The 56,298-nt window shown below is 59.1% G+C and carries 54 protein-coding genes, 2 pseudogenes and 1 riboswitch (2 of these 57 running past the window's edge); of the genes and pseudogenes, 19 read left to right on the top strand and 37 right to left on the bottom strand.

Translation table 11 applies throughout. From position 1 onward, the window contains the following. The 9 genes from IDH41_RS03325 to IDH41_RS03365 form a co-directional block, all read right to left on the bottom strand. On the bottom strand, nt 1-508 hold the 5' portion of the coding sequence (locus IDH41_RS03325; RefSeq protein WP_190858275.1) for a DUF4255 domain-containing protein. 71 nt of this gene lie to the left of the window's left edge; the window shows 508 of its 579 coding nt (coding positions 1-508); its start codon is at nt 506-508; the stop codon falls past the left edge of the window. A gap of 177 nt (nt 509-685) precedes the next feature. Further along, nucleotides 686-2,890, bottom strand: coding sequence for an AAA family ATPase (locus IDH41_RS31900; RefSeq protein ID WP_190858277.1), 2,205 nt, complete (start codon nt 2,888-2,890; stop codon nt 686-688). 31 nt (nt 2,891-2,921) lie between these two features. Then, entirely contained in the window at nt 2,922-4,124 is a 1,203-nt protein-coding gene (locus tag IDH41_RS03335; protein WP_190858279.1) for a PP2C family protein-serine/threonine phosphatase, read from the bottom strand. 37 nt (nt 4,125-4,161) lie between these two features. Then, on the bottom strand, nt 4,162-4,506 hold the full coding sequence (locus IDH41_RS03340; protein ID WP_190858281.1) for an STAS domain-containing protein: 345 nt from the start codon (nt 4,504-4,506) through the stop codon (nt 4,162-4,164). Between the two features lie 3 nt (nt 4,507-4,509). Beyond that, complete coding sequence (locus tag IDH41_RS03345; RefSeq protein ID WP_190858283.1) at nt 4,510-4,986, bottom strand: ATP-binding protein; 477 nt, start codon at nt 4,984-4,986, stop codon at nt 4,510-4,512. Nucleotides 4,987-5,197: 211 nt separating this feature from the next. Further along, entirely contained in the window at nt 5,198-6,616 is a 1,419-nt protein-coding gene (locus IDH41_RS03350) for a copper resistance D family protein (protein WP_190858285.1), read from the bottom strand. 140 nt (nt 6,617-6,756) lie between these two features. Beyond that, on the bottom strand, nt 6,757-7,881 hold the full coding sequence (locus IDH41_RS03355) for a GerAB/ArcD/ProY family transporter (RefSeq protein ID WP_190858287.1): 1,125 nt from the start codon (nt 7,879-7,881) through the stop codon (nt 6,757-6,759). A 21-nt stretch (nt 7,882-7,902) separates the two neighbouring features. Then, nucleotides 7,903-8,988 (bottom strand): Ger(x)C family spore germination protein, encoded by a 1,086-nt coding sequence (locus IDH41_RS03360; RefSeq protein ID WP_190858289.1) that lies wholly within the window; start codon nt 8,986-8,988, stop codon nt 7,903-7,905. Then, nucleotides 8,981-10,501 (bottom strand): spore germination protein, encoded by a 1,521-nt coding sequence (locus tag IDH41_RS03365; RefSeq protein ID WP_223829408.1) that lies wholly within the window; start codon nt 10,499-10,501, stop codon nt 8,981-8,983. Before IDH41_RS03365 ends, IDH41_RS03360 begins: the two co-directional genes overlap by 8 nt. A gap of 166 nt (nt 10,502-10,667) precedes the next feature. Between IDH41_RS03365 and IDH41_RS03370 the strand changes: the two genes are divergently transcribed. Then, entirely contained in the window at nt 10,668-12,047 is a 1,380-nt protein-coding gene (locus IDH41_RS03370) for a Glu/Leu/Phe/Val family dehydrogenase (RefSeq protein WP_190858291.1), read from the top strand. A gap of 609 nt (nt 12,048-12,656) precedes the next feature. On the opposite strand, the gene IDH41_RS03375 is transcribed toward IDH41_RS03370, so the two are convergent. Then, nucleotides 12,657-13,958 carry a vWA domain-containing protein gene (locus IDH41_RS03375; protein ID WP_190858293.1) on the bottom strand — a complete coding sequence of 434 codons (1,302 nt, stop codon included), beginning with the start codon at nt 13,956-13,958 and terminating at the stop codon, nt 12,657-12,659. Nucleotides 13,959-14,106: 148 nt separating this feature from the next. On the opposite strand from IDH41_RS03375, the gene IDH41_RS03380 reads away from it, so the two are divergent. Beyond that, nucleotides 14,107-14,409 carry a hypothetical protein gene (locus IDH41_RS03380; protein ID WP_190858295.1) on the top strand — a complete coding sequence of 101 codons (303 nt, stop codon included), beginning with the start codon at nt 14,107-14,109 and terminating at the stop codon, nt 14,407-14,409. Between the two features lie 91 nt (nt 14,410-14,500). Here the strand turns inward: IDH41_RS03380 and IDH41_RS03385 are convergent, their stop codons facing one another. The 4 genes from IDH41_RS03385 to IDH41_RS03400 all read right to left on the bottom strand — a co-directional run bounded on the left by IDH41_RS03385 (nt 14,501) and on the right by IDH41_RS03400 (nt 18,401). Beyond that, nucleotides 14,501-15,466, bottom strand: coding sequence for an aldolase catalytic domain-containing protein (locus IDH41_RS03385; protein ID WP_190858297.1), 966 nt, complete (start codon nt 15,464-15,466; stop codon nt 14,501-14,503). Between the two features lie 90 nt (nt 15,467-15,556). Further along, nucleotides 15,557-16,588, bottom strand: coding sequence for a hypothetical protein (locus IDH41_RS03390; RefSeq protein WP_190858299.1), 1,032 nt, complete (start codon nt 16,586-16,588; stop codon nt 15,557-15,559). Nucleotides 16,589-16,847: 259 nt separating this feature from the next. Beyond that, complete coding sequence (locus IDH41_RS03395; RefSeq protein ID WP_190858301.1) at nt 16,848-17,594, bottom strand: GTP cyclohydrolase II; 747 nt, start codon at nt 17,592-17,594, stop codon at nt 16,848-16,850. Between the two features lie 42 nt (nt 17,595-17,636). Next, nucleotides 17,637-18,401 carry a DODA-type extradiol aromatic ring-opening family dioxygenase gene (locus IDH41_RS03400; protein WP_190858303.1) on the bottom strand — a complete coding sequence of 255 codons (765 nt, stop codon included), beginning with the start codon at nt 18,399-18,401 and terminating at the stop codon, nt 17,637-17,639. A gap of 147 nt (nt 18,402-18,548) precedes the next feature. Here IDH41_RS03400 and IDH41_RS03405 point away from each other — a divergent pair, with 147 nt between their 5' ends. Together IDH41_RS03405 and IDH41_RS03410 are read left to right on the top strand one after the other, a co-directional pair. After that, nucleotides 18,549-18,881 (top strand): winged helix-turn-helix transcriptional regulator, encoded by a 333-nt coding sequence (locus IDH41_RS03405; protein ID WP_190858305.1) that lies wholly within the window; start codon nt 18,549-18,551, stop codon nt 18,879-18,881. A 59-nt stretch (nt 18,882-18,940) separates the two neighbouring features. Continuing rightward, a riboswitch (cyclic di-AMP (ydaO/yuaA leader) is annotated at nt 18,941-19,102 on the top strand. Between the two features lie 3 nt (nt 19,103-19,105). Continuing rightward, entirely contained in the window at nt 19,106-19,534 is a 429-nt protein-coding gene (locus IDH41_RS03410; protein ID WP_190858307.1) for a hypothetical protein, read from the top strand. Between the two features lie 76 nt (nt 19,535-19,610). Here the strand turns inward: IDH41_RS03410 and kduD are convergent, their stop codons facing one another. Genes kduD through kduI form a run of 3 tightly spaced genes read right to left on the bottom strand, consistent with a single transcriptional unit; the run spans nt 19,611 to nt 22,027 of the window. Then, nucleotides 19,611-20,366, bottom strand: coding sequence for a 2-dehydro-3-deoxy-D-gluconate 5-dehydrogenase KduD (gene kduD, locus IDH41_RS03415; RefSeq protein WP_190858309.1), 756 nt, complete (start codon nt 20,364-20,366; stop codon nt 19,611-19,613). Between the two features lie 4 nt (nt 20,367-20,370). Next, nucleotides 20,371-21,165 carry a DeoR/GlpR family DNA-binding transcription regulator gene (locus IDH41_RS03420; protein WP_190858311.1) on the bottom strand — a complete coding sequence of 265 codons (795 nt, stop codon included), beginning with the start codon at nt 21,163-21,165 and terminating at the stop codon, nt 20,371-20,373. A 31-nt stretch (nt 21,166-21,196) separates the two neighbouring features. After that, on the bottom strand, nt 21,197-22,027 hold the full coding sequence (gene kduI, locus IDH41_RS03425; protein WP_190858313.1) for a 5-dehydro-4-deoxy-D-glucuronate isomerase: 831 nt from the start codon (nt 22,025-22,027) through the stop codon (nt 21,197-21,199). Nucleotides 22,028-22,211: 184 nt separating this feature from the next. Between kduI and IDH41_RS03430 the strand changes: the two genes are divergently transcribed. The 3 genes from IDH41_RS03430 to IDH41_RS03440 are packed head-to-tail and all read left to right on the top strand — an operon-like array spanning nt 22,212 to nt 23,762. Then, the gene (locus tag IDH41_RS03430; protein ID WP_190858315.1) at nt 22,212-22,805 is read left to right on the top strand and encodes a TetR/AcrR family transcriptional regulator; all 594 of its coding nucleotides are present in this window, start codon (nt 22,212-22,214) and stop codon (nt 22,803-22,805) included. Between the two features lie 26 nt (nt 22,806-22,831). Next, nucleotides 22,832-23,305 carry a DUF2269 family protein gene (locus tag IDH41_RS03435; protein ID WP_190858317.1) on the top strand — a complete coding sequence of 158 codons (474 nt, stop codon included), beginning with the start codon at nt 22,832-22,834 and terminating at the stop codon, nt 23,303-23,305. A gap of 16 nt (nt 23,306-23,321) precedes the next feature. Then, nucleotides 23,322-23,762, top strand: a complete 441-nt coding sequence (locus tag IDH41_RS03440; RefSeq protein ID WP_190858319.1) for a DoxX family protein — start codon at nt 23,322-23,324, stop codon at nt 23,760-23,762. Between the two features lie 165 nt (nt 23,763-23,927). On the opposite strand, the gene IDH41_RS03445 is transcribed toward IDH41_RS03440, so the two are convergent. Genes IDH41_RS03445 through IDH41_RS03455 form a run of 3 tightly spaced genes read right to left on the bottom strand, consistent with a single transcriptional unit; the run spans nt 23,928 to nt 27,146 of the window. Continuing rightward, nucleotides 23,928-24,986 (bottom strand): ABC transporter permease, encoded by a 1,059-nt coding sequence (locus IDH41_RS03445; RefSeq protein WP_190858320.1) that lies wholly within the window; start codon nt 24,984-24,986, stop codon nt 23,928-23,930. After that, nucleotides 24,967-25,980, bottom strand: a complete 1,014-nt coding sequence (locus tag IDH41_RS03450) for an ABC transporter ATP-binding protein (RefSeq protein WP_190858322.1) — start codon at nt 25,978-25,980, stop codon at nt 24,967-24,969. The genes IDH41_RS03445 and IDH41_RS03450 overlap by 20 nt, the downstream gene beginning before the upstream one ends. 2 nt (nt 25,981-25,982) lie before the next feature. Continuing rightward, the gene (locus IDH41_RS03455; protein ID WP_190858323.1) at nt 25,983-27,146 is read right to left on the bottom strand and encodes a COG1470 family protein; all 1,164 of its coding nucleotides are present in this window, start codon (nt 27,144-27,146) and stop codon (nt 25,983-25,985) included. A 183-nt stretch (nt 27,147-27,329) separates the two neighbouring features. Here IDH41_RS03455 and IDH41_RS03460 point away from each other — a divergent pair, with 183 nt between their 5' ends. Both IDH41_RS03460 and IDH41_RS03465 read left to right on the top strand, forming a co-directional pair. Continuing rightward, a complete protein-coding gene (locus IDH41_RS03460; protein ID WP_190858325.1) occupies nt 27,330-27,926 on the top strand; it encodes an RNA polymerase sigma factor in 597 nt (198 codons plus the stop codon). Next, complete coding sequence (locus IDH41_RS03465) at nt 27,923-28,699, top strand: anti-sigma factor (protein ID WP_190858327.1); 777 nt, start codon at nt 27,923-27,925, stop codon at nt 28,697-28,699. The genes IDH41_RS03460 and IDH41_RS03465 overlap by 4 nt, the downstream gene beginning before the upstream one ends. A gap of 92 nt (nt 28,700-28,791) precedes the next feature. Here the strand turns inward: IDH41_RS03465 and IDH41_RS03470 are convergent, their stop codons facing one another. The 3 genes and pseudogenes from IDH41_RS03470 to aroA form a co-directional block, all read right to left on the bottom strand. Continuing rightward, complete coding sequence (locus IDH41_RS03470) at nt 28,792-29,997, bottom strand: MFS transporter (protein ID WP_223829409.1); 1,206 nt, start codon at nt 29,995-29,997, stop codon at nt 28,792-28,794. 102 nt (nt 29,998-30,099) lie between these two features. Beyond that, nucleotides 30,100-30,351, bottom strand: a pseudogene (locus tag IDH41_RS03475) (chorismate synthase); the annotation flags it as partial. A gap of 23 nt (nt 30,352-30,374) precedes the next feature. Beyond that, entirely contained in the window at nt 30,375-31,742 is a 1,368-nt protein-coding gene (aroA, locus tag IDH41_RS03480) for a 3-phosphoshikimate 1-carboxyvinyltransferase (protein ID WP_190858329.1), read from the bottom strand. 116 nt (nt 31,743-31,858) lie between these two features. On the opposite strand from aroA, the gene IDH41_RS03485 reads away from it, so the two are divergent. Both IDH41_RS03485 and IDH41_RS03490 read left to right on the top strand, forming a co-directional pair. Then, the gene (locus IDH41_RS03485; RefSeq protein ID WP_190858331.1) at nt 31,859-32,746 is read left to right on the top strand and encodes a LysR family transcriptional regulator; all 888 of its coding nucleotides are present in this window, start codon (nt 31,859-31,861) and stop codon (nt 32,744-32,746) included. Nucleotides 32,747-32,845: 99 nt separating this feature from the next. Further along, a complete protein-coding gene (locus tag IDH41_RS03490; RefSeq protein WP_190858334.1) occupies nt 32,846-33,304 on the top strand; it encodes a DUF3888 domain-containing protein in 459 nt (152 codons plus the stop codon). Between the two features lie 39 nt (nt 33,305-33,343). Here the strand turns inward: IDH41_RS03490 and IDH41_RS03495 are convergent, their stop codons facing one another. Further along, entirely contained in the window at nt 33,344-34,096 is a 753-nt protein-coding gene (locus IDH41_RS03495; protein ID WP_223829411.1) for an ankyrin repeat domain-containing protein, read from the bottom strand. 29 nt (nt 34,097-34,125) lie between these two features. Next, entirely contained in the window at nt 34,126-34,959 is an 834-nt protein-coding gene (gene thyA / locus IDH41_RS03500; protein ID WP_190858337.1) for a thymidylate synthase, read from the bottom strand. Between the two features lie 209 nt (nt 34,960-35,168). On the opposite strand from thyA, the gene IDH41_RS31725 reads away from it, so the two are divergent. Then, entirely contained in the window at nt 35,169-35,300 is a 132-nt protein-coding gene (locus tag IDH41_RS31725) for a hypothetical protein (RefSeq protein WP_263364553.1), read from the top strand. Between the two features lie 19 nt (nt 35,301-35,319). Here the strand turns inward: IDH41_RS31725 and IDH41_RS03505 are convergent, their stop codons facing one another. Then, complete coding sequence (locus IDH41_RS03505) at nt 35,320-35,913, bottom strand: YqaA family protein (protein WP_190858339.1); 594 nt, start codon at nt 35,911-35,913, stop codon at nt 35,320-35,322. Nucleotides 35,914-36,141: 228 nt separating this feature from the next. Between IDH41_RS03505 and IDH41_RS03510 the strand changes: the two genes are divergently transcribed. Together IDH41_RS03510 and IDH41_RS03515 are read left to right on the top strand one after the other, a co-directional pair. Further along, nucleotides 36,142-37,278 carry an MGDG synthase family glycosyltransferase gene (locus tag IDH41_RS03510; RefSeq protein ID WP_190858341.1) on the top strand — a complete coding sequence of 379 codons (1,137 nt, stop codon included), beginning with the start codon at nt 36,142-36,144 and terminating at the stop codon, nt 37,276-37,278. Continuing rightward, nucleotides 37,268-38,479, top strand: a complete 1,212-nt coding sequence (locus IDH41_RS03515; RefSeq protein WP_190858343.1) for an MFS transporter — start codon at nt 37,268-37,270, stop codon at nt 38,477-38,479. The genes IDH41_RS03510 and IDH41_RS03515 overlap by 11 nt, the downstream gene beginning before the upstream one ends. 29 nt (nt 38,480-38,508) lie before the next feature. Here the strand turns inward: IDH41_RS03515 and IDH41_RS03520 are convergent, their stop codons facing one another. Beyond that, complete coding sequence (locus IDH41_RS03520; RefSeq protein WP_223829413.1) at nt 38,509-39,687, bottom strand: metallophosphoesterase family protein; 1,179 nt, start codon at nt 39,685-39,687, stop codon at nt 38,509-38,511. Between the two features lie 286 nt (nt 39,688-39,973). Continuing rightward, on the bottom strand, nt 39,974-40,471 hold the full coding sequence (locus IDH41_RS03525; protein WP_190858484.1) for a DinB family protein: 498 nt from the start codon (nt 40,469-40,471) through the stop codon (nt 39,974-39,976). A gap of 197 nt (nt 40,472-40,668) precedes the next feature. Between IDH41_RS03525 and IDH41_RS03530 the strand changes: the two genes are divergently transcribed. Beyond that, nucleotides 40,669-41,433: an SDR family oxidoreductase gene (locus tag IDH41_RS03530; protein WP_190858345.1), complete on the top strand. Its 765-nt coding sequence runs from the start codon at nt 40,669-40,671 to the stop codon at nt 41,431-41,433. A 72-nt stretch (nt 41,434-41,505) separates the two neighbouring features. Here IDH41_RS03530 and IDH41_RS03535 read toward each other — a convergent pair whose 3' ends face one another. Beyond that, nucleotides 41,506-43,479: a glycoside hydrolase family 127 protein gene (locus IDH41_RS03535; RefSeq protein ID WP_190858347.1), complete on the bottom strand. Its 1,974-nt coding sequence runs from the start codon at nt 43,477-43,479 to the stop codon at nt 41,506-41,508. 141 nt (nt 43,480-43,620) lie between these two features. Between IDH41_RS03535 and IDH41_RS03540 the strand changes: the two genes are divergently transcribed. Together IDH41_RS03540 and IDH41_RS03545 are read left to right on the top strand one after the other, a co-directional pair. Beyond that, nucleotides 43,621-44,490 (top strand): helix-turn-helix transcriptional regulator, encoded by an 870-nt coding sequence (locus IDH41_RS03540; RefSeq protein WP_190858349.1) that lies wholly within the window; start codon nt 43,621-43,623, stop codon nt 44,488-44,490. Between the two features lie 119 nt (nt 44,491-44,609). Next, on the top strand, nt 44,610-44,888 hold the full coding sequence (locus IDH41_RS03545) for a DUF2277 domain-containing protein (protein WP_190858351.1): 279 nt from the start codon (nt 44,610-44,612) through the stop codon (nt 44,886-44,888). Between the two features lie 261 nt (nt 44,889-45,149). Here the strand turns inward: IDH41_RS03545 and IDH41_RS03550 are convergent, their stop codons facing one another. From IDH41_RS03550 to IDH41_RS03575, 7 genes and pseudogenes are all read right to left on the bottom strand, one after another. Continuing rightward, nucleotides 45,150-45,287, bottom strand: a complete 138-nt coding sequence (locus tag IDH41_RS03550) for a hypothetical protein (RefSeq protein ID WP_190858353.1) — start codon at nt 45,285-45,287, stop codon at nt 45,150-45,152. Between the two features lie 721 nt (nt 45,288-46,008). Next, nucleotides 46,009-47,799, bottom strand: a complete 1,791-nt coding sequence (locus tag IDH41_RS03555; RefSeq protein ID WP_223829414.1) for a type 2 periplasmic-binding domain-containing protein — start codon at nt 47,797-47,799, stop codon at nt 46,009-46,011. A 102-nt stretch (nt 47,800-47,901) separates the two neighbouring features. Then, complete coding sequence (locus IDH41_RS03560) at nt 47,902-48,798, bottom strand: carbohydrate ABC transporter permease (RefSeq protein ID WP_190858355.1); 897 nt, start codon at nt 48,796-48,798, stop codon at nt 47,902-47,904. A gap of 24 nt (nt 48,799-48,822) precedes the next feature. Beyond that, complete coding sequence (locus IDH41_RS03565; protein WP_223829415.1) at nt 48,823-49,788, bottom strand: ABC transporter permease; 966 nt, start codon at nt 49,786-49,788, stop codon at nt 48,823-48,825. A 14-nt stretch (nt 49,789-49,802) separates the two neighbouring features. After that, the gene (locus IDH41_RS32095) at nt 49,803-50,312 is read right to left on the bottom strand and encodes a beta-galactosidase trimerization domain-containing protein (protein WP_223829425.1); all 510 of its coding nucleotides are present in this window, start codon (nt 50,310-50,312) and stop codon (nt 49,803-49,805) included. Nucleotides 50,313-50,369: 57 nt separating this feature from the next. Then, nucleotides 50,370-50,704: pseudogene (locus IDH41_RS32100) on the bottom strand (beta-galactosidase); the annotation flags it as partial. Next, a complete protein-coding gene (locus IDH41_RS03575; protein WP_190858359.1) occupies nt 50,701-52,062 on the bottom strand; it encodes an ABC transporter substrate-binding protein in 1,362 nt (453 codons plus the stop codon). The pseudogene IDH41_RS32100 and the gene IDH41_RS03575, both read right to left, overlap by 4 nt. Nucleotides 52,063-52,232: 170 nt before the next feature. Here IDH41_RS03575 and IDH41_RS03580 point away from each other — a divergent pair, with 170 nt between their 5' ends. Then, nucleotides 52,233-53,993, top strand: a complete 1,761-nt coding sequence (locus IDH41_RS03580) for a cache domain-containing sensor histidine kinase (RefSeq protein ID WP_190858362.1) — start codon at nt 52,233-52,235, stop codon at nt 53,991-53,993. 22 nt (nt 53,994-54,015) lie between these two features. Next, nucleotides 54,016-55,530, top strand: coding sequence for a response regulator (locus IDH41_RS03585; RefSeq protein WP_190858364.1), 1,515 nt, complete (start codon nt 54,016-54,018; stop codon nt 55,528-55,530). 19 nt (nt 55,531-55,549) lie between these two features. Here the strand turns inward: IDH41_RS03585 and IDH41_RS03590 are convergent, their stop codons facing one another. Next, on the bottom strand, nt 55,550-56,298 hold the 3' portion of the coding sequence (locus IDH41_RS03590) for an AGE family epimerase/isomerase (RefSeq protein ID WP_190858366.1). 412 nt of this gene lie beyond the right edge of the window; only the last 749 of its 1,161 coding nucleotides appear in the window; the start codon falls outside the window, past its right edge — the gene reads right to left on this strand; it ends in the stop codon at nt 55,550-55,552.

Below are 56,298 nucleotides of genomic sequence, written 5' to 3' on the forward strand. Positions count from 1 at the left end.
AATCGAGCATGACGGGACCGACGACGTAGACGACGGACAGCTTGTACGGCGTATCGCCGAACTGCCACAGCTTCATGAGCTCCTCGCCCTCCATGCCGACCAGCGACATCCGGATCGGATCGCCTCCCTCGGCAAGCGCGCCCTCGAGGTAAGGGCTGCGAAGCACGGCGTTGTCGTACATGACCTGCATCGCTCGGCCCAGTATCCGGTGCTCGTCGAGCGCCCTGGTCAGCCGGTCCGCGCTGGAATGGGCCGTCATTAGGAAATAGAAGTCAAGGGCCTGCGGAGGGAATTGCAGCACGCCCCCGCGGTCCACCATTCCGGTCCGCCGCGCCTCCCCGTTCTCCTTCACGTTGAACAGGAACAGGGAGAGCGCGAGATCCCCTGCATCCCGGGGAGACGCCATTCCGATCAGGTCGGGGCGAGGGACGGGATCCGGCGTCAGATGGTCCCGCAGCAGCCGAAGCAGGCTGGCTTCCAAATCCGCTATGACCGTATATCCTGCCATCAGCCTACCACCCTCCCAATGCTAGATTTCCAACTCTTTCATGTCCAAAATCTATTATAGCTTCTCTATTACTAATTGACTATGCAAAATTGCTCAATTTTTGTCAATTTCGCTCGTTTTATTAGAAAAATGAAAAAGGCCCGCTCTTTGTCCCAAGAACGGGCTTGTCCGGTATGCTCAAACGTACGGCTCGAACGCTTCCTTTACGACGATTTTCCCCATTTTGTGCAGCTCCTGCCGGGCGGCGCGAATCATATGCCGCATCCCGATCGCGGCCTGCTCCGAGGCGGCCATGTAGGCGGCCGACAGAACGATATTTTTAATATGGCCGCCCGACGCGTCGATGCGCGCCGCCAGGAAAGCGAGATCCAAATCCTCGTCCAGCGGCGCTTCCTTCGGCAGCAGCGAGCGGAAGATCAGCTCGCGCTGAGCCGCGTCCGGGAACGGGAATTTGACGACGACCTGCATCCTGCGCAGGAACGCTTCATCCATGTTCTGGAGCAGGTTCGTCGCGAGAATCGACACGCCGTCGAACGTCTCGATGCGCTGCAGCAAATATGCGGCTTCCATGTTGGCGAACCGGTCGTTCGAATCCTTTATCTCCGTCCGCTTGCCGAACAGCGAGTCGCCCTCGTCGAAGAACAGGACGGCGCCGCTGTTCTCCGCTTCCGCGAACAGCTCGCGCAAGTTTTTTTCGGTTTCGCCGATGTACTTGCTCACAACCCGCGACAGGTCGATGCGGTACAGCTCCAGGCCCAGCTCCCCGGCCACGACCTCCGCCGCCATCGTCTTCCCGGTCCCCGGAGGCCCCGCGAACAGCATGCTGAGGCCGCGCCCGTAGGGCAGCTTGCGGCCGAAGCCCCACCGGTGCAAGACCGTCTCGTTATGCTTGTGCCGGCTGCAGGCGTCCTTCAGCAGCTCGAGCGGCTCGTCCGGCAGCACCAGATCCGGCCACCGCCTGACGAGCGTCTGCTTCACGGCAAGCTCGTTCAGACGGTGCTGCACCTGCGCGCGCGAAGCGGCCGCGTAATCGTCGGCAGACGGTTCCGCGCGGCCGCTCCAATCCGCCAGGCGCTCGGCATGCAGGCACATGCCCGCGATCTGTCCGGCCGTGAAGGCGTATTTGTCCGCCAGCAGCCGCAGCATGCCGTCGCCGGTCCGCTCGCCCGCGTACCGCCGCCAGAGCCGCAGACGGGTCGAGGCGTCCGGCACGGCAAGCGGCTGGTGGATCGGGGCGGCTCCGGGCGGCAGCGGCAGCTGCGAAGCGCGGCGCTCCTGCCGGGCAAGCCAGAGCGCCATCGGATAGCGGTGCGCAACCGCGTAACGGCCGACGGCGGCGCGAATCGCCGCGAGCCGCGCAGCCCAGTCATCCTGCAGCGCGGCTTCCCCCGCCCCTTCGTCGAAGCCGAGAATGGCGCCAGTCATCACCGCCTCCCGCTCGATTCGCCGCAGCTGCTCCGCGAGCTGCTCGGCATCCCGCGCGAGCTTGTCCGCCTCGACGAGCAGCAGCGGCTGGCCGGCGCCTTCCGCCAAATGGCGGGCGTGCAGCTTCTTGCCGGCGCCAGCTGGCCCGCTTAGATGGACGAACGGCAGCGGCTTGGATGCGGGATGTCCGCCGTTCTTCGCGGGACGCGACCGCTCCGCCTGCGCCGCCTGCCGCAGCCGTTCCTGCAGCTGCTCGTCGAACAAGAGCGCCGGGGCCGGAGCCGCGGCGCCATAGCTCGCGGCAAGCCCCGTCAGCCGCGCGTCGAGCGGCTCCGTGTCGAGCAGGAACGAGACGATGCGCGGATCGAGCCGCAGCGGCTGCTTCAGCGAGCTGCGCTCGTATGATGCGGCGGCTTTATCGACTCGGAACGCGAATCTGGCGAGCTTGGATTGTCCAGCCAGCAGCCGGCGGGCGGCTCCATCGTCCTCGCCCGGATCGCCGAGCAGCCGCAGCGCCATCCAGACGGTCGGCGTCCGAAGCGTCACGTCGTCGTTCAAGTAACCGAACCAGCCCTCGAAGCGGGGATCGAGCTCGGCGGCCAGGCACAGCAGCACGCAGCGCTTCTCCCATGCCGTGAGCTGAAGGCTCCACGACAAATAAGCGAAGGGGAGATAGATCCCTTCGCTTAGGCTGGCGTTAACCGCCCGCTCGATCGCGGCTTCGGCCTCCAGCCGCTCCTGCCGGTACAGGGCGAGCGCGTCGGCTTCCCCGCGCCCGTCCGGCTCCTGCAGCGACCGCTCGATGTCGGCCGCATTGACGACGAGCCCCCGCATGGACGGCGGCGTCTGCCCGTCGATCTCCCTGCTTTCGAATTCGGCGAGGAGCAGCCGGACGCCGCGTTCCGCAAGCGCGAGCCCGTCAAGCAAATGTTCTAATCCGGTTTCGTATTTCCGCATATTGGTTCCCCTTGTTTCAGGCATCGCGCGTCTAACGGCGCATGAGGCATAGGACCGCGATGTCGTCGGATTGAGGCGCCCCGTCCGCGAACATGAAGACGTCCATCAGCAGCGCGTCGATGATTTCGGCGCTGGAGTAGCCGGATGTCTGCGAGAGGAACGACTGCAGCCGATTCGCCGAATACTGTTCCTGGACGGCGTTCTCCGCCTCGGTAATGCCGTCCGTATACAAGACGATGCGGTCCCCCTTCGCAAGGACGATCGTCTGGTCTTTATACCTAAACTCGGGGAAGGAGCCGAGCGGAATCCCCTTCGGGAGCTTGACGGGCAGCACCTCGCCGTCCGCCTTCACGACGTACGGCGTACAGTGGCCGCCGTCGCTGAGCGCGACTTCCCCGGTAGATATCTTCAGCACGCCGCATACGATCGTGGCGAACAGCTGCGCGTTGTCGGTGCACAGCTCGTCGTTCACCTTCCCCAGCAATTCGCCCGGCGACAGCTCCGCGTTCATCTTCCCTTTGATGAGCGACAGCGTCATCGCCATGAACAGCGCAGCCGGTATTCCTTTGTCGGACACGTCGCCGAGCGTGAAGAACAGATGGTCTTCGTCGATTTTGAAGAAGTTGTAGAAATCGCCTCCGACCTCCTTCGCCGACCGGAGCAGCGCGCATACGTCGAACGGCTCGTTCGCCGAAGGCATGATCGTCGGCAGGAAGCTGAGCTGGATGCTTCCGGCGATCTGCAGCTCGCTCTCGAGCCTCTCCTTCTGCGCGGTCGCGAGCTGCAGCTCGTTCACCGATTCCTCGAGCGCTTCGTACAGCCTGGCGTTGTCAAGCGCAAGCGCGAGCGGCTCGGCGAACTTCGCCAGCAGCTCGCGGTCCGCCTCGCTGAACGGCGCCCCGCCGCTCTTCGAAGACGCCTGCAGCACGCCGAGCTTGCGCCCCCTCGCCGTCATCGGCACCGAGACGACGTCCCCGCTCCCGGCGCCCCGCGAATCCCGCTCCGTCACTTCCGCCAGCCCTACCGCCGCTTCCTCGGCGAATATGAGTTTCCTGGCCGCGTCGCTTACCGCATTCAGAAGTTCCGGCTTATAAAGAGAGGCGTGCATCTCCGTGCTGAGATCGAACAGCATCTCCGCCCGTTTCAGCCTGGCGGCCAGACGCCGGTTCCGGACGAACAGGAAGGCCGCCGCGCAGAGGCCCGCGGCGCCGATTAACAATAATAATTCCGACAAGAACGGTACCGCCTTTCTGGCTTCGGATTGTTCGTCATCAGGCGCCTGCTTCCATCTTCTCGACCGCTTCTTCGACCGTCGCCGCCATTTCCAATATCGTCGTGAAGCCCGACATTTCGAAGACGTCGTATACCTGTTCGCCGAGGCCGGCGCATATCATCCGGCCTTTCGTCGCGCGCAGCTTCTTCGCCGCGACCAGAATGACGCGTAGGCCCGCGCTGCTTATGTACTGCAAACCGCTGAAATCAAAGACGAACCGTTGCTTCCCTTCCGCCAGCAGCTGCAGGAAGGCCTGCTCGGCGACCGCGGCGTTGCTGCCGTCCAGCCTGCCCTCCAGCGGTATGATCGTTACCCCGTTCCTCTCCATTGCCTGTATGTTCATCGTTCAAGTCCCCTCCGCGAGTTGTTGGCCTTGCTTGCCGGCGCCGAATTGCTTCCGCATCCGAAAGCGGTTAAGTCCGCCGGCGTATTCGTAATGGATATCGTCCATTAACCGTTTCACGAAAAAAATGCCGAGTCCCCCGATCGGGCGATCCTCCAGCTCCATGTCGAGCAGCGCGAGCGGATCCGCCTCATCAAGCGGATTGAAAGGGATGCCGCCGTCTTCGATCTTCACTTCGACGCTGCTCGGGGAAGCTTGGATCGCGACGAAGATGCGGTGCTCGCCCCCATCGGGGAAGCCGTGATTGACGATATTGACGACCAGCTCTTCGCAGGCAAGCGACAGATCGAGCACGGCTCGCTGCGGCCAGCCGACTTCGGCCCCGATCTCTTCAAGCCCTTCGTTCAGCCGCCGAAGCTCGTCCATCCGGTTGAACAGCTTTATTTCGCGATCGATGGGATATTGCCAATCGTTCGACATGCACTACCTCCCGAGTTGAATCTGACGTATCCTAGCGTAACACATTCTACGAATGTCGCGGGAATCCTGCTCGGCTTGTCGAATAAATTCGCCATTTGCTCCGTCCGTTCGTCACCGTTCGACAATGCCGATCGCAACCGTCGGTATTCATAAAATAAGCTGTTTCTGCCATTTGTGAGACATGCGGCGCCTCGCCCTCCTCTTGCCCAGATTAATCGTTGCGGAACGGAATCGACTGCTTCGCGACGCCTCCCGCCTTATCGACGATGACGAGCTCCGCCGTCCAGGCGCCGCGCGCGTACAGGTCGACCTTGTCCGCGTAGTACGCCGTTTCCTTGAACCCCGGAAACGCAAGCTCGCCGCCGCTTTGATCGCTGAGCAGCGGCACCTCGACCGCCTCCTTCTCCGGATAACGGTCCGCTCTCAGCCGCAATTGGACGGAAGACGGCGCTCCGAGCTGCTCCGGCAGCCATACCTTCAGCGATACGCGGTTCGGCCCCGGGCCGTTCGGCGAAATCTCCAATGTGTAATGCAGCTTGTCGCCCATTTTGTGATAGGACAAAGGTTCCGTATCGGGAATGGGACTGACGTAGGTGAACACGCTCGCGATGACGATAATAAGGCCCATCAGAATGCCGTCCAGCTTCAGCAGACCGCCGCGCGGCAGCTCGTGCCGCTTCGCGCGCCTGCGCAGCAAATAGCCCGTCACGGTGACGAGGACGACGAGCAGCGACTTGGCCAGCAGCATGAGTCCCCAATCCGTGTAGAGCAAATAACGCCAGGACGGCAGAAGCAGCGCCGTCATGCCGACCCCGCTGGCCGCAAGCAGCAGGATGGTCAGCCATGCGGCCTTCGCGAACGTCTCGGCGAATCGCCCCGCCTCCTTCCGGTCGGCCCGCCAGAATAACAGCAGCAGCATGAGACCGCCGGCCCATACGGCCGAGCAGGCCAAATGGATGAAGTCCAGCACGATCGGCAGCGTATTGTCCGGCAGCGCATGGACATGGCCGTTAAAGCTCTCGGCGGCCGGCAGCGCCAGCGCCCAAGCCGCCTTGAAGGCGTCGTGCAGGCGCAGCGCGGCGAAGCCGAGCAGCGCGAGGAGGATGAGGACGAGCCATACCCGGCCGGTCGACGTTTCGGTCAGCAGCCGGAGCCACTCCCGCGAGTTCGCGCCGTCATAGCCTTTAAGCAGCTCGTTCAGATGAACGAATACGAACAGCAGGACGGCGAGCAGCAGTCCTCTTGCCGCCGCCAGGCTCCATCTGGCCGCCAGCTTGCGCTGCGCCTCCTCCGCTCCCGCCGGGAGCGCGGCCGACCAAAGCATGAGACCGGCGGCAAAGGTCAAAGCGAAATAATAGGCCGTTCGGACTGCGTAGAACAATAGCTCGCCGGTGCCTAAGCCCCCGTCCGCGCCGTTCCCGTGCGAGGAGTGGCTGCCATGGCCGACCTGCTCGTGCGGGTCGAAGGCAGCGGCTGCCAGCAAGGCGTTATCCGGCAGCGCGGAGGCGCGTTCCGGCTCCATCAACAAGAAAGCCGCCGCCTGCAAGGCAAGCAGCAGCGTAGCGATAAAGACAAGGCTTATCCGCTTCCCGGACAAGCACCGATTGGAATGGTGCGGGGCGTTGCTCACGATGTCACTTCCTTATAGTTGTTCTGCTACAGTGTACTAGACCCGGGTCAAAAGAACAATCCGTTCCTGTGCCGTCCGCATGCGAACGAAAAAAAACCGGCCTCCAGGGATCCCCCCGGTCCGGCCGGCACGCGCCTCCGCTATCCGTTTTCCAAGCTTTCGTTGCCGCCGCCCGCTTTATTTTTGAAATGCTTGACCGCGAATACCCACAGAAACAGCAGCGGAATGTAGCCCAGCAGGAGAATGCCTCCCGCGGCGCTTAACAGGAAATCGAGCTTCTCGATCGTCATCGGACTCTTGAGCGGAAGCATCGCGGCGATCACGGCGCCGCTCGTTATCCATAAAGCGGGCCTTGCACGCAAGGCGAACGTGCTTCGCAGCACACGTACGCCTCCCCATATCGCGACGCAGCAGCGCGGCATAATGACGAGCAGCCATGCGAAGATGTAAATGTAATCGAATCGTTCCATGAAGGGGAAGCGAATGACTTTGGATAAGATCAGCGTCGGCCAAATCGTGTGCTCCAGCTGCCGGATATTGAAGAAGGCAAAGGTCACGAACAAGATGAACAAATAAATAACGATGCTGTGCGCGTTCGCGACATGCGCCCATTTTCTCGCCTGCGGTTTATTTTTGACGAACGGATACAGAAGCAGCAGAAATTCAATGCCGAGAAACGGGCTGAGCGAATGCCCCGCCGATACGAGATAGTCCCGGGCGCCATGGTTGAACAGAGGCAGAAAATTCGACCAGTGCGCGTATTTTAACGGAAAGTAGAGAGTAGGAATGAGCAGGGTAGGCAGCGCGACGCAGACCAGGCTGATGCCCGCAATGACTCGCAGTCCCCCCGATACGAGGTAGGAAGCGGTAAGCACGAACAGGAACGAGAGAACCCTGAGCGGCATATGCGGAAATACCCACACATGGATCACCTCGACGTACGAGCGGAATTCATGGACGGCGAACAATAGAATATAGCCGTAAAAGCCGATCGTAACCGCTTTGCCAAGCCCCTTGCCGAACAGCCGGCGATGCAGGGACATCATATCCCCGTCCGCAGAATGGCGCAAGACGTAAAAGATCATGCCGATCAGCAGGTGAAAGCATAACCCGACCGCGAGTAAGGACACCCAGGAATCCATCTCGGCTCCTTGAATGATCCGGCTTTGAAAAATGAGCGTCGCCGTGCCCGTCTGCGTGCCGTGGATCAGAAACCATAGGAGATACGGAGATACGGTTAAGCTTTCCTTCACTTGTCTCCCCACCTGTCTTCCCCCTTGACGAATTTATTCCCCTATGCCGGATTTGCTTATGCGGAGATGAAGGCGTATGCCGAAGTCGACGTTCGAATATTCGGCTGCGTAGAACTGCTCCTCGCTCCAGCTTCTGCGGCGGGATCTGACCAGATCGCCTATGCCGAGCGGGTCGACCTTTTCTTCTTGCAATTTCAGGAGAAGCGACGACAGCTTGTCCCTTATTTGCGCTTCCAATTGCGCCAGCAGCCGATCGTTGTAAGCTTCGTCCTTTAAATCGAACCATTCCGGATACTCCTTGACCATGCCGTTCAACTGGAAGTTGAAATTGATCTGCGCCTTGTTCGGCTCGGCGTCGACGGTTTTGTACTGCTTTCCGTAGTTAATGGAAAAGATGGCGGAGCCTTCGCGCTTCCCGTCCGAAACCGTAAACGGGATATCCCCCTTCAAATATTTTCCTTGCAGCATTTTATAATGCAGCATTTCGTTCCGGTTCAATACGAGCTTCAGGCGGTCGTCCTTGAAAATGCCGTATCCCGCTATTTCAATATCACCCTTCCCGTTCAATCTTAGATAAGGAACCGAGAAGTCCCTCCCCGTCCCGTAATAATCGAACAAGACGGTCGACAGGTTGGAGAGCGGAATCGTTCCCCTCCTCATGTTGTGTTCGATCAAATGGTACGGAAGCTCGATGCTTTCTTTGCCGGCGAGCGATTCCGACAAGGCGGCGGCCGATTCCTCGGATACGGCCATAATCAAGTAATTGCTGATTAACGGGTCCTTGCATATCGTTTTCAAAAAGGAGGAGATCCCTTGTTCCGCGAGCGACTTGCTGAAAAAAAGCATGCGCAGCTTCTCGATCCGGACATGCTTCGCCGACTGGAGGTCGAATTCGTTCAGAACCAGGTTCGTTTGCTTCGCGTTCGCCCGCAGAGTGGTAATTTTTCCTTTCCCGGCGTAATCGGCGTACAGGGCAGTTCCGGAATAACCGGCTTCGTTCTTGTCGAATCCGAGCACGGACACGATCCGGATATGATCGACGATCCCCTCGTTGCTGCAGCCGGCAAGGACGGACAGGCAAAGACAGGAAGCCGCCAGCCTTCGCAGCGCCCTACTCATGGTCGATATCCTCCTTCTCCTCGCTCGGTCGGTATCGCTTAACCGAGAGCGGCTTTAGAAATTTGCTCCGATCCGTCAAGTGCCGGTAGGAGGCACGGAAGACGCTGTCCGCGAGATTGCCGGTCCGGAACGGGAAGAGCGGCACCAGATAAGGCGTGCCGAGCGATTTCAAGCGCAGCAGATGCCCAAGCAGGAAGAAGAACCCGATCACGATGCCGAGCCCTCCCCATAATGCGGCAAGCAGAATGAACGGGAACCGGATGAGGCGAATCGTATTGGCCATCTTGAAGATCGGCGTCGTAAAGGAGGCGAGCGCGGTTAAAGCGACGATGATCAGCAATATATTGCTCGTCAGCGCCGCGTGGACCGTTGCCTGGCCGATGACGATGCCGCCTACGATGCCGAGCGTCTGCCCGATCTTCGAAGGAAGCCTCGCCCCGGCCTCGCGCAGCAGCTCGATCGTGATTTCCAGGAAGATCGCTTCCATGACGGGAGGAAACGGGACGTGGCTGCGCGACATGATGAGCGGCTCCAGCAAAATTTCCGGCATCACCTCGAAATGATACGTTAACACCGCGACGTACAACGGCGTGGCGAATATGGAGAAAAGGACGCTTATAATCCGGATGACGCGGAAGAACGAGCCGAGAATCCAAGGCAGGTAATAGTCCTCGGGCGAAATGAAAAAATCCAAAAAGGTAGACGGCCCCGTAATGACGTACGGGGAGCCGTCGGCGAGTACGGCGACTTGTCCCGAGATGATCGCGTAGGTGACGCGGTCAACCCGCTCCGTCGAGAGAAACAGCGGGAACGGCGTATTGGAATTGTCCGAAACGATCTGGTCGAGCAGCGAGCTGTCGAACACGACATCGTAATCGATGGCGGACAGCCGCTGCCTGACCGTCTGGACATGCTTCGGGTTCGTCACGCCGTCCAAATACGCGATCGCGACCTTCGTGTTCGACAACGAGCCGATCGCGATTTCTTCCAGTACGAGTTCCGGAACGGCGATTTGCTGCCTTAACAGATGCAGGTTGAGCCCGATGTTTTCGACGAAGCCGACCTTAGGTCCTACGACGCTGAATTCGTTCTCGGTTTCGTTGTAGAGGCGATGCCCGGACTCCGCGTTATTGACGTCGACCAGCAGAACCGGTTCTGCCTCGCTGCCGTATTGAACGGCCGCGTAGCCTTTCATCAGCTTCTTCTCCAGGTCGGGGACGTCTTCCGCCGCCTTGGCGTCGTCAAGCGCGATTACGCGTTTTATATCGTCCAGCCCGGTTATGGCTTCGCCGTTTTTTTGAATGTTGGCTACGAGGAACCGGTTTATTTTTTCGGTATCGGTTAGCGATTGATAATAACTGATCCGGACAGGCGGGCGCCCGTCGTCTTCGAAGAGCGTCAGCTGATGGAAGTCGGTCGATTTCCGGGCCAAGCCGAATAGTTCGAGGGCCGTCTTCGGGACGTCCATCCCGCGATTCTTGGATTGCGTGGACGATGCTTCGTTCCGCTCCATCTGTCTGCTCCCTCCGCTGCAGGTTTTAAGCTAACACCATTATGTTCGGCGATTCGATAAACCATACATGACCCGGAGCGCCGCAGCCGTTTTTGGTTTCCTTGCCTCGATATGGTAAAGTTAGGGAGTGCAATCATCTCATCCATGAACAGGAGGTCGAACGGCCATGGCGAGTCAAACCGGAGCCATCGTGCAGCAGTCCTTGAACGCTTTAATGGGAGATCGGACATTTTTGCCGAATTTGCAGGAGCAAGCGCGCGTGCAGGCGTTTCAGTCGCTAGCCGCGATTCTTTCCACGCCCAACAAGGTCCATAAGGCCTTTCTTCGCATTACGCTGGACAGCGGCGACGTCGTGCGGATTCCGGCTTACCGCATTCAGCATAACGACACGCTCGGCCCGTACAAGGGCGGCATCCGGTTCCATGAATCGGTGAACGAAGACGAGGTTACGAATTTGGCGGCGCTGATGACGCTTAAGAACGCGCTGCATGAGGTGCCGTTCGGCGGAGGCAAGGGCGGGGTCGTCATTAATCCGCGCCGCTATTCCGCGAAGGAGCTCTATTTGATTTGTAAAAAATACGTCCAGTATTTCAGCGACGTCCTCGGTCCGGACAAAGACATTCCGGCCCCGGACATGGGGACGGGCGAGCGCGAGATGGACTGGATGATGGCCGAATACAAAAGTATCCATCCCGGCCAGCCCTACCTCGGCAGCTTCACGGGAAAAAGCGTCGTCAGCGGCGGCTCCCTGGGGCGCAGGGAAGCGACGGGCAAAGGCGTCTACTTCACGTTCCGGTATATGCTTCACGATTATTTGAAAACGCAGGGCAGCCGGCTTGCGGGGAGCGGCAATCCGTTCGCGCGGACGGCGCTCGCCCATGCGGACCGGCCGCTCTCGATCGCGGTCCAGGGCTTCGGCAACGTCGGCTCGGTCGCCGCGCTGGAGGCTTACAATTGCCCGCATCTCGCCAATAAGGTCGTGGCCGTCAGCGACCGGAACGTCACATTATATAACCCCGACGGGCTGCGGATCCCGGTATTGATCGAATACGCGGCCCATAATCGGGGCGATCTGCCGACCGGCGAAGACGCGCTCGCCGAGCTCGGCCTGAAGGCCCAAATTCTCGGGCGCGAGGACGTGCTTTACTTGGATGCCGAGGTGCTGATCCTGGCCGCGCTCGAGGATCAAATTCGCAAGGACAACGTCGGCCGCGTGAAGGCGAACATCATCGTCGAAGGCGCCAACGCGCCCGTCACGGGCGAAGCCGACGAAGCGCTGGCCGCGCGCGGCGCGATCGTCATTCCCGATATATTGGCGAACGCGGGCGGGGTCATCGTCTCGTATTTCGAATGGCTGCAAGGACGCGAGACGCAGTTCTACAGCGAGGACGAGGTGCATAAGCTGCTGTTCGCCAAGATGGAAACGACGCTGAGCGGCATTTTGCCCGCCTACTTCGGCGACGTCGCCCCGCTTCGCCGGAACTGCTACAATCATGCCGTCATGAAGCTTTCGACCGTGCTGTACCGGCTGGGCAAGCTGTATTAGACTCGCGGCCCAGGCACGTAAGGAGCTGTCTGTAAGGTCTGATACGACCTTATAGACAGCTCCTCCAAAATCCCCGTTTTCTTGCTCGCGTCCCTCGGATCGCCACTTTTTCTCGCGCTTCACTCGCCTTCTTCGACGATGGTAAGCCTCGGGACGGCGAGACAGTGAGACAGCGTGACAGCAGAGACAGCAGAGACAGCAGAGACAGCGTGACTGCTAAGCTAATTTCAAAATTTGAAACTAATTCGCTCATCAAACCACTCACCTCCTAAATAGCTTCAATATTTGAAACTATACGGATGAATTCGCGATTTGTCATTCGACTATAGCCGGTTTAGTTCAAAATTTGAAACTAAGTCTCCGTTTTCCCATCACCTATCGCTTTTAGTTTCAGTTTTTGAAATTAAATCGTTGCAGGCCGGGCTTATGCGGCGGGCTCGTGACCAATCAGATCTAAAAATTAGATCCGTTACGCAAATTTGAGTTAGTTTTGACGAATCAAGTCTAGCAATTAGACCTGATGGCCTTGGATACAGCGCTCCGCGACAAATTAATGGCGGTGCAAGGATCGTCCCTTGGCACCGCCATGATACTGTACTTATGATGACGCTAATCCTGTACATACCGGTTAATGACTTCGACCAGTAAGTCGTTCAGCAGCTTCACCTCGTATTCGCCGACGGCCGGCTCCAGATGGTCGCCACCGATGCCGCTGTCGTCCGTCAGGAAGAGGTAGGTGCCTCCCGTCGCCACCGCCATGAACCGAAGCAAATATTCGGTGTCGACGCTGACGCCGCTGGAAGCGACCGGAATGATGCGGATGCCCTGCGCGGCCGCCTCCTTCGTCAGCTGACGCACCTCGTCGACGACCTGCGGATCGTCGTGCGGCGGCGCGTCGAGCACGAGGAACAGCAGCCGGGCGCGCGCTTCCCTGCTCCATTCATGCTCATGGATCGCGTCGCGCAGCGCCCGGTCAACGGCCTCCGGATAGTCGCCTCCCCCTTGCGCCTTCTGCTGTCCGAACTGATCGATCACTTTGCCCACGTCCGTCGTGAACGGATAGGGCCTTACGATGTAATCGTCATGCTTATCCCGGTAAAAGTTCGCGCTCAGCCGGATGGCGAGCTGATTCGCCTGCTCGTCGGAGACGCGCCTCACGACGTCCTTCAGCTCCGCTTCCAAGTAGTTGAGCTCATCCTCCATCGAGCCCGTCGTATCGACGACGAACATGACGTCCACTTGGCCGGACGGCTCCTCGGCTTTGCCTAGATCCACCTTGACGCTCCCCTGCTGCAGGATATCCAGCCGCTCCATCGTTTTTCTTTCCTGGCCCGCGTCGACTTGAACCTCGTAACGCCCTTCGTTCGCGTTATCCTGTTCGTACAGACCGGCATACACATAAGCTCTGCCTTCATTGTTCGTGCGCGCTTTCCATACCGACTGCTTGCCGTTCTTCAGCTGCACGAGCGCATCCGGCACCGCCTTCCCGTTCGCCGTCACGATGACTTCAAGCCGGTGGAATTGCATAAAGCCCCAAGCCCGCTTCCCTTCGTCGCCTTCCCGGCTGTTCAGCAGGTTGCCGAACCGCTCCCATGCGGCCAAATCGTCCCACTCGCCCGCGGTTAACTGGCCGGCCTGCACGTCCCGGTCCGGATTCGCGTAGCCGCGCTTGCCGCCTTCTTTCTCTCTTGCCGGCTCCTCGCTTATGGAGTGGCGTTCGGACGAATCGGCGGAAGCCATCTCCTTGCTCTCCCCCGTGGCCGCGTTCCCGGCATCGTCGTCTGCCGCATTCGACGACGAGGACGAAGAGCAGCCGCTTACCGTCAGCGCGACCGCAAGTACCGCCGCGGCAAATAAGCCGATCCGACTATTGCCCCCACGCCTCTTCGTTCCAACATGACCCTCCTTCATTCGTTCAACCCCTTTATTTGTATTTGCTAATCAGACGCGGGGCGGTTTACAAATGTTGCATAACGCCGCCGTTCCCCTTACAATCGGATTCAGGCATGCAGCTTTCATTACTGGCTGTATTCAGGCTCATTCACAGGAGGACTTCATCGTGGAAACGTTTGACCTTATCGCGCTTGAGATCGCGTTCGGACAGCAGACCAAGCCGCTCGCGTTCACGTCGGCCGAGCTTGTCCGCGTGACGGAATACGGCGACCGGCTCTGGTACGTCGACATAAACGGGGTGGAAGACCGGGAGCTTCTGGCCTGGTTCGGCCGAAGCGAGGATATTGGCGTGACGCTGACGGCTGTCGCGGGCAGCGGCCAAGTGTTCCGGGGCAAAGGGTATTTTCATCCGAACGAGCCCCATCAGGCTGCGGCGATTCGCGGCGACGGCGAACTGTTCGAGCAATAGTTGCCCTGTGCCAACCGAAGCGGTTGCGCCGAAAAAAGCTGCCTAACGGATCCGCGAACGGTCCCGTTAGGCAGCTTTTTTGGTGGAACGATTAAGATTTGCTATGGGCGATTTCCGGCGTCGTCAGGCGGTCGTAGAACTCCACGCCTTTGTCCTTGTTCTCGGAATCGCGCAGCGCCATCGCGGAACGAGGGTGCTCATCCAATATGCCGGTAATCATGTAAGGGATGATGTAGCCCCATTCTTCCTTCTCGCGAAGCGGAATCATATATTTCTCGATCATGTCGAGCACCGGGCGAATGTTGTATTTCGTATTTTGCAGCTCGGCTACGAGCAGCTCGGTGTTGCAGTTTCCAGCCGCCCTGCCCATGCCGTATACGGAAGAGTCAAGCAGCTCGACGCCCTTCTCCGCCGCGAGCAGCGTGTTCGCGAACGCAAGCTGCAGATTGTTGTGCGCATGCACGCCGAGTCGCTTGTTCGGCAAATGCTGCTTGAACTTGTCGACGAGGTAGGACATGTCGCTCGGCTTCAGGCTGCCGTAGGAGTCGACGACGTATACGACGTCAACCACGCTTTGGTTAATCAGCTCGAACGCTTCGATAAGCTGATTCTCCATGACATTCGAGAGAGCCATAATGTTAAGCGTCGTCTCGTAGCCGCGGTCGTGGAACACCTGCACGAGCTCGAGCGCCTTGTCGACGTCCTGAATGTAACAGGCAACCCGAATCAGGTCGAGCATGCTTTCGCTGCGCGGCAAAATGTCGCTCTCGTCCACGCGGCCGATATCGACGAGCGCGGAGAGCTTCGTATTGCCCTTGTTCGGGATTACTTTCTTCAGGAAATCGTCGTTCAGAAACCGCCACGGTCCGGCGCTGTCGGCTCCCTTAAGCAGCTTTGGCGAGTTTTTGTAGCCGACTTCCATATAGTCGACGCCGGCTTCATTCAAGCATTGGTACAAATGCTGAACGAACTCGACGCTGAAATCCCAGTTGTTTACGAGTCCGCCGTCGCGGATCGTGCAGTCAACAATTTTGCAATGGCTCGTTTTTGAATGCATGCGTTGTTACTCCTTTTATTTGTGAACATGAGTTCATTTTTTTCTCATTTTACTTGAAAAGGATATAGAACGCAAAATGTTTTTGTCGATTTATGGCTGAGCCAGGAGCTTCCTGGCTTCGTCCGCCAACCCGTCGCGGAACGGTTTGACGGCCGGCAAATCGACGGCCTCGCCGTCCTTCAGTTCGGCGACCCGCTCATCCGTCTCCGCGAGCGCGGTCAGGAACTTCGCGACGAGCTGCCCCGTGACGGAATCCGCGGCGTCCGCCACCGTCTTCATATAGCTCGCCTTCACTTCGTCCAGCAGCTTCATGGTTTCGCGGTCGTAGATCGGCGAGTTGATCTGACCGTTCACGTACATCGCCAAATAACGGTCGACGTATAGGCTCAGCACCTCCTCGCGCTCCGGCGAATCCTTGTATTTGTCGAGATATTGCTCGGCCTCAAGGGCGCGGGCGGCCAATTCGTCCCACGCGATGACGAGCCCGCCGTCCTTGACCGTCGCTTTGTCGGATTCGGCCGCCTTCAGCCCGATATACGCGTTCATCGGCTCGGACAGCTGCTCGCCGAACCTCTTCTGATAGCCGTAATCGACGATCGGGTAGATGGAGCCTTCCACCGTTTCCAGCTTGTATCCGCCTTTGAACGCGCCCAGCGCAAGCTTCTTCGCCGCTTCGTCCTTAATGGAAGCCGCCGCTTCCTCCGTAATCGGCCATTGTTCGGCAAGCAGCGCCTCCTGCACGCCATCCTCGAAGAAGGCTTGCTGCGCCGCTTCCAGATTCGCGTCATAGTACGCGTGCAATGCGCGGAGCATGGCGTCGGCGGTCGCTTGATTCGCGACGGATATATGCTCGGTTATGAACGCCGTAACAACCGACGCGTCCGCCGCATCCTTCAGAGCCGCTTGTAGCCGGTCCAGCAGCTCCTGATCGACTTTGCCTTCAGGCGTGGCCGCAGGCGGTTCTTCCGATACCGGCGGATTGGAACCGGCACCCGCATTCGCATTTCCATTGCCCGCGTTTCCGCCCCCGCCGCAGCCGGATACGATAAGCGCGGCCGCCAAACAAACGCCGATCAGCATGCTCTTCCACTTGTACGATTTCATTTGGCCCTCATTCTTCATTTATCATCATTCCTCTCGATCTTTATTGTTATGAATAAATCCTCCGGATAAAGTTAAAGACGGTTTTTCTTCAAAAAAAGTTCGCATCAAGCGTAAACGGCTGACGCCGTCCTTTGGCGGCATAAGCTCGTTTCGCGATGAAATATAAGCTCATTTATAAGTGCAAAACTTATAAACTCTTTTATTTGAAAAAAAGCCGTCCCGGCGCTTTCGCGCCGAAACGGCTTCATTAATCATAAAAAAGGGCGATCATTCCGGTTTATTTCACGATCGATTGAGGCTCCTGCCCGAAGTGGCCGGAACGGTTCACTTTCGTCTGCAAGTACTTCTCGTTGTATACCGAGGCGTTGCCCCACAGCGGCACCCTTCCCGCGACGTTCATGCCCGCCTTGCGCAGCGCGTCCACCTTGCGCGGATTGTTCGTAATGATCGATACCGGCGCCTGGCGCAGTACCTTCAAGACGGCGATCGCCTCGCCGTAATCGCGGGCGTCGTCCGCGAAGCCGAGCTCCGTGTTCGCGTCGACCGTATCGAGGCCTTCCTCCTGCAGCAAATAGGCGAGCGCCTTGCTGAACAAGCCGATGCCGCGGCCTTCGTGGTTCGCCAAGTAGAACAGCGCGCCCGATCCGTGCTCGGCGATGATCCGCATCGATTGCTTCAATTGGAAGCCGCAGTCGCATCTCGCGCTGCCGAATATGTCGCCCGTATGGCAGATGCTGTGCATCCGGATCAGCGCGTCGGGATTATGCTCGAAGTCGCCGTAGACAAGCACGCTCGATTGCTGTAGATCGGCGTATGAAGTATGGTTCAGGTCGTCGACCAGCCGCTCGGCGGTCAGCTCCTCCCCCGCCTCCTTCCGCAGCCAGCTGTACCAGTGGAAAATTTTCGTCTCGCCGTCGAGCTCGACGGGAAGCTTGACCGGACCGACGACGTACAGATCGTCCCCGCCGTGCCGCGTCCGTTTTAGTTTATCCTTAATGATTGCTGCAAGGTTTGGCTTAATCATTTATGCGTACACCTACTTTTGCGGTAATTTATGGAACGATGATTAAAATTGCACCGACAAATAGCTGAGCGTGCCGAATTGATAGCTGCGGTAAACGACCTTCGGCGCGTTCGCAGGATCGCCGCTGCCCATCGCGATGTAGAGCGGGACGAAATGCTCCGCGCGCGGTACTGCCATTGTAGCATGAGGCGCCAGTTCTTCATATCGGAACAGCGAATCGGTGTCCCGCTTGTTCATGTTCCCGATCAGCCAATCGTCGAATTCGACAGCCCAGCTCTCCGGCTCCTCCTGGCCCCACTTCACCATCCGCAAGTTATGGACGGTGACGCCGCTGCCTATAAGCAAAATGTTGCGCGAGCCGAGGCTGCGCAGCGCTTCGCCGATACGGAACTGCTCCTCCGCGGTACGGTACGGATTGACCGATACTTGAACGACCGGCACGTCCGCCTTCGGAAACAGATGCTTCAGCATCGTCCAAGAGCCGTGATCGAGTCCCCGTTCATGATCGTAGGCGACGGGAATGCCGCTGCCGGTCAGCAGCTCGCCGACGAGAGCGGCGACCTCGCTCGAGCCATTAGCCGGGTATTTCACCTGATACAGTTCGTCCGGGAAGCCGTAAAAATCGTATATCGTCTCATATTCGTCATCCTTAGACGAGATCGTGACCGCCTCGGTTTCCCAATGGGCCGTGAAAATAACGATCGCATCCGGTTTTAGCGCAGCGCCCGTGCGCTGCAGAAATTCGCTATATTCGTTCTGCTCGATGGCGAGCATCGGCGATCCGTGCGCAAGAAATAAAGGATTCATGACTTGCCTCCTCCAAATTCACTTACTATTTGTAACTAATTATAATTTTATAACTATTAATAGTCAAGTAATTAACAATAACCAGGTGTGCTTGTATATAGATGATACTGGAGTTATACTGAGGGGAACATAAACGAGGTGATAAGAATGGAACAGTCCGAACTTTGTCCGCGTTTCCAGAAAGGGATGGACATAATAAGCAAACGCTGGACCGGCCTTATTATATATCAGTTGTTATCCGGACCGCAGCGCTTCTGCGCCGTTCAGTCCGCCTTGCCGATCAGCGGCAGGCTGTTGTCGGAGAGGTTCAAGGACCTCCAGTTCGAAGGGATCGTCGACCGTCACGTCTACCCGGAAATACCGGTCCGCATCGAATATTCGCTGACGGAGAAAGGGCGCGCGCTCGAGCCGGTCATCCGCGAGATCGAGGCTTGGTCGCGGAATTGGATCGAGAAGGAAGAAGCCGCGGAGGAATGCTGACGCCGAGGTACGGATGATCCGGTTTACAAATTTCCCTTACAGGTTTAAAATTAAAAGGTAAACCTATTACGCTGAATTTTTCGAAACCGAAAAAGCGGGGGAACCAAACGCGGGCGCTTAGCGCTTCGCAAGGGGTGAATCCGGGGCTTGCGGCCCCGGTAGGGCATACTCTCTGGCCCGAATCCGACAGCTAACCTCGTAAGCGGCAAAGGAGAGGATTATTTATGTTGCGTCAAACCGCAAGTCATCACGTTCCCTATTTCTCCGAACAATCCCCTTCATTAACGGTTTCTCGTATCGAACTGTTCGTCATTCCCGCGCTTGCCATCGATTCCCCCGGGTATCGGGTATGTCTTCGCTTGACAAGCGATGCCGGATTCGGCTGGAGCGAACTGTTCGTCGACGAGAACGATGAAATGATCGACCTCGAGCGATGGAGCGACATTCTCGTCGCATTCGTCGGCCGGATCGGTCTGCCCCCGCTGCACGATTGCCAGTACGACGGTGCTGCGCAGTCGGGACGGGCGCTTGACCTGTTCAAAGCCGCCGTGAACCATGCCATCGCGCAATCGCCCGACCAGACGCCGGTTGCGGCGGATTCGGAGGAATACGTGCTTCGCCAGAGAGCCGTGAACTATTTGTCGCTGCTCTAAGCGGATCACAACAAAAAAAACGGGCGGAAACGCCGGTTGCCGATAGGCTGCCGCGCTTCCGCCCGTTTTTTTGTTGCTATCTAACCAGCCATCCCCCGTCGACGGCCAATATATGTCCGTTCATGTAATCGGACGCGGCGGACGCCAAAAATACGGCCGGACCGACCAAATCCTCGGACTTTCCCCAGCGGCCGGCCGGAATGCGCTGCAAAATTTGCGTGCTGCGGACCGGATCCTCGCGCAGCGCCTCCGTATTGTCCGTGCTCATGTAGCCCGGAGCGATCGCGTTGACCTGCAGTCCCTTGCCCGCCCATTCGTTCGCCAGCGCCTTCGTCAGTCCCGCAACGGCGTGCTTGCTCGACGTATAGCCCGGAACCGTAATGCCGCCTTGAAAAGACAGCATTGAAGCGACGTTGATGATTTTGCCGGAGCCCTGCTCGATCATCCGCTTGCCGGCAAGCTGGCAGAGCACGAACACGGAGTTGAGGTTCACGTCGAGCACTTCCTGCCAATCCTCGTAGCTGTGCTCGGCGGCCGGCGTGCGGCGGATAATGCCCGCGTTGTTGACCAAAATGTCGATGCGTCCCAGCTCGTCCGCCGTGCGCTCGATCATGCCGGCCAGCTTCGAACGGTCGCCGACGTCGGCCTGGATCGTGATCGCTTTGCGGCCGAGCGAGCGGATTGCCTCCGCCGTCTTGTCGGCCGGCGTGCGGTTCGTGACGAGCGCCACGTCCGCTCCCGCCCTGGCCAAGCCTAGCGCGATCGCTTCGCCGAGTCCCCGGCCCGCGCCTGTTACGACGGCAGCTTTGCCCGTCAAATCAAACAAATTCATTGGCTCACACCTTCCCCTTGCTTCGCTTTCCGCTATCCGGAAGCGGCGCCTTCATGATTCGGATTTGATGCGCCTCGTACTTCGCCGCCACGTCCTCCCCGATCCCGTCATCCGTAATGATGGTGTCGATTTCGTCCAGACCGGCGAACGTAATGAGCGCGCCCTTGTCGAACTTGCTGTGATCCGCCAGACAGTAGACCGTCTTGGCATTCTCCAAATAAAGCTTCTTCAGCTTCGTCAATTCTTCCGTGAATATGGTCAGCCCGTACTCCAAATGAACGCCTGTCGTGGATAGGAACAGCTTATGAACGTTCAGCTTCTTGATCCACTCGTGCGACTCGGCGCCGATCAGCACGTTATTGTGGCGGTAGCCGCCGGGCACGACCAGCCTTACCTGATCCTTGGCCGTCAGCTCGCGAACGATGAGCAGATCGTTCGTCAGCACGGTGACGGGGATGTTCGGCAGCCGCCTTGCCATCTCCAGCGTCGTGCTGCCCGCGTCCAGCGCGATGATGTCGTTCTCCTCGATGCAGGTCAGCGCCAGCTGGGCGATCGCGCCCTTCTCCCGCTGATGCTTGCTGTTCGGGAATTGGAGCGGATACAGGCTGTCCTCCCCGTTCTGCTCCAATACCGCGCCGCCGTGCGTCCGTTTGAGCAGCCCTTTCTCTTCGAGCTTCTCGAGATCCTCGCGGACCGTCTTCTCCGTCACCTGGAACTGCTCGCTCAGCTCGGAAACTTTAACCGCGCCGTGCTGCTCCAGCCTTTCGATAATTTTGCGGTGGCGTTCTGCGGCTAACATGATGCTTTAACACCTCCTGTTGCGAATGCTGCTATTTTAGCTCGCTGGCAGGCACGGCGTCCATATCCGTAAACGTATAATTTTCGCCGGCCATCGACCAGCAGAACGTGTAGTTGCTCGTTCCGACGCCGGAGTGGATCGACCAAGGCGGCGAGATGATCGCCTGCTCGTTCGCCACGACGAGATGCCTCGTCTCCGAAGGCTCGCCCATCATATGGAAGACGCGGGCGTCGTCGTTCATGTCGAAGTAAAGGTACGCCTCCATGCGGCGGTCGTGCACGTGCGAAGGCATCGTATTCCAGACGCTGCCGGATTGCAGACTCGTGACGCCAAGCATCAGCTGGCAGCTTTGGATGCCGTCCGCGTGAATGTATTTGTACAGGATGCGTTCGTTCGACGTCTCCTGCGAGCCGAGATGAGTAGGATTCGCCTCCTCCATCGTCATTTTGCGCGTCGCGATGGCGGCGTGCGCAAGCGCGGAGCAGAAATAGAGCTTGGCGGGATTCGATTGATCCAGGCTCGCGAGCAGCACCTGGCGCTTGCCTTTGCCGACGTACAGCACGTCAAGCTTGTTCAGCTCGTAAGTCTCGCCGTCGACGGTGATCTTCGCCGGTCCGCCAATATTCAGGAAGCCGATCTCGCGGCGCTCCAGAAAATATTCGGTCTTCAGCGTTGCCGCCGCTTCCAGCTCGAGCGATTCCTTCACGGGAAACGCGCCGCCGATGACCATGCGGTCGTAGTGCGTGTAGGTCATTTTGATTTGATCCTGCACGAACAGGCTTTCGATCAGAAACTCGCTGCGCAGGCGGTCGGTCGCATATTGCTTCACGTCGGTCGGGTTTGTCGTATGACGTACTTCCATCGGGATAAAACCTCCTAAAAAGTTTGTATTTGTTCGTTTAATATAGTATCACACATTTACGAACATAAACAGTACATTTTCTTGTGAGGATCAATTTGCGTCCATGCATGATTCGACTCGCTATTTACAAACCGTCGGTCGGTTTATATAATAAAATCAATTAAGGGAAAATGGAGGCTTATCGATGAAGCAAGAGGAACGCAGGGAGCAAACGACCAGGCTGCTGCTCGATTCGACCAGGGCGCTCATAACGGAAAAAGGCTGCCAGGCCGTCACGATGAAGGATATTATGGAGCGCTCGGGCCTTTCGAAGGGGGCCATATTTCATTACGTGAAAGCCAAGGACGATATTTTTGCTTGGATTTTGCAGGAGAGGCTCGAAGAGACGAACGCGAATTTCATGAACGAAGTGAAGCGGGGCCGCACTACCTTCGACGATCCGATGAGGAGAATCGCGGAGCATTTCCCTTCGCTTCAGGATCCCTCCGAGGTGACGAACAAGGTGCTCATTTATTTGCTCGGGAAGGAAGAACAACCCGCGGTCGCGGAAGCGCTCAGGAAGTTTTACGAGCGGTCCGTGCAGCTGTCCAGACAGTGGATCGCGACCGGGCAGGAGCATGGGGTCATTAAGGAATCGGTCGATCCGGACGCAGCGGCCGACCTGTTCGTCCTGCTGTCGCTCGGCCTGCGGGTCCGCTCAACGATCCCGGACGCCTCGGGGCCATTCGACGCAAAGGCGTATACCGATTTCGTGGTCCGGACTTTACAAGCCGAATAGAAACGACAAGAGAGGGTGATGCCGTCATGAACGGATGGTTAACGATGCATCTGGTCGGCGTATTGCTGTTCGCCGGAAATATTATTACAGCCGCTTATTGGAAGGTGCGGGCGGATTTGTCGAACGATCGGGCTCATATTCACCATACGGTTCGGGGCGTCATGCTCGCCGATTACGTATTCACGCTGCCCGGCCTCGCGCTTATTATCGTGTCCGGAATCGCGATGGCCGCGCGGGAAGGGATCGGGCTGAACGGTTTCAACTGGCTGACGGCTTCGCTTATTTTGTTTGGCGTGACGGGCGCCATCTGGCTTGCGGTGCTGCTGCCTCTTCAGCGGGCGATGATCCGCCATAGCAAGGTCGGCCCGGACGGCCAAGCCGGAGATGCGGGCCTCTCCCCGGAATATCGGCGCGCGTCCCGCCTATGGGCTATTTTCGGCATCGCGGCCACGCTGCTTCCGCTCGTGATTTTGTACCTGATGATCGCCAAAAGCTTCTAATAAGGAGGGATGCAAAATGGTTCCTTTCTACGCGCTGATCGTTTCGTTCGCCGTATTCCGGGCGCTTGGCCTGCTCGGCATTTCCTATTTCGACGACTGGCAGTCTCCGCTTCAATGGGCGGTGGCCGTCATGCTGCTGCTGACCGCTTCCGCGCATTGGGGCGGCAAACGGGCCGACCTGATCCGGATGGTCCCGCCCGCCTTGCCGAGGCCCGATCTGCTCGTATCGGCAACGGGCTTGCTCGAAATCGCGGGCGCGCTGGGCATTGTGCTGCCCGGCGTCTCGCGGCTCGCCTCCGTCTGCCTCGCGGTCATGCTTATCGCCATGTTTCCCGCCAACGTGCGGGCCGCGCAGGAGAAGCTTACGATCGGCGGGCGGCCCGTGCCGGGCCTGCCTGCGCGCACCTTGCTGCAGGCGGTGTTCATCGCGGCCATCCTGCTGGCGGGCTGGCTGTAGCGGAAAGCCGGGTGCCGGACGCTATCGCGAACAATCCCCCATTCGTCCACAATACCTCCTCTGCAATACTTATTATAGTTATCATAAAAAGTATGAAGTCGAAAAATGGCGGTGCTTGGGAGAATCCCCCCTGCGCCGCCATTTCGTATTCGGTCTGTTGCCGCCTTATCGCGAACGGATTTCCTGGCGCATGAACAGCGCGTACGACAAGCCGAAGCATACCATCGTTGCGGCCAATAGCCCGACGAGCTGCGGCCAGGACAGCAGGACGCTTTGGAGTAGCGGCAGCGGGCTCGCGATTGCGCCGACCACTTGCTCCGTCGTCAAAGGCCCGAGCGTGCGGACGTTCGGCATCAGCAGCGTGCTCGTCGCTTCGGAGAACAGATACGACGGCGAAAGCCGGTTCAGCAGGAGCATTTGTTCATAATGCCGGAGAAGAACGGAGAACGCGGACGACTCCGCCGGCGCCGTCGCCTTGTCGATCAGCCCCGTGATCATGCTGTAGAAAACGGAGAAGAACAGCCACAGCGCAATGCCGGACAATGCGGACGTCGCCGCCTGACGGAAGCAGATCGAGAACAGGATGGACAGATTAAGCCAGAAGCCGACAAACACGACGGCGACCAGCAGAAACAACACGACGCGCATCGCTTCTTCGGGCGTCGGGGGATAACCGATCGTAACCAGACCGAGGCCCATGACCAGAAATCCGAGCGAGAACAGAACGACCGCGATCAACAGCAGCGCGGCCGCGAACTTCGCCAGAATAAAGTCCCCCCGGTAGACCGGCTGCGACAGAAGCCGGCTCAGCGTTCCTTTGTTCCGCTCCGAGTTGACGGCGTCGAAACCGAGCGCGATCCCGATAAGCGGGCCAAGGAACGAGACGAACGTCACGAACGTCGGCAGCGTGCCGTCGGAGGCGGTGAACATTTGCAGGAACAAATACTCGTCGTCCGCTTGCCCGGATTGCACGCCGGCTTGGATCGCGGTGACAGCCGCATAGATCGAGCCGATGCACGCAAGGGCGACGATGCCGAGCAGAATGACGAAGCGCCAGCTCCGCATATGATCGCCAAATTCTTTGGCTACGATGGCACGGAACGGCGACGCGCCTCCCTTCCCGCGATTTGCCGATTCGAACCTTTCGGCGGAAGGACGCCTGTCGCCTAGCAGGCCGGACAGCCGCTTCCAATAACCGCCGCGGCTAACGATTGTTTCGCTCATGCGAACCGCCTCCTTCGAAATAACGGTGGTAGATGTCGTCCAGTCCGTACTGCTTGCGCCGAATCGCGTGCAGCCGGGCCCCGCTTTCGATGACCAGCTTCGCCGCGTCCGACGTCTGGTCGCTTCCGAACACGAAGCTCGCGCGGCTTGCTTCTTCCGGGTGGCCCGGCAATCGGACCGGGCTGCCGGATCCGATGAAGCCGTCTAGTGACTTCAGCCTCTCCGTCAGCGCCTCCGTCCAGCACGACGCCTCGATCTCCACCGTGACGGAGCCGTCTTCGTCGAGCTGCCGCGCGAGCGAGGCGACGTCGCCGCAGGCGATAAGTTCGCCGCGCACGAATAAGCCGACCCGGTCGCAAATTTGCTGCACTTGATGGAGATGATGCGAGGACAGCAGCACCGTAAGACCTTCGTTGCGGCTCATCTCGCGGATGAGCTGAAGCAATTCGCGCACGCCCTCGGGATCGATGCCGAGGGTCGGCTCATCCAGAATGACGACCTCCGGCTTTTTGATCAGTACGTCCGCGATGCCGAGCCGCTGCCTCATGCCTCGGGAGAAGGTGCCCGCTTTCTTCCCCGCCGCCTCCCCCAGCCCGACGCGGTCCAGAAGCTCCAGCGCTCTTCGGCGCCCCTCCTGCGCGTTCAGCCCGTTCAAGCTCGCCGTGAACATTAAGTTATCGAGCGCTGTGCGGTCATCGTAGAAGCCAATATCGTCCGGCATGTAGCCGACCCGCCGTTTGACCTCGAGCGACTGCCTCGCGGGGTCGAGGCCGCAAACGCGCGCCGTTCCGTCCGTCGGCTCGGTCAAGCCCAGCATCATCAGAATCGTCGTCGTTTTGCCCGCGCCGTTCGGCCCGAGAAGTCCGAATATTTCTCCGCGCTCGATCGTCAGATTCAATCCGTTGACCGCGGTGTGCCCGCCGTACCGTTTCGTCAGCCGCTTCAGATCGATAACGGACTTCCCTGACGGCGGATAGTCGGTTGCCCGCTCCATCGTTACCGCCTCCCGTACTTGCGGAATAAATAATACAGCCCGGCTATTACGGCAAGGATGACCAGTATGCCGATCCAGCCCCAAAGCACCGACGATTTCACGGCGACGCGAAACTGCGCGTCAGCCGTCTTCTCCGCCGACGAAGCCGTCATGCCGACGACGTAATCGCCGGGGAGCGCCTTCTTATCCGCTTTGATCGTCGCTTGGACGCGCGCGGTGCCGCCCGGCTCGATGGCATCGATCGTCGAAGGCTCGAACGAAACCTCCCAGCCGGACGGGCTGCTGGCCGACAGGCTGACCTTGTTCAGCTCCGCCGTTCCGTCGTTGGTCACGACGAGATCGAGCTTCCGCTCTGAGCCCGCCGTCACCTCGGTGCTGAGCAGCTCGTTCGGCGTACTAAGCTTCAGGCTGTACGTTCCGGTAATGACGGCCTCGAGCGTCGTCTCGCCCGACGTGGCGTTGTTCGAAGCGGAGATCGGAATTTTATAGCTGCCGGCGCTTGCCGTCTGCGGCGGCACGGCGCTGATGCTGATCGATTTCTCGCTGTTCGGCTCCACTTCGACGGACGTAACGCTCGTTCCGCCGTCCTTGAACGAAATATCCCAGCCGGGCTCCGCCTTCGCGGCAAGCGCGTACGTCTGCTTCTCCGCCGTGCGGTTGCGCAGCGTCGCGCTGAAGCTGAACGTCGAATCGGAATGGCCCTGCATGTTCGGCTGGTCGGTCGTCAGCTCCGTCCGGAACGTGCCTTGCTCGGATACTTCGACGGACAAGGGAAGGACGCTGTCCCCGGCTTTCACTTGAAAACGGTAAGCGCCTTTATTGACTTCCAGCGGCACGTCGAGCCGCAAATTGACCGTCTGCGATTCGCCCGCTTTAACCGCCAGCCTGCTGACGGCGCGTCCTCCGGTCGTAAGCTCGTAAGACCAATCGTTGCCTCCGGCGTCGAAGCCGAGGTCGACGCTCTGCGTGCCCGTCCCTTGATTGATGACCTCGATCGAATACGAGATGGAATCTCCCGGCGGCGCCGACAGCTCCAAATACGGCGTATAGAGCTCTACGGCCGACGCCGCGGATGCCGGCTCCGCGGCGGCCCCGGCCGCGCCTCCCCATACCAGGCTTGCGGCGAGCAACCATTTGACCGCCTGCTTTCGGCATGCACGAAGCATGTGAATCCCCCCTGAAACGTATGATTTTGGTCCGCCCTCTGAATGGCGGCATTCATAATCGTTACGAACGGGAAGGCTCCTCGGATTTACGCAGGGAAAAAAAATTTTAGTTTCCGTTTCTGCCTTTTTTTGATAAAACAATGAATAACGGGAATCGGAACAGCAAGCCGAAGGAGGAGGACAATGAACCCGAAGGACGATAAAATGTCCGAAGCGCTTCGGGAAATGTGCGAAGGCTCGGTTGAGGCATTCGACCGGTTTTATGCCCATTATGCGCCGTTCATTATGCAAATCGCGCTTCGGACGCTTGGAGACACGATGGAAGCCGAGGATGTGTGCCACGATGTCATGCTCGAGGCGCTTCGCCGCGGAACCGGCTACGATCCCAGCCGCGGTTCGCTGGAAGCATGGCTCGCGGTAATGACGAAGAGCCGCTGTCTGGACCGCCTGCGCCGCTCGAAGCGGGTCGTTCAAACCGGCGAGACCGAGCGAAATTTCGCGAATGCTTGCGCGGCTCCGGCCGAGGAGGACGCGGTCGCGCTGCTGGAGAAGGAAGCGCTTCGCTCGGCGCTGCTCAGCCTGCCGGACGAGCAGCGAAGGGCGGTCATCGGAAACTATTTCGACGCGCGAACGCAGCGCGAGCTGTCCGATCGGTGGAGCGTTCCGCTCGGAACGGTGAAATCGTGGATCCGATACGGCATCCGCAATATGCGCAAGCAGCTGGAGAAGCACGGATGGAACCGGCAAGAAGAGGACGGGGCGAAGGAGGTTAACGGATGAGCGGAACGAAAAGTTCGGACCTGATCTGCAAACGAATGTATCGGGAAGAAGAGTGGATCGACTGGCTGCTCGGCAATAAAATGCCTGACGAAGCGGAATCGATGCGCCTGCATGCGGCCGGCTGCGCGAAATGCCGCTACGCAGCGGGCGAATGGAAGCCTCTGCTTGCGACGGAGCAACAGGCGGACGGCAAGTCCGACGGGGCAGCGCTCCTGCCCTCCCCTTCCGTGCGGCGAAAGCTTCGTTCGAAGGTGAAGATGAAGGGGTGGCTTGCTCGGGCTGCGCGAGGCATGGCTTCCGGAAAAGGACGGATCGCCGCGGCGTCGGGGATCGCGATCCTGCTTTGCGCCGTCATGCTGCAGAGCGTGCCGGACGAACCGGACGCGAAGCATAGCCGGTACGTGGAAGCCTATGAGCCGCGGGCGCTTTCGTTCATGAACGATCCCCGGACGGCCGGTTTCCCGGTACATGCGTTAAGAAGCGAGCTTGGGGCAGGCTATGTCTGGTTTAATGAAGGCTCCGGCGAAGTGCTGCTGCTGCTGGAGGGAATGCTGCCGAGCGACGGATTCGTCATCCAAGCTTGGCTGCTCGAAGGCTCCACGCACCGGAACATGGGCGTTTTGAAGCATTTGGAAGCCAGCCGGGCCCATCTGTACTTTAAGGACAAGGCGATCGCCCGGCCGCAAAATATCGCGCTTACCGTCGAGCCGCACGGCGGCAGCCTGGAGCCGACGTCACCCGACGCGCTCGTTATACGACTTCAACGGCCGTAGCGAAGCGCGGCACTATCGCCATGCGGCCGAGCAATAGCGATCGCCCGCAACATCGCCTAAGAGGGCGCCGGACAGTTCCGGCGCCCTCTTCTTTATCCTCCTGTGGCAAAGCCGCTGTCTTCCGCCGGCTTTCTCGGCCGGAACGCGAAGCCGAGCAGCGCGAACGCGAGAAACGCCGCACCCAGGAACAGGAAGATGCTGTGGACGGACAGGTAACGGATGCCGTAGCCGCCCAGCGTCGGCCCCAAAATGCTTCCGATGCTGAAATGGATCGATGCGATGACGTTCGCCGCCGGCAAAATCGCCCGGGGCAAAATATCCGCCGCGTAAGCGAGGCCAAGGGAGTAGAACGAGCCGACCACGCCGCCGGCGATCGCGAACAGAACGAATAGCAGCACGATGCTGTCTCCTGCCGCGGGCACCAGCAGAAACGCCGCCGAGCCGACGGCACCGCAAGCGATCAGCACCGGCTTTCGGCCGATCCGGTCGCTCCATATGCCGAGCGGCAATTGCAGAATGAGGCTGCCGACGCCGAATGCGAGCAGCAGCAGCGAGATCCAGTGCTGGTCCAGGCCGATGCGCAGCCCGTACAGCGGAAAGCTGCTGTTCATGGACGCTTCCATGAGGCCGTACAGAATGCCCGGAATAAGCACGAACCAGGCGGCGCGGTATGTTCGAAAGAAGCGGTTCCCGGCGGCTTCCCCGTCCGCGGCCCGCTGGGGCGTCTCGTTGCCCAGCCTCAGCACGAGCAGCAGCACCAGGACGAAGAATAAGCCGGACACGACGAACGGCACCGCTTGTCCGAACGGCAGCAGATTGATGCCGAGCGGCCCCACGCTGAAGCCGATGCCGTAGGCCATGCCGTACAAGGATATATATTTGCCCCTGCGGTCCGCGGGGCTTGCGCTGACGATCCAAAGCTGCGTCGCGTAATGCAGCGAGCTGTCGCCCACGCCGACCAGCAGCCTCAGCACGAACCAGACGGCGAGCGACTGGGTGAGAGGGAAGAGCACGCTGGCGCAGGTGACGAGCGCGATGCCGGCCACGATCACTTTTTTGTAACCGAACCGGACGACGGGCTTCTCCACGAAAAACATGGTGCAAAAAATGCCGATATACATGGCCGCGGAATTCATGCCGTTGCGATCCGCCGAGATGCCGGCGTCCTCCAGCATGATCGACAGCAGCGGAAGAAGCAGCCCTTGGCTCATGCCCGCCACCACGACGACCAGGAGTAATGTCATTAACCGGTAACGGGAAAATACGATCGATTCTGTAGCGGAAATACTTGACGACAAACTTGCTGCACTCTCCTTGCGATGACTTTAATCTCTGATAATCCCCTCCCACATTGTAAGCCGCCATGGCAAACCTGACAACCTCCTAACCTTGGAATGCCCGACGGCAATCGAGGAAGTCGGCTTGACCGCCACCCGGAACACGATGTCCTGCCCCGTGCTGATTCCGCCGAGGATGCCGCCGGCATGATTGCTTAAGAAGCCTTCCTTGCCCATCTCGTCGTTGTGCTCGCTGCCGAGCATCGACGCCGCGGCGAAGCCGTCCCCGAACTCGATGCCCTTCACCGCGCCGATCGACAGCATCGCCTTCGCCAGCTCCGCGTCGAGCTTATCGAACGCCGGCTCGCCGAGACCGGCCATCCGTTCCCTGCCTCCTTCTATTCATAATCGACTTGCAAGCCTAACGCGGACATCCGCTCGAAAAAGTCGGGGCATGTCTTCGACACGCAGCCAGGATCCGCGATGCGGACGCCATCGACTCGCGCGCCGATGAGGGAGAGCGCCATGGCCATCCGGTGGTCGTCATGGGAATCGAGCGGTACCGAAGGCAACGGCCGGCCCGGATAGACGGTCAAGCCGTCTTCATGCTCGTCGGCTCGAATGCCGAACTTGCGAAGCTCCGAGCAGACGGCCGCGATCCGGTCGCATTCATGATGCCTGATGTGCGCGGCATCCTTCATCGTGACCGGACCGTCGGCGAAGACGGCCATCGCCGCCATCGTGAGCGTCTGATCCGACCAGCTCCCCATGCTGACCTCAAATCCGCCTTTAAGGCGCTTCGGCCCGAATACTTCGACATGGCCGGCGCCTCGGTCAACGGTGCATCCCATGCGCTCCAGGACGTTCAGCAGCTCGATATCCGGCTGGCGCGTGCTTGCCGCGTCGATGCCTTCGATCCGGACGCGGCCGCCGGTAAGGGCCGCCAGCGCCCAAAAGTAGCAGCAAGTCGAAACGTCGGACTCGAGCCTGATCGAGCGCGCTTCGTATTTCGCGGGACGGACCGTTATCGACCGGCCGTCTTCGGCGGGCTGCGGCTTGACGCCGAATTCCTCCATCAGGCCGAGCGTCATGACCACGTAATCCCTCTGCACGACATCGCCGTCGATCCGAATTTCGAGCGCCTCCTTCGCGTACGGAGCCGCCAGCAGCAAGCCGCTTATAAACTGGCTGGACTCCGCCCCCGGCAGCACGACTGCTCCTCCTTGGAGCCCTCCCGCCTCCAGCGTAAACGGCAAGCTGCCCTCATCTTGCGCGTACGCGATGCCCGCGCCAAGCTTCGTCAGCGCATCCAGCAGCGGGGCAATCGGCCTCTCGCTCATCCGCTTGCTGCCCGCCATCGTCCAGACGCCGCTGCCGGCCGCCGCCAGGGCGCCCGGCAAGAAACGCGCCGCCGTGCCGGCGGCTCCAACGTACAGCCGGCCCGTCCGGTTCGGCCACCGTCCGCCGCAGCCGGCTACGCGCGCCGAATCGCCGACGACGTCGACCCGGACGCCAAGACTCGTCAAGCAGTCGATGCACCAATACGAATCGTCGCTCCTTAGCAGGCCGTCGATTCGCGACTCCCCTTCGGCAAGCGCGGCGATGATGAGGGCGCGGTTCGTCAAGCTTTTGCTGCCCGCCAGCCTAACCGTGCCATGCACGGCCGTCTTCGAAGGACTGACCGTAACCGCGGCTTTATCGTTATGCGTTGACCAGGGCGATCGGGCTTCGCGACGTAACGAATCCGAATGCTCTTCCTCTCTCATTTCAATCACCTCTCCTAATCATTTGATCGATCGATTTAACCTGATTATAATGAGGAGGTTGAAATAAATGAAATCGTAATAATCGAATCTTGCCATAAAGGGGTTCTATATCAACAATGTTTAATTTGGAGTGGTACCGGATCTTCCTGCATACGGCGCAAAGCGGAAACTTCACGAAAGCGGCGCAGCGGCTGCATGTTACGCAGCCTTCCGTCAGCTACGCGATCAAACAAATGGAGGAGACGCTGGGGCTGAAGCTGTTTCACCGGTTATCGAAAGGCGTGGAGCTTACGGAGGAAGGAAAGGCGCTGCTTGCGTACGTGGAGCAGTCGTTCTCGCTGCTCGGCGCCGCGCAGAAGCATGTGCAAGACTTAAAGCGGCTGAAGGAAGGGGAAATCCGGCTCGGGGCCAGCGATTCGCTGATCAAGCATCTGCTGCTTCCGCAGCTGAACCGGTACCACGCGGCCTATCCGGGCATCCGCATCCGGCTGACGCACGGCAGGACGCCGGATATCGCGCAGCGGCTCAAAGAGGGCTTGATCGACTTCGCGATCGTGCATATGCCGCTTCAAGATCCCGAGCTGGACGTCCGGGAGCTTGCGGTACTGGAGGACTGCTTCGTGGTCGGAGAGGCCTATCGCGAGCTGGCGGAGCATCCGATCCCGGTCGGCAGGCTCGCGCAGCTCCCTCTGCTTCTCCTGTCGCCGGGAAGCAGCACCCGCCTCTTCGTCGAGCGATGGTTTGCCGCAAGAGGCTTCGAGGCGAAGCCGGACATCGAGCTGGGGAGCGTCGATCTGCTGACGGAGTTCGCCCGCCTTGGCTTCGGGGCCGCTTGCATAACCCGGTCGTTCGTCGCGGAGGAGCTTCGGCAAGGAAAGCTCTTCGAGCTTCGGCTGGACGAACCGCTCCCTCCCCGGAGCATCGGCTTCGCCGTCCGCCAAGGCATGCCGCCGTCGATCGCGGCCGAACGGTTCGCCGCGATGCTGATCGCCGGAGAGGCGTAGGACGCCAAGGCAGTTCGGCGGCCTGAATACGTCACTGCATAAATAAAAAAATCCCTTGGAAAACTTTAGGTATCGTTTTCGAAGGGAGATGCCGTGCCAATGATAAAAAAAGCGATGGCTATTTTGTTCGTTATGGCTCTATTGGTTTCCTTTCAACCCGCCGGCATCGCCATGATGAAGGACAAGCCGCGGCAAGATTCGCGGGAGCTCATGTTCCAAGACATGCTGATGCTGTTTTTGCTGCCGCATATCGATAACGAGGTTGCCGATATTTACAAGGATCTGCTGACGCATGCCCCCGTCGTCTATCCTTACTTTGCCGACGTCGTTCATGTCGAGCGGGTAAACGGGTTCCGCGGATTTCATTTTCTCGTTACGCTCGAGATCGTTCCTACGGTCGGGCCGCATATCCCCGTCGGCAAGGATCGTATGACGTTCGATATTTCGCCCGTTAATCCAGGGAACGTAAAGCTGGTTTTCCGGCAACATTTGAAAGACCCGCGGGAAAGCGATTTTCCGCCGAATTATGCGGACCTGTTGAAGAAGTCCGTGAAATAGGACTTGCGCTCCCGCCCTTCTCGCGCATCCCGCACGCCATCACGTCCGGCCCGCCGTCTTCGCGCCCAAGCTTTGCAGCCAATCGGCCAGCTCCTCCGAGCCGCTGCGGCGGGCCGCGTCCAGCGGGGTCAGCTTCTCCCACGGCGGAATCCAGTTCAGGTCCGCGCCCCGCTCAAGCAAATACGACGCGCACGGCAGCCGTCCCCCGTGGCAGGCCCCCCAGAACGCCAGCGTCACTTCAGCCTCGGATGGCTGATTGCCGCCTGCGAAAAATGACTCAATGCGATCCAGCAGCCCGAGCGTTGCCGCATCGTTCAGCGTCGTCCGCGCCCCGCGCTCGACGAGCCGGAACGCGGCTTCGAGCTGCCGGAACGCTCTCGCGTCCGCAAGCGGCGTCCCACCGCCGATCACGCCGCCGTCCGCCTCGATGTCGGCGCCCGCGTCGATGAGCGCGTCAAGCGCAGCGACGTCGTTGCTGCTCGCCGCCCAGTGCAGCGGCGTCTCGGTGTGCGCGCCGCCGGCGAATCTGGCGTTCACGTCGGCGCCGGCTTCCGCAAGCGCGGCTATCGTCGCGGCTACGTTCGGATAATGGCCCGGCCAGTCCGTCGCGACGTGAAGGAGCGAGCGCAGCCCGCAGCCGGAGGCGGCGTCAAGGTCCCCGATCCGCGCGGACGCAAGATCGGGATTGTTCCGCAGCAGGCGGGTCAGCTCCGCAAGCTCGCCGGAACGGATCGCCTCCGTGACCGCAGCCGCGAGCGGCTCGTCCGGATGAATGATTTTACCATTTAACAATGCCATTCGCCTCCTGACCGATTGTCGGATTAAATCGCGATCTCCATCTTAACGGACGGATGGTAACGGTAATCGGTAAGCTTGAAATCGTCTATCGTGAAGTCGTCGATGCTCCTAATTTCCGGATTGATCCATAGCTCCGGCGCCGGGAAGCCCTCCCTCGCGATCTGCTCCCGAAGCGGTTCCTCGTGCCGCTCGTAAATATGGGCGTCGTTGACGTTGAAGGTCAGCGTGCCCAACCCGTAGCCCGTAACCTGCGCGATCATGCGCTGCAGCACGTAATATTGAAAAACGTTAAACGGGTTGCCCAGCCCGATGTCGTTGGATCTGGCGCTCACGATCAAATGCAGCTTGCCTTGCTTGACCAGCCATTGATTATTCCACACGCACGGGTATAACGCCATCTGGTCGAGCTCGTCGACGTCCCACAGCGAGATCACATGCCTTCTCGACGCCGGATTGTTTTTCAGCTGATCGATCAGGTTATGGACTTGATTCGTCAGTTTACCGCCGATCATAATCGGTTTGCCGAGCTGGTAGCCGTAAGCCTTTCCGATATGGTTGCCGCTGCTCGTCCATTCCTTCCAGATCGTCACGTTATGCCGGTCCAGGTAAGCGCAGTCGCTCGTCCGCTGCACGTAAAACCATAACAGCTCGTGAATGGCCGACTTCCACGGCACTCTCTTCGTCGTTAAGATCGGAACCTCGGCATTGTCGTAGGTCATCTGCTTGCAGATGACGCTCTTCGTATAAGCCGGCGTACCGTCGGCCCATACCGTTCTCACCGCCTGGTCTTTGTCCCATTCGCCGTTCGTCAATATATCCTGAACCAAATTTTTGTAGATAATATCCGCTGCCGACAAATTGTTCTCCCCCCTGCTTCGTCTCGTTCCTTATCCTTACTATATTCCGGTACGCAAGTCAAGCTCCTCCGAGCGGCCAGGCTTGTCTCCGGGCGGTTGGAAGCCCGTCCGCTTTCGGGCTAGTATGGGGACGACAAAAAAAGCCATAACCGTCGCCGTCCGCGTCGGACAGGCAACAAGCTATGGCTGCAATTCAGGAGGCACAACCGATGACTGCCAATGACACTTTTTCGTCGTTTGAAAACTTTGCGGCGCTCGATATCCGCATCGGCACGATCGTGCGCGCGGAGAGCTTCCCTGAAGGCGACGCCGGCGTTCCGAACGGGACGCCCGTAGCTTGAGCGTCGAGCCCGGGCGAATCTAGCTGATCGATTCCTCGCGGCTCGTTCTTTCTTTATTCTTCGCGCGCCGTCTCTTCAGCAGCAGGTAAGCCGCCAAGAGCGGTACGGCCCCGAGAAAAATATACAAGGATACGTCCTTCACCATGCCCTCCGCCGCCCTCCCGTACAGGTAGAACAACAGGCCGACGGCGTAGAATTTGACCGCTCTTCCCAGCGCGGCATAAGCCATAAGCCGCCACAGCGGGAAATTCATGCAGCCGGACAAAATCGTGAACACCTTGAACGGAATCGGCGTGAACGAGCCGATCAGGATGGCCGTTTCCCCGTTTTTTTGGAACAGCAAGGTGGCGGAATCGATCCACGATTTTTTGAGCAGCTTGTAGAGGACGGCATGCCCGAGACCCTTGCCGATGAAATAGCCGAACGGCGTGCCGAGCAGACAGGCCGCGTATCCGACGGTAGCCAGCCACAAAGCGTTCGCTGGATCAAGCAGGCTCAGGGATACTTGCAGGAAGAAGGCGGGAACCGGAAAAATAACCGCGTCCGCAAACGAGTGGATAAACATTCCCCAGGCGCCGAAATCCGATAAAAAATCGATGATCTTTTGAAACATGCGCTATACTCCCATCCGGAAAATCTCACGCTTAGGCCAACTTTCCATTTATTCTATTCCTATGCTAGCCCTCCGGCCCGCTGCCCGCAATGAGTCAGGGTCCAGTTTTCCTCCCGCCCCAAGGCTAGGATCATTCCCGCCGCCGGACCGTTACTTTCCTTCCTCCCGCTTGCGTATGCTTAAAGCTGCAACAATCGACGCAAATTGGAACAAAAGGAGGGGCATACGGTGCATCGGTACCGGAAACTGGTTATATTAACGGCAAGCTACGGAGACGGCCACCTGCAAGTCTCGCGTACGCTGAAGGATATGTTCGCAAGGCTGGGCTATCCTTCCGTCAAAATCATCGATTTGTTTCAAGAGGCGCATCCCTTCCTGAACGCGGTTGCCCGGTTCGCCTATCTCCGCAGTCCCGCCTTCTCGGCGCTCGGCTTCGATTATTACGGCTGGAGCTATTATTTCACCCGGAATTTAAACCAGGCCGGAGCGCTCGCCAAAGGGATCAACCGGCTGGGCGTGAGGCGGCTGATCGACGTGGTCCGGGAAGAAGATCCCGCCGCCCTCGTGCTTACGTTCCCGTTCGGAGGCATCGCGGAGAAGCTTCGCGAGCAGATGATCGCCATTCCGATCTTTACGGTCATTACCGATTTCGGCCTGCATAACCGCTGGCTGCATACGGACCCCGAACGGTTCTACGTGGCGACCGACGAATTGAAGCAGCGCTTGATCGAGCGGGGCGTCCGTCCGGAGCGAATTGCGATCAGCGGGATTCCGGTCCGGGAAGACTTCGCGGAGGCGGCGCCTGCCTGCCGGACGGCCCCGCGCTCAATTCTCGTGCTGGCGGGGGCGCACGGGCTGCTGCCGGAGATGGGTCCGATGATCATGAAGCTGCTGCAAATCCCGGAGGCGCGGGTGACCATCGTATGCGGCAAAAACGACAAGCTGAAGCGCGTGCTCGAGGAAGCGTTCGGCCGCGAGCGGCGGGTCCGTCTGCTCGGCTACGTGCACGAGCTTCACCGGCTCATGAGGAAGGCGGCCTGCGTCGTCACCAAGGCGGGCGGCATTAGGTTGTCCGAAGCGATATGTCTCGGCGCGCCGATCTTGATCTATAGGCCCTTCCCCGGTCAGGAGCGGGAAAATGCGCTCTATCTGGAGGAGAAAGGGGCGGCTTTCGTCTCGCACCGGATCGAGGAGCTCAAGGAGCAGGCGGAGCGGCTGCTTGACGATCCTTCGGCCAGGAAGCAGACGCTTGAGAGCCTCCGATCGCTTGATTACGGCCAAGCCGCCCATACGATTGCCGCCGACATCCTTCGGACGATACGCGCCCGTGCGCCGATCGGAGGGCAGATCGCCTATGAAGCTTAATCCGTGGAAAGATTCGCCTCGAGCGTCCCGTACCTTCCTGCTTCTGGCCTCCGTTTTGTTCTTGACCGAGACGGCCAGAAGCGCGTTTCTGCTCTCCTTCCTGCCCGCCTACGCGGAAGCGTTCGATATTTCGGTCGCGACGGTCGGCGCCGCCGTATCGGTGCACTACGCAGCCGATACGCTGGTCAAGGTCGCGGCCGGCTACGTGCTCGACCGCTTTCCCGCCCGGCTCGTCCTGCGCGGGTTTCTGCTGGCCGGCACGCTCGGCTTATGTCTTGCCTATTTCGGCAAGGAACCGTGGCTGTTCATCGTCGGCGCGGCGCTGCTAGGCATCGGGGCTTCGCCGGTCTGGCTGCTCGTCCTGAGCAGGGTGAAAGAGACCTCGCGTGCCGCCCAGATGGGCTCGATCTATACGATATGGCTTGCTGCGCTTGGCATCGGTCCCGTAGCCGTCAACTTCGTCATCGACCGCGGGCTGCCGTTGTCGTTTGGCTTGATCGCCGGATTTTGGCTGGCCGGCTCGCTCGTTGCGGCAGGAACGGGCATCGAGTACAAGCCCGGCGGCCACGGGCTGCTCCTCCCGCCGAACGAGCAATTGAGGCGCATGCGGAAGCAGCTTGCCGGCATGAAGCCGCTCATGCCGGGCATGGTTCTGCAGACGGCCGCGGCCGGCCTGCTCATCCCCGTGCTCCCGACCTTCGCCTCCAATTATTTGAACCTGAGCTATTCCGAGTATTCGATCGTGCTCGTCGCGGGAGGGCTCTTTACGGCGCTGCTCCTCGTTCCGATGGGCAAATGGTCGGATAAGTGGGGGTATCGGCGATTCCTGATCGCGGGCTTCGTCTTCTTGTCGCTGGCGCTGTACGCCTTGCCGTACGCCCGCGATATGTACACGGCGCTTCCGCTCGGCGCGCTGCTCGGCGCGGCGTATTCCGCCGTGCTGCCCGCCTGGAACGCCTTGATGTCGCATTTCGTCCAGTCCGGGCAGAAGGCGACGGACTGGGGCGTCCTGTCCGGCGTCGAAGGACTCGGCGTCATGATCGGACCGATCGCGGGCGGATGGCTGGCAAGCCGGTTCAGCGAGCCGGCTGCGATCGCCGCCAGCGCGACGCTGCTGCTGGCCATTGCCGTCTTTTATGCTTTCAACCCGGTGCATACTCGCGCCTCCCGCGTAACGAACAAAAGCCGCGAACGTCAATGAGACGCTTCGCGGCTGCTTCGGCCCTGCATTCAGTTCGCCGTCAGATCAATGCCGTAATCCTTCGCGAATACGAGATGGGTATCCACTTTCACGTCTTTACCTTCGGCCTTCAGGTTGTATACGCGGGCGCCGCGCAGCCTGTTGCGCTCCGCCCCTTCCAGGCCGTATGCGCCGAAGCCGGTGCTGCCGCAGTAACCGAGCATGACGCCGTAATAATTGCCGCAGTACGTATTGACGTGATCGTGTCCGCAAAATACGCCCTTGACGTCGCCGCGGTCAAGGATGGCGGAGAACATGCCGCTGTTGAACGGCCCCGGACACTCCTCCTCGTTGCGCTCGCCCACGATGCCGTGCTTCGCGACCGCGCGGGCATGATCGGCCTCCGTCCTGCCGTCCACGCTCGCGAACCACATGAACCGGAACTCCCACAGCGGAATGTGAATGAACATAAGCGACGGAATTTTTCTCCCGTACCGCTTCTCGAGCGCCTCGGACGTCTCCGAGTACCAATTCACCTGGTTTTGCCTCAGCCAATCCCAGGTCGGATACCCGTCGAAGTTCTGCCCGGCGATTTCTTTCGGCGCGTACCGCCCGGCGTCGAGCAGCCACAGGTTGAACATCGGGTTCTTGCTGTCATGCCCGCCGATCAGGAGATTCATGTTGCCCGTACCGGTAATGCCCTTCGCGCCGCCATCGTTCCGGTTGTACTTGTAGGAACGGTAAATTTGCAGCATCTTCTCCTCGTCGTATCCGCTGTTCGGCGTGGAATCCTCGTCATGGTTGCCGAAGGTGATCGCCCACGGAATGCCGCGGTCCTCCATCGGCATCGCGATGTTGTTGATCGCCTTCTTCACTTCCGCGGGCGAATCGGTACCGCCCGTAATGTTGTCGCCGTTGAGCACGACGAAGTCCGGCTTCTGGTCGTCCAGCGTCTTCTCCATAAGCTCCACCGTGCGCGGATCGATATCCTCGTCGTCCTGGGTGTCGTTGAACTGTACGATTTTGAACGTGCCGTCCTTGCGGAAATTCAGCTTCGCGTCGCCCGTCGGCCTATCCTTCAGTTTATCCTTCTCCGTCGCGGAAGCGGTCCCGGTCAACCAATCGGCTCCGAGCCCCGAAGCGCCGGCCGCCAGCGCCAGCGCGCTCATACCGCCGATTTTCAAAAACTGCTTCCGGTCCATGCCCTTCTGATCCATTCCGTCGCTCAAGCGAATACCTCCCAAAAAATGAAGTTTCGAATTTCAAAACCAATCCTTCAAAATCGTGAACAGTTCCACTTTAGCCGCTGAAATCGTTTGTTTTGTATGCTGCATGATAAGTCTGTGTAAATCGGCGAAAATGAGATTTCGGTCGTGGGCCGGGAGGCGCAGCCCGGCGTTCCGCCTCCGGCTAAGTCCCGGCGCCGCACCGTCGTTCGTCCGACGAAGCGCCGGGACGAATGAAATACGCGAAGAAGCGCGCCCTGTCGGTTATGACGGACGCGCTTCGTGCGGCTTACTTAGGTGCCGGAACCCCCATGGCGGCATATTCTTCCTTGGACGGACCGTACACGCCGGCTACGGGAAGTCCCGCCTGGCGCATAAGAACCGTAATCTGTCCGCGGTGATGAATTTCGTGGCCGATGAACGCTCCGAGCGTATAGCCGATCTTCCACTGCTGACCGAACATGTCGACGGATTCCTGCAGCTTCTCGTCCGTGAATTGGGCTTGCACCGCATCAAGGATGGATGCCGCCGTACGGCGATAGGTCTCGGCGATCGTCTTGGCGGAAGCGGGCGACTCGCCGTCGTCCGGAACGGAGTCGAACCGGAGCCCGGTTGCAAGCAGCAGTCCGCTGGACGTCACCAAATGCCAGGCAAGGAAGCCGAGCGTGCGGAAGCCGGGGGCGATTTCTTGGCCCAGCCTCTGGTCGGTCAGCGCGTCCAGCAGCTTCTGCGTGCCGGCCGATTCGTTCCGGTAGTCGTCGATAAAGTTTTGAACGCTTGTGTACATCATTTTGGATTTCCCCTTTCCTATGTACTTACAACTCTATTATAACCGCCCTTCCTGACATCGTCATGTCAGTGAAAGAGGCAAAAATCGAAATCCGCCGCCCGGCCCAGAATGAGAGAGCAACATTGTGAATGCCGCCCTATGCTAAAACTTTACTTGTACCGGAATTACACTTACCGTTAAGAGGAGATGGAACTATGAAAAGATTGCAAGGAAAGGTCGCGTTGGTGACGGGGGGAAGCCGGGGAATCGGACGCGCGGTCGCGCGGCGGCTCGCAAGCGACGGCGCGCTCGTAGCCGTTCATTACGCCGCGAGGCAGGGCGCCGCGGAGGAGGTCGTCCGCGACATTCAGTACGACGGCGGAGCCGCGTTCGCGATCGGCGCCGATTTCAAGCCGCCCGGCGGAACGCGCGAGCTGTATGCGGCGCTGGATGCCGCCCTTCTGGATCGTACGGGAGACGTTCGGTTCGACATCCTGGTCAACAATGCCGGTATCGGCCAAGCCTCGACGATCGGGGATTTGACGGAGCAGGCGTTCGACGAGGTCGTGGACGTTAACCTGAAAGCTCCGCTGTTCGTCATCCAGCAGGCGCTGCCCCGTCTGAGAGACGGCGGCCGCATCATCAACTTGTCTTCGCTGGTCACGCAGGCCGCTTATCCGAACCTGCTCGGCTACAGCATCGCCAAGGGCGCCGTCAATACGTTGACCCTGGCGCTCGCCAAGCAGCTTGGCGAGCGGAATATTACCGTCAACGCGATCATGCCCGGCATCGTCGATACGGAGATGAACGCGCCGATGAAGCAGGATCCCGCCGCCGAGCGATTCGCCGCCGGCCTGTCGGTATTCGGCCGTTGGGGGCAGCCGGAAGACATCGCGGATACGGCCGCGTTCCTCGCCTCGCCGGACAGCTGCTGGATCACCGGCCAGCTGATTAACGCGAGCGGCGGATCGCATTTATGAGCGCGCCCCCTTAAAGGACAAAGCAGTCCATCGCATCGCAAGCATGCGTTGGACTGCTTTGTCGTTTGCCGCTTACACGCGCTCCTTCACCCAAACGGCCATTTCGCCTTTGCCGCGGTTGGCCCAGGCGTAATACGGAATAAAGGTCGCAACGGCCGGCTTCAAGCTTGCGCCCGAATCCGTTCGGTACAGCTGCGAGCCCCATTGCGGCAGCTCCAGCCTTAGCGCCTCGGCCGTTATGAGCTTAAGCCCGCCGGCAAGCTCGGCGTCGAAGCCGACTTCCAGCTTCGCGTCCAGCGGCAGCATAAGCTGCTGCAGCTGCGGCCCGTTATCCGCTTCTTCGACGCAGTACACGAGCGGCCCGCGCTGCAGCGCGACCTTGCTCGCATTTCCCTTCACGAGCGGATGGCTTCTGACCCGCATGACCGGCATCTCCAGCGCGAGCTCCGCGACGTCGCCGTCCGCCCACTCGCGGTCGATCACGGCGTAGCCGTCCCGTACGCGGCCGTCGATCGGGTACGCGGCTCCGTTCACGAGCACCTCCGCTCCCGCGGCCCAATCCGGAACGCGAAGCGCGAGCGCGAACGACGAAGGCTGCGCAAGCGACACCTCGAAGCGGGCCTTGCCTTCCCATGGAACGCCCGCTTCCTGCTTGAGCCGAAGCTTGGCGCCGCCGACGGCAAGCTCGGCCTCCCCGCCGATGTATAGATGGGCGTAGACCGTATCGCCTTTGACCGAATAGACGTATTCGCCGAGCGAGGCCAGCAGCCGCGCGATGTTCGGCGGGCAGCACGCGCAGCCGAACCACTCCTGGCGGACGGGCTTTACGTGGTTGAAGTTTTTGTTGCGTCCCTCGCATACGCCTGGCGTAACCTCGAGCGGATTGACATAGAAGAAATGTCTGCCGTCGCGGGACATGCCCCCGAGCACGGTATTGTACAGCGCGCGCTCCATCACGTCGGCGTAGCGGCTGTTCGGCTCCAATTGCAGCATGCGGTGGGCGAAGAAAATAAGGCCGATCGCCGCGCACGTCTCCGAATAGATCGTATCGTTCGGCAAATCGTAATCGAACGAGAACGCTTCGCCTTGCGCCATCGACCCGATGCCGCCCGTTACGTACATTTGCTTGTTCGCAATGTTGTCCCACAGCCTGCGGCACGCCTCAAGCAGCGTCTCGTCTCCCGTCTCCCGCGCGACGTCGGCCATGCCCGCCAGCATGTAGACGACGCGAACCGCGTGTCCTGCCGCCGCTTCCTGCTCGCGGACCGGCTGATGCGCCTGGAAATAGGCATGGTCGATATGGATTTTGTTCTTCCTCCAATGCGTCGTCCATCCCCGGCGCTCGGCTTCCTCTACGAAGAAGCTCGGCTGCTGGCCGCGCTTATCGATGAAGTAGCGGCTCAGCTCCAGGTAACGACGCTCCCCCGTCGCTTCGTACAGCTTGACGAGCGCCAGCTCGATTTCCTGATGGCCGTCGTAGCCGGCGATTTGCCCCGGTCCGTCGCCGAATACTTCGGCGATGTTGTCCGCGGCGCGGGAGACGATGTCCAGCAGCTTCCGCTTGCCGGTCGCTTTGTAATAGGCGACGCCCGCTTCGATCATATGGCCGGCCGTGTACAATTCATGGCATTCCGTCAAATTTGTCCACTTGCCCTCCGGCTCCTTGATCGTAAAGTACGTATTCAAATAACCGTTTGGCTGCTGGGCTTTCCCGATGATGTCGATCATCTCGTCGGCCACCTGCTCGAGGGCGGCGTCCCGCTTGCTAACGAGCAGGTAGGCGACCGCTTCGAGCCACTTCGCCACGTCGGTATCCTGGAAGACGAAACCGTAAAATTCGCCCTCCGCCAGACCCGCCGCGATTTTGAAATTGCTGACCGCTCCGCTTCGCTCGGCGCCCTCCACCCGGTCGTTGATCGCTTCCCACTGATACGGAACGACGACGTCCCTCACCAGATCAATATAATAATTCCAGAAATCGTCTTGAATCCGAACGTCCTTCATTGAAACCGGCCGCGCCTTGTCCGTACTTGCGGTTTGTCCCATTCCCGATCGCTCCTTCATTTCGTACTTATAAATTTGTTACTGCCGATTTCTATTGTATGCGCTACAATAATACAAAACCATTAAGGATAAGAACCTGTTTCTTATAAAATTTCACACAAACAACCTGAAGGGGAGAACGACATGGAGGAGAAGGAGCATATTTACTTTGCCGCGCCGCCGCTGCCGTATTACCTGGAAAGCGGGGAGACGTTCCACGCGCCGGGGGACCAGCATCCGAGCCGGAAGCAGCTCGGCATATTCGATTTGATTCTGATGGAATCGGGGGAACTGTTCATCGGCGAGGAGGAGCGGCAGTGGACGCTGACCGCTGGTCAGACGCTGCTGCTGCTGCCCGACCGCTACCATTATTCCGTCAGGCCGTCCGAGCAGCCGGCGCATTTTTACTGGGTGCACTTCCAGTCGGTCGGGGAGTGGCAGCAGACCGGCCAGGAGCAAGCGAGCCTGGACTACGAAGCGCATCAAAAACGGTTTCTGACCTCGCCCTATTCGCTTCACCTGCCCAAAAAATGGACGCTCCCCTACCCCGAGCAGGCGTTCCGGCTCATGCGGACGCTCAACAAGGCGGGAGGGGAGCGCCAATCGAGCGCCTTCTGGACGCAGCAGCAGACGTTCGAGGAGCTGCTCCGCCTCATGGATTTGCGGCAAACGGACGATGGGATAAGTCCCGTCGTCACCCTAGCGGAGAAGGCGGAGGCGTACATCAAAAACAATTACCGCGCCGGCGTCACGAGCAAGACGCTCGCGGAGGCGCTTAACTTTCACTACAACTACATCACCCGCTGCATGAAGCAGGTGTACGGCATGACGCCGGCCGAATATTTGACCAAATGCCGGCTGGAGCAGGCGAAGCTGCTGCTGCTGAAGACGGAGTGGCCGGTCGCCGAGATCGCGATGCAGGTCGGTTTCGAGAACGTCCCCTATTTCTCGAATTGCTTCGCCCGCCAGATCGGCTTGCCGCCGTCCAAATTCCGGAAGCGGTATTCGACCTGATATCATACCGGCTTCTCGTTGCCGGCGAATGGGTTAATCGGGAAAAATACGCGAAGCCCGCGATTGCCTATCCGACGTTCAAGCACTATAATGGACGAAAAAACGTAAAGGAGAACGTTATGTGCCGAAACATTAAGACGTTATACAACTTCGACCCGCCGGCCACGGAGGATGAAGTTCAGGCGGCCGCGCTGCAATTCGTCAGGAAGCTCTCGGGCTTCAATTCGCCTTCGAAGGCGAACGAGGCGGCGTTCCGTCTTGCCGTCGAGGAAGTTGCCGCGGCAGCCCGGACGCTGCTCGATTCCTTGGTGACGAACGCCGACCCCCGCAGCCGCGAAGTCGAGCTCGAACGAGCCCGCGCCCGAAACGCCAAGCGGTTCGGCACGGGGAATGGTTGAAGGTTCGAAGCGGGAACAGGCCAGCCGGAGTCTTCCGGCTGGCCTTCCTGCGCAAGGCAAGGGCTATCCGGACGGACGGCCCTTGTCCTATTCATGATGGACATGCGCGGTTGATTGCATCCTACGCTGCACTTCGTGCAACAGAATGGCACGTAACCGCAGCGGCTCGCATCTGCGCTGTAATGGCACAAACTGCAACGCAGCTCAGTCTCTGTGCCGGGTGACGGTAGCGGCGGGTTTGTGATGCCACGAGCCGGCTTCCTACCTCAGCGCCTCGAGCGCGAGCAGGCGGTCGGCGCCTACGGTTACGCTGCCGATCGGAAAGCCGTCGTAGCCGTTCCCGCCGTGAAAATCCGAGCCGCCGGTTACCGCCAGCTTATAGCGCTCCGCATAGGCCATCGCCCGCTCCTCACGAAATGAAGTTAATGTTAATTGGTTGAAAATGAGCGGCAGCAGATCAGCCCTTCGCGCCCAGACGAATAGCCATAAATTGGGCAGCTAATTTCAAAAAATGAAACTAAATTGAACGTAGCCTCGTTCTTTCGGGATTTAGTTTCAATCATTGATACTAAACGGAACTGTTCGAGTATTTCCCATCGAAATTAGCTGTATTGGTTTCAAAATTTGAAACTAACTGCCAATTCAACCTCCTTCTGTCGCTTCTAGTTTCAATATTTGAGATTAAACCCCGCGCAACGGCGGAAAATGAACTCTTGAGGCGATGCGATTGCGTAGACAGATCAGGTATCAGGTCTAATCATTAGAGCTGAGTTGCAAATTTGAGTTCGTTTAGGAGAATCAGGTCTAGAAATTAGACCTGATGGCTTTGGATTCGGCGGAATTGGCTCATGTGTCGGCTCGGCGACAGATCAGATCCAGCACCGAAGCCAGGAAGGGGGGTTTCAGGTTTGGCGGACGTTCGAACCGAGGAGTTATTGGGGCAGATGAAGAGCAATCCGGGATTGCGGCGTTTTCTGCTTTGCGGCCTGCCGAGGGCGAGCTTGGGCCGGTTGGATTTCGATTGCCCGACCAAAAGCGCAACCGGCGGTGCAAGGATCGTCCCTTACACCGCCGGTTGTCGTCAAGCAAGCTGGCGAGCAGCCCTACTTGCTAAGTCCTATCACTTATTCCGCAGCGCGAACACCTTCTCCGTCTGCTCGACCTGCCAGTCGATGATCTCGTCGTAGCCGAGGCCTTTCGCTTTCTCGATCATTTCGTTCTTCAGCTTGTCGTACTCGGCGTCGTTTTTGGCGAACACCATTTTCCACGACTGCTCCTTGATGATCGCGCCGACCTGGCTCAGCTTCTGCGACAGCATGGAATCCATGACCGCCGGCGCCTCGGTCGTCGAGATCGGGGTATTGAGGGCGATTTGGCCGTTTTTCACCAGCAGATCCTTCGGCGTTAATGCGCCTGTCGCCTCGCGCCACGATTTATCGACCGGGTTCGGATTGTCCTGCAGCACCGACGTCCACATGTTCCAGTCGTACGGCTCGTTCGTGTTCGGATTAATCGACGACGGCTTCAGCGTCGAGTTGTTGAATTTCGGTCCGCCGTCCTTGTAAGTGCCGCCGCCGAATTCCTCGGGCACCTGCACCGAATTGTCCTTCAGCGCCTGCTTGCCGAAATCGGTCAGCACCGCTTTGCCGTCCTTCATTTCCCACGTCAGCCCTTCCGGACCGTTGGCCGTCGCCATCATGCCTTCCGGCGTGTACAGCCAGTTGATATATTCCAGAATCCGCTCCGGATTCTTCGCCTTGGCTCCGATCGCCCAGATGCGGTTGCTGCCGTAAGGAGAGAAGCCGTAGGAGTAAATTTTCTGCTCCTCGAAGCCGACCATCTGGAAGCCTTTGCCCGCGTCGGTATGTTCCGGAATATTATAGGAGCTGTCCAGCCACGGGAACCAGGAGAACAGCACCTGGCCGTCCTTGAACTTGTTCACGACGTCGTCGAACTTCTGGGTAAGGGAATCCGGATCCATGAGTCCCATCTGATTGGCGTCGTAATAGAGCTTCAGCGTACGCAAATAATAGCTGTTCTCGTCCAGGATGCCTTGGTACTTGTCTTCGTGCGCCGCGATCTCGAGCAGGCTGCCCTGGTTGAAGCCGTCGCCGATGTCGTAGCCGTGCATGGTGGCGAACTGCTTCGCGAGCGTCATGTAATTGCCGTCCCAGTCCGCCCACATCGAGAAGCCGTACGTCGGCCTGCCGCTGTCGCTCTTCGGCTCGAGCTCCTGCATTTGCTTCAGCAGCGGAAGGATGTCCTCCATCTTCGTCAGCTTCGGGCTGCCGAGCTTCTGGTACAGGTCCCATCGCATGTCGAGCTGGTAGGTCATCGTGTTGCCCTCGGAAGGGCCGGGCGGCATGTTCGAAGCGTCATGGCCGATGCCGTATACCGCCGCGCCTTCGCCGAAGTTCTTTTTGTTCTTCTCGATCGCCTCGGGAACGTTAGCGAGGATGTCCTTGCCGTACTTCTCCAGCAGGCCGTCCTTCGTCCAGTCGAGCAGCAGCCCTGCCTTGATGGCATCCCTGTACTCCTGGCCGTCGTTGCCGAAAATAACGAGGTCGCCGAGGTCGCCGGATGCCATCAGGGTCGCGAATTTGGCTGCGCCGCCCGCCAAGTTCGGCGCCGTAATGTTCGCCTCGAGACCGAATTTATCCTTGATGATTTTGCCGTACCAGCCGCCCTGCTCGCCGGCGAAATTCGCGAGCTGCGACAGCACCTCGATTTTGTACGGCTCTCTCTGCCCGCTATCCGCAGGCGCATTCGCATTCGTGCTTCCCGCATTGCCTTCCGCATTTCCCTTGTTGCCCGCATTTCCTCCGTTGTTGCCGCCCGAGCATGCCGTAACGCCCAGGAGCAGAATGGACGCCGCCGCAACGATTATCGCTTTTTTACGAATCATGGCCATCTGTTTACGACCTCCCAATGAAATATAAATTAATTCAATATTCCGAATATTGCGAATACTATAGGCAAGCATCACCTCCTTCAAGCTTCCGCCGCCGCCCGGTTACCCTTTCACGGCACCGATCAGAATGCCCTTCACGAAAAAGCGCTGAAAGTAAGGGTAGACGAGCAGAATCGGGAAGACGACGATCATGGACACCGTCGTCCGGATCGAGGTCGGCGTCTGCAGGTTGGCCAGATCGAGTCCCTGCCCTCCGGAGGAATTGCGCACGATGGCCGCCAGCGAGGAAGCCTCGTTCATATATTTGTAGAGCACGAACTGCAGCGTATACAGATTCTGATCCGTCATGAGGAACAGCGTATCGGTAAACGAGTTCCACTGTCCGACCGCGGAGAAGATTGCGATCGTGGCCAATATCGGCGTGATCAGCGGAAAGACGATCCGGGTGAATATCGTCCAGTAGCCTGCCCCGTCGATCTGCGCGGATTCTTGCAGCGCCGCCGGCAGCGACTCCACGAACGTCTTGACCAGAATGACGAAGAACGGCGATACGATAGCCGGCAGAATATACGCCAGGAAGTTGTTGGTCAGGTTTAGATTGAGCATCGTGACGTACCACGGAATAATGCCGGCGTTAAAGTACATCGTGACGATGATGAACCGGTACCAAAATTTCCGCCCCCACATCTCCTGCTTGGTGAACAGGAAGCCGAGGAACGCCGCTCCTCCGACCGTAAGCGCGGTGCCGATGACGGTTCGGCCCAGCGACACGAGCCCGGCGTGGCCGAAGCCCGGAATATGCAGCACTTGCGCGTAATTGCTGAAGTGGATCTCTCTCGGAAAGAACGTTATGAGTCCCCGGCTGCTGAGATCGTTATTGCTGATCGTATTAATGAACAAATAGTAGAACGGGAAGATGCAGAGCAAAGCGATGACCGCGAACACGAAATAGTTGACGGTATGGAACGCTCTGTCGCCTGCGCTCAGTCTTTTGTGCATTCGGTTCTCCTCCTTGCCGCCCGATTAGATGATGCTCTCGCCGCGTACGATTTTCGACAGGCTGTTGGCGAAGAACAGCAGCCCGACGCTGATGAACGATTTCAGCATGCTGACCGCGGTAGCGAACGAAAAATTGCTGCCGAGCAGCCCGACGTTGTAGACGTACAGATCGAGCACCTCGATCTGATCCTTGTTGATCGCGTTCTGGAAGACGAAGTACTGCTCCAGGCCGTTATTGATGAAATTGGCGATCGTCAGCAGCAGCAGGACGAAATAGGTCGGCATGATGCCCGGAACGGTAATGTGCCAGATGGAGCGGAACCTCGACGCGCCGTCCACTTTGGCCGCTTCGTACAGCTCCTGGTCGATCCCCGCGATGGCGGCCATGTATAGGATGGCGCCCCAGCCGAGCCCTTTCCATAAATCCCACAGCGCCATCTTCAGCCACGTATGGCTGTCGGAGGCGAGAAAATTAATGCCCGCGTCGATGAAGCCGAGCTTAATCAAAATTTGGTTCACGAGCCCGTTATCGACCGCGAACAGCATGAAGGCGAACGAATAGACGAGCACCCAGCTGATGAAATTCGGCAGTGTCGTCACGATCTGGACGGTCTTCTTAAAGCGCGCCGACCTCATTTCGCTCAGGAAGATGGCGAAGACGACGGGCAGAACCGACGCCGCGATGCCGAGCGAGCTCATCGCGACCGTGTTCCGCATGACGCGCAGCACTTCCCCCGTCTGCGTCGGGTTGCTGAAGATGGATTTAAACCATTGCAAGCCGACGAAGTCGGACACGGCAAGCGGAATGCCCGGCCGGAAGTTGTAGAACGCATAGATCCAGCCGTACAGAGGCAAATACGAGAACACGAAGACGAGCGCGAGAAAGGGCAGCGCCATCAGAAACAGCGCGTATTTTCCTTTAATATGGAACGGCTGCCGCTTGCCGGCATCCGTCTTGACGCCTGCTTGCGCCTGGATGGAATTGTGCAACTTGACCCCTCCCCCTATTCATATAATAAAATTTCGACGCCGAACGGCTGAAGCCGAATCCTCTCGCCGGCGTTTCCCCCGTACAGGACGCTCTCGCGGGCGCGGTCGAGCACGACCGTCTGCGCGGAGGTTGTGAAGTTGGTCAGGAACAGATACGCGCCTTCGCCGCCGCGGCGGACGGAAGCCTGCACGCCTTCGGGCAGCCCCGGAATATGCGGGATGTCGAGCGTCCGAAGCAGGCCGCCGAACAGATCGGACAGAAAGTCCGGCCCGAAATTCGCGCCGATATAGTACGCGTTGCCGCTCCCGAGCTTGTTGACGGTGATGGCGGCCTTGCCTGCGTAATACTCCGAGCGGTACCAGCCGATCGGCTCCGCTCCGCGCGGTTCGAGGATATCCGCCCACTGCGTTGCTTGATAGGTGTTGCCGTTGTTCATCTGTACGGCTACCGCATCCGAGGACAGCGCGTCCCATTCTTCCACGACGACGCCCGCGCATTCGGCAAGCGGTCCCGGCACCTCCATGACGGCTGGGTGAGCGCCGTACCTGGCCGCAAGCTCGGTGACGATCCGCTCCGTTCGCCTCCTGAAGGAGGGGCTATTGACGCACCGGTGGCCGCGAATCCCTTCGTAGCGCCGCTGCATGCCGCTCTCGATCAGGTAGGCGTCCGGATAGTTCTCCATCAGCCAATTCGGGGGCGCGGAGGTCGGCGTACCGAGAATGACCCGAATGCCGTGCCGGTGCATGACGGCAATGGCGTCGTCGAGCCAGCCCCATTCGAACCGGTCCTCCTCCGGCTCCACTCGAATTCGCCGATCCTGACCATCGCGACGCCGGCTTCCTTCATCCGCGCCGCGTCGATCTCCCACATCTGTTCCGTCTCCCATTCGGGATAATAATCCATGCCGATTCTCATGAGCTTCCTCCTTGTGCGCGGCCGCCGCCCCGCAAGAATCCGGGCGCTTGCTTCTCCCTCATCAGCCGGACGAACTTCTCGTCCCAATTCTCCCACACTTCCTCCGCCGTGAGCCCGCCGGCGAACATATCCTGCAGGTTGTCCCAAATGGCGCCGATATCGACCTGCAAATAAGTATCGCCGGTCATGACCGTCTTCCCCGGCTTGATATAGACATCGACGATTTCCTGCTTGTACCGGGGAAGCCGCGGCGTGGACACGTCGCTCAGATTCGAAATGTATTGGCCGTAATCGACGATTTGCTGCGCCTGCTCCTTCGAGGCGAGGAACTCGAGGAACCGCTTCGCTTCGGCGATATGCTTCGCCTTCTTCGGTATGAACAATTGACCGCCGAGCGGACTGATGGCGAGGTCCGCGTCCCGCGCGTACGGAACGGGGAACAAGCCCAGCTCCATGGACGGATCCTTCTTGACGACGTCGGCGATGAACCAGTCCCCCATCGTCATCATGGCCGCTTTCTTCCCGATAAAAATATCGATCGCCATATCGTAGCTGTCGGCAAGCACGTTGCGGTTCGTGTAGCCTGACTTGTAAAGCTCGTACTGCTGCCGGGTAATGTCGATTAGAGCCGGAATGTCCGCAAACTTTCGCTTCCCCCCGTTCAGATCGTCCCATAACGACGGGTCGTTCTTCTTCGCGTAATCCGCGATCGATGCCGATATCCACATATGGGCCGACCAATCGTCGTTGAACGGCATGAAGAACGGCGTAATGCCGGCGGCCTTGATCTTCTCGCATACGTCCAGAAGCTGTTCGAAGTCGCGAGGCACCGCCAGGCCGAGCTCCCGGAAAATTTCCTTATTGTAGACGATTCCCTGCTGGCCGGCGTCCTGGTTGAGGTGAAAGCCGTAAATGCGCCCGTTGTAGGAAAGTGCCGCTTTGTTGAGCAGCCGCCGGGCCCACGCCTCGTCGTCCAGCGCGACGAAATTTTTGTCCAGGTTCAGCTCCTTGGCGGCCGTATACAAGTTGTACAGGATCAAATCGGGCGTCTCTCCGACGGCCAGCTTGGTCTGAAGAACGGTCGACACCTGTTCCGTGGGCAAAATTTGAAGCTTGACGCGGATGCCGGTCTCCTTCTCGAATGCTTCGAGCACCGGTTTGGAGACGAAGATGGCGTTTTGCGAGCTTTTCGTAATGGCCAGCTCGATCGTTCCCGTCTCGTCGGCCTCCAGCGCCGCCGCCTCGCGAGAAAGCGCATTCAAATTAGCCGTTAAGCCGCCGCATGCGGCCGTTGCAAGCATCGTCCCGGCGAGCAGCAGGCCCGCCGCAATTGTTCTCCATCGGTTTCGGTTTCTCATACCCCATCCCCCCGCAGCTTCTATTCGAATTATAGGCCGGACTCCCGCAGGAGTACATGTTCGTCATTTCCTTTTCATGTGTAATATTATGAACCGGTTGCAGTTGCCGAACCATCCCCTGCAATGCTATATTTGGTGATAATCCTCGATCTTGACGGGAAAGGAACGCGATGACGGTGATCAACCCTTTATTTAGAAAGCGCTTCCAAAATAGCCTCCGGAGCCGGCTAATCGCGACGTTCAGCCTGCTGCTCGTCGTCGTTCTGGGCAGCTTCCTCATCTTTACGAATCTGCTCGTCATCAAGCCACTCAAGCAGAAGACGATCAACGAGACGCTGCTGTCTACCGCCAAAATCGCCGACCGGCTGGACGATTATATCGCGGTCCAGAATCAGCTGTCGCAGCGTATTTTGTCGAACCGCGCGATCTTCTCCTTCGGCGCGCTGTCGAAGCAGCCGGCCCAGGGCGTCGCGGCTCTGAACCAGAACCGGGTGCTCAGCAACATTATGTTTCAAGCCGCGGGCCCCAGTCTTAACATTCGCGACATTATCATTTATGACCTGCAAGGACGGGAAGTCGCGTCCTACATCGGGTACGTCGAGCCGCCGTCGCTCGAACTGCTGCTGCGCGATCCCGAGACGGTCCGCAGCCTGCAGGATAGTTCGTATATGATCCATGCCGGCCATAACCAGCCCGTATCCTTCATCCGCTCGATTATCGACATTAACGGCACCGTCTACGGCTACCTGTCCATCCAACTCGACGATAACGACTTGATCAAGCTGGCGGATATCGGAAATTTCGGCTCCACTTACGTGAAGGACGGCCGTGGCGGCCTCGTTATTCAATCCCGGAACGCCGATTACGGCAAGCACGCGGCGAGCCTTCGGGACGTCTCGGAAGCTCAAGGCATCTACAAGGATGCCGAAGACAATTATATCGCTTATCACGCCTCCGAGCATACCGGCTGGACCGTCTATGCCGTCATACCGGGCAAATCGGTCCTGGGATCGGTCAATTCGGTGACGAATATCGCGGTCATCCTCATCGTCTCGCTCACCCTGTTCAGCTATCTGTACATCCATTTCATGTCCAAAAACCTTGTCCTGCCGATCCGTAAGCTGCGCAGCCAAATTCTGAACCTCAGCTACAGCAACTTAAGCCTCCGGGCGGACAGCCGGCTGTACAACAATGAATTCCACCTGTTCAACGAAGCGTTCCGCGAGCTGCTCGAGCGGCTGCAAACGTCCATCGAACGGGAAAAGCTAGCGCTCCACGAGGAGGTGATGGCCCGAAATTCGGCGCTGCAGGCCCAAATCGCGCCCCACTTCATCCATAACGTGCTCTACCTGATCAGCATTGCCGCGCAGGAGAACAAGATGGCCGTCGTTACGCAAATGTGCAAGCACTTGTCGGAGAGTCTGCGCTATATCGTATCCTCCCCTTATCAGCACGTGACGCTGCGCGACGAGATCGAGCATACGAAGCATTATTTATCGCTGATCAAGCACAAATACGAGGAGGATCTGGAATGGGACATCGACATGGACCCCGCGGGGGAAACGATTCTGCTGCCGCGCCTCGTCATTCAGCCGTTCGTGGAAAATTGCATCGAGCACGCCTTCGACCGTACGGACCCGCCTTGGCGTATAAGTATTAAAATCAAGCTGTACAGCGGCCTGTGGGCCATCGAAATCAGCGATAACGGAGCGGGCTTTGCCGAAGAAAGCATGAGAAGCATTATGCAAAAAATCGGGGAAGGCGGCTCCGCCGCCCAGCCGACGAAAATCGGCAGCATGGGTATCGCAAACACTGTGGGGCGACTGGAGCTAATGTATCGAAACCGGCTGTTTTTCAATATGTTCAACAACGCGGAGACCGGCGGCGCCACGATTCAGATCATCGCGTCGCTTACGAAAGATTTCTACTAATCGATGCCCGGGAGGCGACATGATGTACAAGATCCTCATCGCGGAAGACAGCAAACCGATTCTGAGACATATCAAGGAACTGCTGCAGTCGTCGGAGCTGCCCGTGCAGGTCGCGCATACGGCTTCGAACGGCGAGGACGCGCTGCAAGGCTTGCGCAGACTGGACATCGATATTCTGATTACCGATATCCGCATGCCGAAGCTGGACGGGCTGGCCTTGATCGAGGAGGCGAAGAAGCTGCGTCCCGGGCTAAAAGCCGTTCTGATCAGCGGCTACAACGACTTCGAATATACCCGGAAAGCGATCAATCTTCAGGTCGCCGATTACTTGCTGAAGCCGGTAGAGCGCGGGGCGCTGACGGAGGTCATGGAGCGCGTGATCGGCCAGCTCGGCGAGCAGCTACTCAAGGAAATCGCGGTGCTGGACGAGGTGATCGATCCGGCCGTCGGCCGGGAGCTGACGCTGCATCCGAGGTTTTTCCGGCATAAGAAGCTGGTTTTCGTCCTGCATCTGCAATATTTTCAAGAAGCGGCGCCCGTTTATCGGCCCGACCATATACAGAACGTGTTGAACCGCTCGTTTGCGCCGCATCCCCTCTGGGTATTCGCGACGAGTAAACCGAAAGAGATGCTCGTGCTGGCGGATCCGGCCATGCTCGAAGGAACGGCCGCGACCATGGAGCTGCTGGCGCGAATCCGGGCTCCGCTGGCGGAAGGCGGGCTGCCGGTTTCGGTCGCCGGGCATTTCGAGCCGGCGGCGGCAAGCGAAATCGCCGGCTGCTATCGCGCTTTATCCGGGCTGCTGGAGAACCGGCTGTCCGTCGCGGAGCCTTGCCTGGCCGATGCCGCCCACCCGGCAGCCCTGCCGCCCGAAGCGCCGGGAGACTTCGAGCGGCTTGCCGCGCGCTATGCCGACAAAATTCAAAAACTGCAAAAGGAGCCGTTCCTCCGGCAATTGGAGGAGCAGCTCCTGAAGTGGGGCCGGTCGAATGCGCGAATCGCGCGGCTGCAGCGCTTCGTCGCTCTGCTCGCGGACGCCTTCGCGACGCATCGGCCGGCCGCAGGCTGGAGGAACGATCGGCTGTATAGGTCGGAAGCGATGGCGCTGTTCGAGAAGGTGAGCTACGGCGAATTTTGCTCGGGCTTGCTCGCCTTGACCGAGGACTGGTTCGCCGAACTGCAGTCGCTCAACAAGAAAGGCGGAAACGAGCTATTCGGCCAAATCGACGACTATTTGAGAGCAAGCCTCTATTCGCAAGTATCGCTTAACGAGCTGTCCGCCGCGTTCCATGTCAGCCCGTCGTACATCAGCCGCGTCGTAAAAAAATTCGCGCGCCGCACCTTGATGCAGCACTATTTGAACCTGAAAATCGAAGAAGCCCGCAAGGTGATGCAGTCGAAGCCTTCGATCAAAATCAAGGAATTGTCGGACGCGCTCTGCTTCTACGATCAGCATTACTTCTCGAAGGTGTTCAAGGAATACGCGGGCTGCAGCCCTTCCGAATTCAAGGCGACGCTGGACGGTGCGGAACCGTGAGACAGCTGCCCGATCCGACCTACCAAAGGTACAAATCGTCGCCCTTCAGCTTGAATACCGCTTCCATGAAATAATAGTCGCCGTAAATAATCGGGTGATGATGGGCTTTCGCGTAATACGCGCCGGAGCCGTATCGGAGCATGCAGTCGCTGTCCCGGGTCCAATCGATGCGGGACTCGCCCAGCGTCTTAAGCAGCTTAAGCGCGGCATCGATATAGGCGTCTTTCTCGAACGGGCCGACGGCCTTCGCGATCTCGATCAAGCCGCATGCCGCAATCGCCGCGGCCGTGTCGTCTTCCCGGCGGGGCTCCTTCGGCTGCCTGAAGTCGACCGGAATGATGCCGCTCTCCGGAATGTTGGCCATGAAGTAATGCGCGATCCGTTTGGCCGTATCGAGATACTCCGGCTTGCCGGTATGGATATAGCTCATCATGAAGCCGTACAAGCCCCAAGCCTGTCCTCTCGTCCAGGACGAGCCTTCTTCGTAGCCTTGGCCGCCGTAGGTTTTGACCACGCCGCCGCCAAACGGATCGAACTCCACGATATGGTTGACGGAGCCGTCCGGCCTCACGAACGCCGTCATCGCCGTATCCGCGTGCTTCATGGCGATTTGCTTGAAGCGCGGATCCCCCGTTTCCTCCGATGCCCAGTACAGAAGCGGAATATTGAGCATGCAGTCGATGATCGCCCAGCCTCTCGTGTCGCTTTTCTCCAGATCGTTCCACGCGCGGATGAACCCGCCCGCCAGATTGAAGCGTCCGGCCAGCA

This window comes from Paenibacillus arenilitoris, assembly GCF_014705655.1.
GTDB classification, from domain to species: domain Bacteria; phylum Bacillota; class Bacilli; order Paenibacillales; family Paenibacillaceae; genus Pristimantibacillus; species Pristimantibacillus arenilitoris.

Bases quoted from the DNA above. Each gene is read 5' to 3' on its own strand.
- IDH41_RS03345 (WP_190858283.1), bottom strand. From the start codon at position 4,986: ATGTCGAACGATTGGCAATATCCCATCGATCGCGAAATAAAGCTGTTC.
- IDH41_RS03400 (WP_190858303.1), bottom strand. From the start codon at position 18,401: ATGAATCCTTTATTTCTTGCGCACGGATCGCCGATGCTCGCCATCGAG.
- IDH41_RS03585 (WP_190858364.1), top strand. From the start codon at position 54,016: ATGTACAAGATCCTCATCGCGGAAGACAGCAAACCGATTCTGAGACAT.
- IDH41_RS03390 (WP_190858299.1), bottom strand. From the start codon at position 16,588: ATGAAGAATGAGGGCCAAATGAAATCGTACAAGTGGAAGAGCATGCTG.
- IDH41_RS31900 (WP_190858277.1), bottom strand. From the start codon at position 2,890: ATGCGGAAATACGAAACCGGATTAGAACATTTGCTTGACGGGCTCGCG.
- kduD (WP_190858309.1), bottom strand. From the start codon at position 20,366: ATGAATTTGTTTGATTTGACGGGCAAAGCTGCCGTCGTAACAGGCGCG.
- IDH41_RS31725 (WP_263364553.1), top strand. From the start codon at position 35,169: ATGACTGCCAATGACACTTTTTCGTCGTTTGAAAACTTTGCGGCGCTC.
- kduI (WP_190858313.1), bottom strand. From the start codon at position 22,027: ATGGAAGTACGTCATACGACAAACCCGACCGACGTGAAGCAATATGCG.
- IDH41_RS03440 (WP_190858319.1), top strand. From the start codon at position 23,322: ATGGTTCCTTTCTACGCGCTGATCGTTTCGTTCGCCGTATTCCGGGCG.
- IDH41_RS03550 (WP_190858353.1), bottom strand. From the start codon at position 45,287: ATGGCCTATGCGGAGCGCTATAAGCTGGCGGTAACCGGCGGCTCGGAT.
- IDH41_RS03340 (WP_190858281.1), bottom strand. From the start codon at position 4,506: ATGAACATACAGGCAATGGAGAGGAACGGGGTAACGATCATACCGCTG.
- IDH41_RS03450 (WP_190858322.1), bottom strand. From the start codon at position 25,980: ATGGAGCGGGCAACCGACTATCCGCCGTCAGGGAAGTCCGTTATCGAT.
- IDH41_RS03535 (WP_190858347.1), bottom strand. From the start codon at position 43,479: ATGGGACAAACCGCAAGTACGGACAAGGCGCGGCCGGTTTCAATGAAG.
- IDH41_RS03445 (WP_190858320.1), bottom strand. From the start codon at position 24,986: ATGAGCGAAACAATCGTTAGCCGCGGCGGTTATTGGAAGCGGCTGTCC.
- IDH41_RS03530 (WP_190858345.1), top strand. From the start codon at position 40,669: ATGAAAAGATTGCAAGGAAAGGTCGCGTTGGTGACGGGGGGAAGCCGG.
- IDH41_RS03370 (WP_190858291.1), top strand. From the start codon at position 10,668: ATGGCGAGTCAAACCGGAGCCATCGTGCAGCAGTCCTTGAACGCTTTA.
- IDH41_RS03435 (WP_190858317.1), top strand. From the start codon at position 22,832: ATGAACGGATGGTTAACGATGCATCTGGTCGGCGTATTGCTGTTCGCC.
- IDH41_RS03455 (WP_190858323.1), bottom strand. From the start codon at position 27,146: ATGCTTCGTGCATGCCGAAAGCAGGCGGTCAAATGGTTGCTCGCCGCA.
- IDH41_RS03460 (WP_190858325.1), top strand. From the start codon at position 27,330: ATGAACCCGAAGGACGATAAAATGTCCGAAGCGCTTCGGGAAATGTGC.
- IDH41_RS03490 (WP_190858334.1), top strand. From the start codon at position 32,846: ATGATAAAAAAAGCGATGGCTATTTTGTTCGTTATGGCTCTATTGGTT.
- IDH41_RS03505 (WP_190858339.1), bottom strand. From the start codon at position 35,913: ATGTTTCAAAAGATCATCGATTTTTTATCGGATTTCGGCGCCTGGGGA.
- IDH41_RS03395 (WP_190858301.1), bottom strand. From the start codon at position 17,594: ATGATTAAGCCAAACCTTGCAGCAATCATTAAGGATAAACTAAAACGG.
- IDH41_RS03545 (WP_190858351.1), top strand. From the start codon at position 44,610: ATGTGCCGAAACATTAAGACGTTATACAACTTCGACCCGCCGGCCACG.
- IDH41_RS03525 (WP_190858484.1), bottom strand. From the start codon at position 40,471: ATGTACACAAGCGTTCAAAACTTTATCGACGACTACCGGAACGAATCG.
- IDH41_RS03365 (WP_223829408.1), bottom strand. From the start codon at position 10,501: ATGGAGCGGAACGAAGCATCGTCCACGCAATCCAAGAATCGCGGGATG.
- IDH41_RS03360 (WP_190858289.1), bottom strand. From the start codon at position 8,988: ATGAGTAGGGCGCTGCGAAGGCTGGCGGCTTCCTGTCTTTGCCTGTCC.
- aroA (WP_190858329.1), bottom strand. From the start codon at position 31,742: ATGAGAGAGGAAGAGCATTCGGATTCGTTACGTCGCGAAGCCCGATCG.
- IDH41_RS03485 (WP_190858331.1), top strand. From the start codon at position 31,859: ATGTTTAATTTGGAGTGGTACCGGATCTTCCTGCATACGGCGCAAAGC.
- IDH41_RS03560 (WP_190858355.1), bottom strand. From the start codon at position 48,798: ATGCACAAAAGACTGAGCGCAGGCGACAGAGCGTTCCATACCGTCAAC.
- IDH41_RS03385 (WP_190858297.1), bottom strand. From the start codon at position 15,466: ATGCATTCAAAAACGAGCCATTGCAAAATTGTTGACTGCACGATCCGC.
- IDH41_RS03465 (WP_190858327.1), top strand. From the start codon at position 27,923: ATGAGCGGAACGAAAAGTTCGGACCTGATCTGCAAACGAATGTATCGG.
- IDH41_RS03430 (WP_190858315.1), top strand. From the start codon at position 22,212: ATGAAGCAAGAGGAACGCAGGGAGCAAACGACCAGGCTGCTGCTCGAT.
- IDH41_RS03420 (WP_190858311.1), bottom strand. From the start codon at position 21,165: ATGTTAGCCGCAGAACGCCACCGCAAAATTATCGAAAGGCTGGAGCAG.
- IDH41_RS03555 (WP_223829414.1), bottom strand. From the start codon at position 47,799: ATGGCCATGATTCGTAAAAAAGCGATAATCGTTGCGGCGGCGTCCATT.
- IDH41_RS03375 (WP_190858293.1), bottom strand. From the start codon at position 13,958: ATGAAGGAGGGTCATGTTGGAACGAAGAGGCGTGGGGGCAATAGTCGG.
- IDH41_RS03410 (WP_190858307.1), top strand. From the start codon at position 19,106: ATGTTGCGTCAAACCGCAAGTCATCACGTTCCCTATTTCTCCGAACAA.
- IDH41_RS03405 (WP_190858305.1), top strand. From the start codon at position 18,549: ATGGAACAGTCCGAACTTTGTCCGCGTTTCCAGAAAGGGATGGACATA.
- IDH41_RS32095 (WP_223829425.1), bottom strand. From the start codon at position 50,312: ATGGAGGTGCCGGGACCGCTTGCCGAATGCGCGGGCGTCGTCGTGGAA.
- IDH41_RS03515 (WP_190858343.1), top strand. From the start codon at position 37,268: ATGAAGCTTAATCCGTGGAAAGATTCGCCTCGAGCGTCCCGTACCTTC.
- IDH41_RS03540 (WP_190858349.1), top strand. From the start codon at position 43,621: ATGGAGGAGAAGGAGCATATTTACTTTGCCGCGCCGCCGCTGCCGTAT.
- IDH41_RS03580 (WP_190858362.1), top strand. From the start codon at position 52,233: ATGACGGTGATCAACCCTTTATTTAGAAAGCGCTTCCAAAATAGCCTC.
- IDH41_RS03575 (WP_190858359.1), bottom strand. From the start codon at position 52,062: ATGAGAAACCGAAACCGATGGAGAACAATTGCGGCGGGCCTGCTGCTC.